Source organism: Paracoccus wurundjeri (assembly GCF_030678915.1).
GTDB lineage: Bacteria > Pseudomonadota > Alphaproteobacteria > Rhodobacterales > Rhodobacteraceae > Paracoccus > Paracoccus onubensis_A.
The window spans coordinates 1-55,734 of sequence record NZ_JAUUTZ010000005.1; the positions used below are offsets into that span (position 1 = coordinate 1).

Sequence of the window (55,734 nt, forward strand, 5' to 3'; positions counted from 1 at the left end):
GGGGGGGGGGGGGGGGGGGGGGGGGGGTGGTCTATAAAAAAACACACCCCCGGGGCGGGGGGGGGGTGCCGTGGGTCGGGGGGGGGGGCCCCCCCCCCAACCCCCCCCCCCCCCCCAACCCGACCGATAAACCAAGGGTCCATCAGGAGCCGAGCCTAGTACCTTAAAAATAGCTCCTCGACCCTCATAATTCAAGTTCCGCACGGTGCGACTTTCTGTCCGCATTGGCCGGTGTCTTGTTGCCATCCGCAATGCCGGATCGTTCGGCATCGCCTGAACCAGGCCAGACATGGGAGATCGAGTCATGTCTATCGTAATCGAACTGCCAACGACATTGCGCCCCTTTGCCTCGGGCGAAGCGCAGGTTGCATTGAACGACCACGCCTCGTTCAACGAGGCATTGGGCTCGCTTATCGCCCGCCATCCCCGGTTGAAAAGCCGCCTCGTGACGGGATCGGGAACGGTTTACGATTTCGTCAGCGTTTTCGTGAATGACCGCAGGGTTGGCCCGGACGAGTTTCCGGAAATCACCCTTGATGATGGCGATGTGGTGACTCTTGTTCCTGCCATGGCGGGGGGCTGAGCCATGAACAAGATCGCCCGCGACATCTCCCCCGCCCTCACGGCCGAGGAAACCCGGCGCTATGGACGTCAGCTTGTCCTTGATCAGATCGGCCCCGACGGGCAGGAAAAGCTCAAATCCGCGCATGTGCTGGTGATTGGAAGCGGCGGGCTTGGATCTCCGGTGTTGCTGTATCTTGCGGCGGCTGGCATCGGCCATCTTGGCATTGTCGATTTCGATATCGTGGATATCACCAATCTGCACCGGCAGGTGTTGTTCGGCGATGCCGATCTGGATTGCTCCAAGGCCCGTTCCGCCGCCGCCCGGCTGCAGGCGCAGAACCCGCATCTTGCGGTGACGACACATGAGACCCGGATAGATGCCGGAAATGCAGGGGAATTGATCGCCGGCTATGATGTCGTGGTCGATGCGACCGATAATTTCGCGGCCCGTTACGTCATCAACGACGCCTGCGTCCGCGCCGGTATCCCCAATGTTTCCGCCTCGATATTGCGTTTCGACGCCCAGATCGCGGTGTTCGACCCGGCGCGTGGCGGCCCCTGTTACCGCTGTGTCTTTCCGGCACCGCCGCCTGCCGGTCTTGCCCCCTCCTGTGCCGAGGCCGGTGTCGTGGGTGTTCTACCCGGCATCGCGGGAACGCTTCAGGCGAACGAGGTCATCAAGCTGATCTGCGAAATCGGCACGCCGCTGATCGGACGATTGCTAAGCTTCGACGCGCTGGAAACCCGCTTTCGCAATTTCGAGATCGCGCGGAACCCGGGCTGCATCGCCTGCGGAGCGAAAGCCGATCCGAACCGGCCTTTGGGTCTGGCCGAGGCCGAACCGGCCTGTGCGTTTGAAACGCCTGTTGCCGAAATCAGTGTTGAAAAGCTGGCGGCGGCGATTGCCGAAGGCACGCAGCCATTCCTGCTGGATGTCCGTGGCGCGGCGGAACGCGAGATCGCCCGGATTGCCGGATCGCAGGGGATCGCACTCGACATGCTCGAGGCCGAGGCGGACAGCTTGCCCCGAGACCAGCCAATCCTGTGCATCTGCCACAAAGGCGCGAGATCGTTGAAAGCCGCGCGGGCACTGACGGAACTTGGCTTCACTCAGGTCGCCAGCCTGACCGGCGGCGTAGATGCCTGGGCCGAGCGCATCGACCCGTCGTTGAAACGCTATTGAACCCGAGTCCGGGTGGACGGGCCCCAACACGTGAACCGGCCCCAACCGGGCCCCATCCGAGGACATGTCATGTTTGGCGCAATCAAGAACCGCATTCCGCGCGACGCCGGCGAAAGAAGCCGCGGCGCCACGCGACCGATTGGCACCGCCGATATCCGGTCGGAACCACGGGAACTCCGGGTCGAGGCTCTGGGGTTGCGCAAGACATATACCGGCGGCGCGCGAGAGGTTCATGCTCTGCAGGGGGTCGATCTGCATGTTGCCAAGGGCGAGTTCGTCGGGGTTCTGGGCCCCAACGGTGCGGGCAAGACGACGCTGATCGAATGTCTCGAAGGGATCCGCCGCCCCGATACAGGTACGGTGCGAATTCTTGACGCGGACACTTCTGACGCCGGGAAGATGAAGAAAATCCGGGGGCGCATGGGGATCGCGCTTCAGCATTCGACCCTGCCCCCACGCCTGACCGTGCGCGAGATCCTCACGCTTCAGACCAGGCTTTACGCCAGTCAGGTCAGGGTGGATCGGATGATCGATCTGGTCGGCATCGGCGACAAGGCGGACCAGCGGATCGAACATCTGTCCGGCGGCCAGCAGCAACGGGTGGCCGTCGCCATGGCATTGATGGGCGATCCGGAGCTGATGTTCCTCGACGAGCCGACCTCGCAACTCGACCCCCATGCAAGGCTGGCCCTGTGGGAGCTTCTGTATACCCAACGCGACCGCCGCGATGCATCGGTCGTCATCACCACCCACCAGATGGAGGAAGCGCAGCGCATCTGCGACCGGGTAGTCATCATCGATCACGGGCGGGTCATTGCCGAAGGACAGCCCAAGGAATTGCTGCGGCAGCATTTCACCTCGCGCCGCATGAATTTCATGCTGCCCATCGCTGCCGCTGTTGATCTGCGCGCGCTCAACGCCCGCTCGCAACCGGCAGGAAACGGCATGAAACGCGTCAGCCTGCAAACCGAGCGGCCGGGTGCGACACTGGTGGAACTCGCGCAGGCCTATGGCGACAGCATGATCGATCTGAGCGTCGAGGAACCCACGCTCGAAGAGCTTTTCGTAAAGCTCACCGGAACAGCTTTGCAGGGAGAAACGGCATGACATTCGCACGCATCAAGGCATTGTTCTCGATTCAACTTGCGGAAACCAAGCGCGATTTCGGAGCGGTCTTTCTAAGTCTTATCTTCCCCTTGTTCTTCGTGCTTCTGCTAAGCGGTTCGGTCCTGCTATCGCCTGATTTCAAAGTCGAATTCGGCATCGTCAACGCCGGAACCAACACTGAGGCACGCGAATTCGCGGATCAGCTGGCATCGCAGAACGTGGCGCTTCGCAGTCTGGACGCCGAAGCGGCAAGGGAAGGGCTCGACAACGGCGAACTATCCGCCGTCGTGATCTTTCCCGATGGCTGGGCAGCGAACGGGAACACCCCGCTTCAGCTTGAAACCGGCAAGACCTTCGCGGGCTTTGCGGAAACTGCCATCGATGCGGCGCGCGCCCGGATCGGTCTGTCCGAAGACACGGCGATCGAGGCGCGCACCATCGAGCAGGCGCGGAACGCCGAGTTCAACTTCATCTATCCGGGAATGCTTGCCCTTGCGCTTGTCCAGCTTGGGCTGTTCATGACCGCAACGCCCATTCTCAAGGCGCGCGACCGCGGCACCCTGCGCTATCTGCTGCTGACGCCACTCACCAAACCCGAGATGGTCTTCAGCCAGATCGCCTTCCGCGTCGCCGTGGCGGTGCTGCAAATCGGCATCCTGCTGGCGGTGGGCAGTTTCATTGTCGAACTCAGCCCGCTGCAATGGCTTCAGACCGCAGGCGTCGCCCTGATGGGAGTGATCATGCTGATCTCGCTGGGCTACGCACTTTCCGGCCTAGCCACGAGTACGGAAGCCGGAATGGCAATGGTGATGATCGCCAATTTCACCCTGATGTTCGGCGGCAATATCTTCTGGGATCCTGAAGGCTCCACCGTCCTTATGGTGATCGCCCATATCCTGCCCGTCAGCTATCTGGCCGATGCCTTCCGGCAGATCATTTCCGGCGCGGAAGGATTGTGGCCCCTGTGGCTCGATCTTGCGGCGATCATCGGATGGACCGCTGCGATCCTGCTGGTGGCGACCAGAACATTCTCTTTCGACATGCGTGGCGGAGAACTCAGACCCCAGCATGGCTGATCCGACGCGCAGCCCTTGCCGCGCGCGCGCCTTAACGACCGACCGGGAGATGACCGATGACCGAGACGACCCCAAAAACAGACCATGACTGGATCTTCCTGAAGATCTATCTGGGCGAGGCCGTGGATCGAATGGACTGGATGATCGGCGAGGTCGCCCGCATGGTCCAGCGCGAGGACCGTCAGGATTTGGCCAAGTGGTTCTATCTGCGTTACCTTGACAAGGACGGCATCCATATCCGCTTTCGGGTATTGCCGAAAGATCAGGCGGATGCCGGCCGGATCCGCACGGGTCTGATCGACGGCATCGCCGATCGCCTCAGCCGGATCAATGCGCAGCCGCCAAGCGACTATGCCCCGATGGTCACGATGCCCGGTTTCGAGGAACAGATCGAGCAGGTGACCATCGCCCATAACGACGTGCGCGTCGTGGAAGCGGAATATGAACCCGAACATGACAAGTTCGGCGGCCCGGAAGGCATGCCGGTGGCCGAGACGTTGTTCTGGAAAAGCTCGGTCATCGCCGCACGGATCATCGGCAGCGAGGCCGAGGGCCTGCTGTCTCGCAAAAGCCTGATCCCACGCCTGATGCACGAGGTTTTCGAAGCGTTCCGCCCTGACACCGATGCCGAAACCTTCTGGCGCGAATATTCCTATTACTGGCTTGGCGCACGAACGCCGGCGGCCGAAGACTGGCGGGATCGCTTCCATGACAAAGCGGCGGATCTTGCGGCCGAGGGCATCTCGCCGCTCACCCCACACGGCGCGTCACAACAGGATTTCGCCGCAATCGCCGCGGATTGGCGTTCCGCGCTGGATGTGGCGGCAAGTGGCTATCGCGCGCTGGCGGGCCGTGCCGAGGCTAATTCCGAAGTGCTGACTTTCACATTCGCGCATCTGATGAATAACCGCTTGGGCATCGCCAGCCTTGAAGAATCATATATGGCCGCGCTGTTAGAACAGGCGGGCGTCACCGGGAAGGTCGCGGCATGAACCCGGTTCTCGATCTTGACATCAACTATCTTCGGGCGCGCTACCCGTTCCAGCGCCTGCTGATGCCCCAGGGCGGCATCCTGTCCGGAGCCAGCAAGATGGCCCCGGACCAGGGATCACCGGATATGCATGTGGCCGTGACCGATATCGGCAACATGACCAAGGTCTTCCCGCATATCATCAAACCGGACGGCAATGACGTTCTGGATGAGCCGATGGGCGGCGCCGGCGCCGATCTCGACGAAGAGATGGCATGGCTTCGCGCGGTGATGGAAGGCGCGGAACGTTACGCCAACATGGCCTATGACGAGTCCGATTTCGTTGTCGCCAGCGGCAATGAGATCGGCGAACTGGGCATAGATCTGGATGATATCGCACGCTGTTCGGATGCCGAATATGCCGATCCGGCCTGCCCGTTCAACCCGCCGCAAAAATCCCTGCCGATCCGCTGGACGCGCGGCTGGTCACTGTCGAAGAAATGCGAACGCTGGGTGCCGACGGTGATGACGCATCTTTACACCCGTCCGTCGCGCAACGAACGCTTCTGGCAAGAGATTTCCACCGGAGTCGCCGCGCATACCGATCTTGGCGCAGCGGTGGTTTCGGCGCTTTGCGAGGTGATCGAGCGTGACGCGCTGGCGATCCTGTGGCTCGCGCAGCTTCCTTTGCCCCGGATCGACATCCCGCAGCCCTATCCGCCGGCTCTGGCGGACAATCACCGGATGCTGGATCAAAGCCTTGTGAAACAGATTTTTTTCGATGCGACCAGCGATCTGAAGGTGCCCACGGTCTATTCGCTTCAACTGGTCGAGAACCATCCGAAGCTTTCGCAATATGTCAATTGCGCAACCGGTTTCGATCCGGCCATGCTGGTCGCCAAGACCATCCGCGAAGCCGCGCCTGCGCGTCCGGTTCTGCAACAGCAGTCGAACATGCCGCAGAATGTCGATGACTACCGCGCGCTGTCAGACGGGGCGAATATGCTGGGTCTGCCGGAATGGCGCAAAGCCTTCGATTTTCTGATGAAATCACCTAACAGCATTTCGCTGGCCGATATGCTGGCCCCGGATCTGCCCCGCCCGGTCGATTGCATCGGCTACATCCTGGAACAGCTTGAAGCGCAGGGGATGGAGGCAGTGATCTGCGATCTGACCACCGATGAGCTGCGCGAAATGGGAATCTGGGTCGTCCGTGCGGTCATCCCCGGCCTGATGCCGATGAGTGTCGTTCAGAAAGCCCGTTTTCTTGGAACTCCGCGCCTTTACGACTACCCGCGCAGCGCCGGTTTCAAGGCGATTTCCGAGGCCGATATCAACCCTTTGCCACAGCCGTTTGCATGATGAAAATTCAATATCTCACCCTTGGACCCTTTGGTGCCGCCGTGGCTGAACAGGCCGCATGCGGTGATGCCAATGCGACGCAGCAGGAATTTCCGCGCGAAGCTTTGACCGCGCCCGAGATTCTGGATCCACTTTTCGAGCGGGCCGATTTCGTCGCCGTCGCCGCATGGCGCCCCTATACCGACCTGTTCGTGGCGGCGGAGGAAGCTGCGCGGCGCACAGCAACCCCATGGAGCCATGCCGTGCTGGCCGGAACCCATCTTTCGATCGGCCCGCTGACGCATCCCGGCGCCCCCGGCTGCTATGCCTGCCATATCAAGCGCGCGGGCACCCATCATCGCGCACCGGGGCGCGAGATCGTGCTTGACCGCTTTTACCGCAAGAACCCCGATGCGGGACCCGAGGGCTTTACCGGCCCCATGGTGTCGCTTGCCGCCCATGCGCTTCGCGCGGATGCCGTGGCCGGGCGTGAACACGCCGGGCGGCTTCGCATCGCGAATATCCTGACGGGGGCCGTCACCGTGACACAGGTCCTGCCTGTGCATGGCTGTCCCAGTTGCTTTGCCGACCGGGCGCAGACAGAGCCCGGCGTTCGTTTCGTGCGGGATCTCGTTCCCGCGATTCAGGAAATCCTGCCATGAACCAGATGAACAGCGTAAGTGCCGACACGATCGGCGGCAGCTTTCTCAATGATGCCGAACTGACCTTGCCTCCGCGCCCGCGTCTGCCTCCGGAAATCATGATGATCCCCTATGGCGCGCAGGGGCTGTTGTTCGAGGGTGGCGACGGTAATCAGCTTATCTCGGGCCGGGGGGCGCGCAGCTTTATCCCGCGCCTCGTCGCCGTGCTGGACGGGACGCGGACGCTGGACCAGATCCTGACCGCCTTTCCGGGCATCCCCCAAGCCAAGGTCTTCGGCGCGCTGGCACTGCTTTACAGCCGCGGCCTTCTGGAAGACGGCACCGGCGATGGACCCATTCCCGAAGGCATGACCGAAAGCGCGAAATTCTTCGGACGATATATCGACGCGACGCGCGTGAACGGCAATCGTCACGCGGCGCTGTCTCGATTGGCCGAAACCCATGTCGCATTATGCGGAAACGGTGCCTCTGCACTTGCCGAAGCATTGGAATGCGCAGGCTTTGCCTCGCTCGTGACGCCTGAACATCCTGCTGACATCCCCGACCGGACCGGGCTGCTGATCACGCTTTTCACCGGCGAAGACGATGCCGGGATTCAGGAATGGCTGGATACGGCATGGACGCGGGGCATACAGACGCTGCATGCGCATCTGGGCGCGGACAAGGTCGAGATCGGGCCGCTTTTCATGCCCGGCGCATCGGCCAGCCCCTCCTGTTTCCATCGCCTTCGCACCAGGGCACCACAGGGCAACTGTGCGGATCCGGGCTTCTGGGCCGGAATCGTGGCGCTTTCCGCCCAATCGCTGATCAGCCGCATCGGCCGGGTCGAGCTTTATAACATTTGCCATATCCATGCCGGAGACAGCTATGAAAAGCTGAACCTCGCCCGCCTGCCGGGTTCCGAGGCCGCCGGGCTGGGTCATGTCTCTGCTCCCCGAAGCGATCCGCATAATGTGGTCTGGCGCCTGCATAATGCCGCCAACGGCATGGCGCCGCGCGAACTTCAGGTCCCGCGCGATCACCAGATGCATTACTCGGCCTCGAATATCTCGACCGCGCGGGAACGCCCTGCGCCGCATCATGGCGCGACACCCTTTGCCCTGCCGGATGAGCGTCCGCTGTCGGATCGGACAGGCGATGGCCGGATCGATCTGCCGGTACTGGCGACGATGCTGCGTCATGCGGTGGGATATGATCATGCCGGCCGGCGCATCGCACCCAGTGCGGGGGGGCTTGGCTCGGCGAATCTGTACCTTGTTGCGCGTGACGTTCCCGGCCTGCCGCGTGGCGCGATATGTCATTATTACGCCCCTGACCACCGGCTGGACTATCTTGGCACCGTGACCGACGAGGAACTGTCCGGGGCACTTGGCGCATTGCCGCAGGATCTGCCCAGGGCTCTGCTGATCGGCGCGTCGGATACCGATAAGACCCAGAAGAAATACAATAATTTCGCCTTTCGCTTCGCGCAGCTCGACTGTGGCGTTGCGCGGGCCTATCTGACCGGCATCGCAGGGCATTTCGGGCTGCCCATGCGCGACTATCCCGGTCTGCGGGACCGGTCGATGGCGCTTTTGCTGCGGTTGGGCATTCGCGCGGGGCAGCAGATCGTGGCCTTCGCCGCCGGACTTGGCGATGGCGCGCATCCGGGGCGGCAACTGCTTCCCGCGCTGCGTCCGTTCCAGGCGGTTACGCAGTTGATTGAGCTTTCGGCCCATGACGGTCCGGTCGGCAGCCCGGCGATGATCGTTCCCGATCCCCCGGTCTGGAGCAGGGCGGCGGATCCCGCAACGCTGCTTGCCACGCGCCGCTCGCAACGCGTCTTTGACGGCCTGCCGCTTGCCGCCGATGAAATCGCCATGATCTTCCGCGCGGCGCAGGCAATCTGCGATACCTTGGAAAAGACCGGCGCGCGCCATCTGCGGCTGCGGTTTCGCGCCATCGCGGCAACCGGCGACGGCAGGGCGGATATCGTCCGGCCGGGGCAGGACGGGCCGGAAACCCTGCGAACCGGGATCACGGCTGATGCATTGGCGGAACTGACCATCCAGCCCGGTCTGATCGAGGCACCCTTTGTTTTGCTGGTGACCGGCGATCTGCATCACGCCGTCGATACCGCCGGTGCGCGGGGTTACCGCGACCTGATCGGGCGCGCCGGAGCCGTGGCGGGGCATACGCTGATTGCTGCCTGGGACCGGGGCATTTCCGGTTGCCCCTGGGGGGGCATGTGCGAATCCGGCTGGGGACCGCTGCTGGAGATCGACCGCTACACGGACTGCCCGCTTTTCGGCATCAGCTTCGGACGGACGGGGGCAGGCCATGGCTGACATCGCCCTGGCCCCCGCGCCGCAAACCGTCACCTCGTCCTGCATTTCGCTGACCAAGGGGGTCGCCAAGGTCAAGCGCAGGAACACGACGGTGCTGATTTCGCCCGAGGACGGCAAATCGCTGCGGATATCCAAACCCGCCGAAGCACTGATCCCGTTGTTGGCCGAGGGAACCGACCGCGCGACACTGATGCAGACACTCGCCGAGCGCTATCCCGGCACACCCCGGATCACCCGGCAACTGGACCGCTTCCTGACCCAGCTGCGCGAGGCGGGGCTGTTGGAGACCGATACCCTTGCGCGGCCCGAAAGCCCCAAAAACGGCAGGCAGGTCGCGAAGATCGCGATCTTCGACATGGACCCGCCCGCAAATATGATTGCGCGGGCGATACGGGCGCTGCCTACAGGTTTGGCCTGGGGCATATTGGCTGCCATGCTTGGCGGGGCGATACTGGCGATCATCCTTCTCGCGGTCGGTCCGCGCTTTCCGCATCCATCCGATTTCGTGACCGGATTTCACGTCGCCGGTGCCTTGATCTATGCGCTGGTGGGCGTTCCCTTGCACGAATTCTCCCATGCCGTCGCCTGCCGGCTTGCCGGAGGGAAAGTCGGTCGCGCGGGCATCGTGGCGCATGGCTTCGTTCCGGGCCCTTATGTCGAGACATCGGGTCTCTATCTTGTCCGCAGCCGCTGGCGTCGCTTTGCCGTTCCCGCCGCAGGTCCGGCGGTCGATCTGATCGCTGCGGGAATCGGGGCGGCAATGATCCTGCTGGCCACGGATCCGGCAGGTGCAATCGCCCATATCGGCCAGACACTGATGCTGGTCTCGCTGCTTTTTCTTGTCCTGAACATCAACCCTTTCATGCCCAGTGACGGCAGCCACATGGTCGAGGCGCTGCTGGATGACGAACTGGCCCGCAAATCGGCCCTTCGCTTGCGCGGCTCGCCATTATCCGACCGGCGGGACGTGGCTTTCTACCGGGCCTACGCGTCGGGTTACGTTCAGGGCCTTGTCTGCCTGATGTGGTTTTGGTGGTTCTAGACGTCCCGAGCAATCCCGGAGGAAGCCATGAACATCGATACAAGAACGCTGACATGCCATACCGCCGCCGATGACCGGGCGGGCCATATCGCGCCTTTCGCGGTCTTGCGTGCCGCGACCCTGCCTTTCGATGCGATTCAGGCATTGCGGCTGCCCGAGACAGAACAGCTTCTGGCCAGTATCGCCTTGGCAGAGCAAAAGATGGAAGCAACGCGCGAACAGGTCGAGCGCGTTTTGCACGAACTCGTCCCCGGTCTTGAAAATGACAGGAAGCTGCGCCGCCATGTCGTGAATCTGAAGCGCGACGTTCATAACGGGCGGGGCTCGCGGCTGAAACATCAGGCGTTGATTTCCATCGCGGAACTGATCCACGGCGAAAAGGACCGCAGCGCTTTCGATAGGTGGTGCAGGGCGGCAGAAGATCATGCCAAGGCGGGCATCGTGCTGGAGGAAACGATTGCCCGGGAAACGCAGGATGTGCTTCGCCCGGCCCTGCGCGATGCATTGAAGGTACCGCATTTTGCCCGCGCCGTGGCACTTGCCAGCCCCCGCACGGCGAAATCCGCGGCAAGGGAAAAGAAGCTGCCCAAGACAGCGTGGCCCGACAAGCTGGAACGTTCGCTGCTGGGTTACATTGCGCGCGCCAGCGTCAAGACCAGCCCTTTCTCCAGCTTCATGTCGGTTTCGACCCTTGGCGTCGATGCTATGGCCGCTGTCGCGCCTCCGTCGGCGGCATCGGCGGATTTCGAAAGCTTCGCCACCGTCAATCGCGGGCTGGCCGCGCAGCTTGAACGGTTGTCGCGGGAAAAAGCTGCCCGGTCGGGTTCCGCCATGCCATTGACGGTGAACTCCACCCTGCGCCCGGTTAACAATGGCCGTTTCGTAGCGCTATGCAACGAGGACATTACCATGGCCGGCCGCGGCTGGAGCGAACAGCGCCTGGCCCAGTTCCGTCTCGGCGGGCCCTTGGGACAGGTGCTTGCGCCGGGGCTGTCGGATCACTGGCAAGGCTGGGTGCGACGGCTGACCGGGGCCGGTATCCCCGAACAGGATGCCGACCGCATGATTGCCCTGTTTCTGGCGCGCGGCGTGCTGACCGCTCCGCCCGTATTCGATCTGTTCACCGGCAATCCCCTGCGGGCACTGGCCGATCACTGGCGCGACTGCGAGCTGGCCGAACTTGACGACGCGGCAGAGGAACTTGACGCCCTGATCACGTCTCTGGACGATTTCGGCGCGGCTGAAGGCCAACACCGTCTGTCCTGTATCGCACAGGCCGAGGAATCCGCCGCGAAGCTGCGCGACCGGCTTTCCACGCAGGCCCGCGCGCCAGAGACCCTGACCAACCTGATCACCGAGGATTGCTGGCTGAGCAGCACGGATGGAACGCTTGGCGCGGATCTTATGGGGCCACTAGCCGATCTTGAGGATTTTCTGGCTTCTCAGGTCGCGATCGCCCCCGCCTATAGCGCGCTGGTCAACAGCTTCACCGCAAATTTCGGTGCTGGCGGGACTTGCAACACCGTGATCGAATTTCTGACCGGCGCCGCCCCCCATCTGGTCGATATTCCCGAATTCGGCGCCAGACTGGAAGAAGCCACGCCGGATGCCGCACCCGAAGGCGCCCATATTCCGGTGACCGCGCATTTTCAGATTGCCCGGGGAGGAACCGGCGGAACCGAATTCGTGATGAACCGGGTTTTCGACGGCGCAGGCTGGCTGGCCGCGAGGTTCACGCAATCCGATCATCCGCAGGCGCAGCGGCTTGCCCGGTCGCTTGACGGCTGGCTTGCCATCGTTGCCGAAGGGGCAGAGCCCGTGGATCTGCCGGTGGCGGGGCAGGCATCCGATCTGCAGGCGCATCGCGAAATCACGCATCGCGTCCTTGGCTGGCCCGGAGAGCCATTGACCCTGACCCCGGACCGCATTCTGAACCCGGCCTCGCTGCGGCTTCGCCACGATCCCGCGACCAACTTCCTGTCGCTGACCGATGCCGATGGCCGTGCCGTAAGCCTGCAATATCTTGGCAATACCTTTCCCAACCCGTCCTGGGGCGTCCGCTATGCGCTGTCGATCCTGTCGCGCCCCTTCGTCGTGGCCCGGCCCAGCATCGACGCGCCTTCGCTTGCCTCGGGCGAGCCGGTGCATTTCCGGCCCGCCCGCAGACATGGGCAGGTCGTGCTCAGCCGCGCGGCATGGTGGGTTTCCTCGGCCTATCTGCGCGACTGCTGGCTTGACGGCACCCCGGCGGAACAATTGCTGGCGACCGCCCGCGACATCGAACGGCTGGCCCTTCCCCCGCAATTCTATGCCCAAATCCATGTCCCCATGCAGAACGCATCGCTGCTGGTCAGCCGGGACGTTCTTGATGCCAACAGGAAGCCGATCTGGGTCGATACGCGCAACCCGTTCTGGCTTGCGATGCTGGAACGGCTGACTCGCAAGAGCGATTGGGTGGTGCTGAGCCCGCCCTGCCCCGGCCCCGACACACTTTGGTTCGAGGTGGCCGGCCGGAAGCATGTCACCGAAATTCATCTAGAGATGCTGGTTCGCGCAGGCAAGCGCCGCCAGGGCTCGTTCTGAGAAAGGAACGCAACATGACCGTTCACGATACAGAAATTGCGATTCAGGCCGCGGACCGTCAGGACCGCCCCGCCTTCGTCCAGATCGACCGTGTCTCGAAAACCTATCGCAAGGGCAAACTGGCGGTACCCGTGCTTGACCGGCATTCCATGATCATCGCGCAGGGCGACATGGTTGCGCTGGTCGGCGCGTCGGGGTGCGGCAAGACGACGCTGCTGAACCTGATCGGCGGCGTCGACCGGCCCGACACCGGCGAGATCACGGTTGATAAAACCCGCATCACCTCGTTATCGGATGCCGGGCTGACAGAGTGGCGGGGGCAGAATGTCGGTTTCATCTTCCAGTTCTACAATCTGCTGCCCGCATTGTCGGCGCATGCCAATGTGGAATTGCCCCTGCTGCTCCATGACATCCCGAAAGCGGAACGCCGCGCGCGGGTCGATAACGCACTGAACCTCGTCGGGCTGCAGGATCGTGCCAGCCACCGCCCCGAAGAACTGTCGGGCGGGCAGCAGCAGCGAGTGGCCATCGCAAGGGCGCTGGTTACCGATGCCGATCTGCTGCTGTGCGACGAACCGACCGGCGATCTGGATCAGGATTCGGCGACCCGGATCATGGAACTGCTGAGCATGCTCAACCAGGAATTCGGCAAGACCATCGTGGTCGTGACCCATGATCCGCTGGTTGCCGAATACGCGCACCGCACCGAGCATATGACGCGCCCCGAAACGGCGGCATAGGAGGGCACGACATGCGTTTCCTTTCCCTTATCCTTGCCAATGCGTCGCGCGGCCGCGCAAGGCTTGCCTTCACCCTTGGGTCGGTGGTGGTCGCGTTTCTGTTGCTGGGCCTGATGCTGCCGGTATTGCGGGTTTTCGACAGCCGTGTCGATTTCGCCGATGCGAACCGGCTGATGGTGCTGAACAAGGCATCGATGATGCGCCCCTTGCCGATCAACTACAAGGATCGCATCGCCGAGCTGGACAATGTCGAAGAGGTGGGACATTTCACCTTTTTCGGCGCCGCATATCAAAGCAGCAGCAATCAGATTCCCGCAATCGTGACCGAGCCGGAAAATTTCCCGATCATGGTCGAAGAGGTGGAATTCCGCGACCCGGACGCGCTAAACAACTGGCAGGCCGACCCGTCCAGCATCGCGGTCGGCCGCGATCTGGCGAATAAGCATGGCTGGAAGATCGGCGATCTGGTACCGCTTCATTCCTCGATCTACAACCGGTCAGACGGCAATCCCGTCTGGACCTTCCGGGTCGGTGCGATCTTCGATGGCGCCGCCGAGGATTCGGTGACCGACTCGGTCGTCATCCCCTATGAATATTTCAACAATGAACGCATCAAGGGCGAAGATACGGTCGGGTGGTTCGCCGTTCGCATCGCGGATGCCAACAAGGCCGAGGCCACCGGCAAGGCGATCGACGTTCTATTCGAAAACTCGCCCAATGAAACCGCAACCACGACCGAACGCGCCTTTGCGAAAAGCTTTCTCAACCAGGTCGGTGATTTCAAGACATTGATCGGCGCGACGCTGATCCTGGTGTTCTGGACCCTGATCCTGATCACCGCGAACGCGCAGATGCAATCGATCCGCGAACGTTTCGGAGATTTCGCGGTCATGCGCATCCTTGGCTTCCGCAAGCGCCACATCACCCGGATCATCCTGTCGGAAAGCCTGCTGACGATGTTCTCGGGCGGTGTCATCGGCATGACCATTGCCGGCATCGCGGTGCTGATCGTATCGGCAAAGGCCGAGGCGCTGTTATCGCTTCTCAGCCTTGACTGGCGGGACTGGCTGATCGGTGCCGGCATGATGGCCGCGACCGGAGTCATCGTCGCGACCATTCCGGCGATCCTCGCGGCGCGGCAAAACATCATCGACGGATTGGCGGAGACCCTGTGATGAAAACCCTGACACGCATCAGAACCGCACTTGGCATCTCGCTTCGCGGCATCGGACGACGCTGGTGGGCCTCGCTCAACTCGGTTTTTGGAACGGCGGTCGTCGTGGCCGTGATGGTCGCGATCCTTGCCATCGGCGCAGGATATTCGGAGGCCATGAAAATGGCCGAGGTCGATGACGCCAACATGATCCTGAAAGGCGGGGTCAAATCCGAGATGGAAAGCACGCTGGAAGGCGCGGATGTGCGGCTGATCGAATCCGAACTCGGCAGTGCCGCCGCAAGCGAGGTCTATGTCGTCGCCTCGATCGAGAACAATCGCGGCGATCCCGTGAATCTGGCCCTGCGCGGCATCTCGGAGAATTCCACCGATCTGCGCCCCGGCTGGACCCTGAGCCAGGGCCGTATGCCCGAGGAAGGCCGCCGCGAAATCGTGGTCGGCGCCCGTGCGCAACAGCATTTCGGAGGTATGGAACTTGGTTCCGAACTTCGGCTTGGATCGGCAAGCTGGACTGTCGTCGGCGTATTCGAAACCGGTGGATCGCTGACGGAATCGGAGATCTGGGCGCTGGCGACCCCGGTTCAGGACGCGTTCAACCGGCAGGACAGCTATCAGGTGGTCATCGCTCGCCCACAAGATGGCGAAACCCCGCAGGACATGCAGAACCGCCTGAACCGCGACAGCCGTTTAAGCCTATCGGTCACCAGCCTGGCGGATTATTACGGCGAACAGGCCCGCGCCATGACCCGCTTTGTCACCATCATGGGCTACGGGATCGGTGGCTTGATGGCACTGGGGGCCATCTTCGCCGCAGTGAATACCGGATTGGGCCATATCAAGACCCGCGCCAAGGAAATCGCCACGCTGTCGATCCTTGGCTGGACGGAACGCGCCCTGACCGCCGCATTGACCATCGAAACGGTCCTGATGACCGTGCTGGGCGGGCTGATCGGAGTCGCGGCGGTGCATCTGATCTTTGACGACTGGCTGATCTCGACACTTTTCTTTGCCGAGGACTTCACCCAGATCGTGTTCGACTTCGATGTCACCGCCGGCATTCTCTGGCAGGCAGTGGCAATGGCGGTGATCATCGGCCTGCTGGGCAGTATCGGCCCGGCGATGCAACTGCGACGCCTGCCTGTCGCGCGCATCCTGCTGCAAAGGCGTTGAGGGAGGCGAACCATGACAGAGCTTTTCGGACAAAACTACGCCGCATCCAAGGGATATTTCGAGGGCACGCACCGCACCCGCACGCCCGAGGAAAGCCTTGCCGATTTCACCCGGCACATGCCGGCCATGGGGATCACCCGGATCGGCAACGTGACGGGCCTTGACCGGATCGGCTTCCCGGTCTGCGTCGCGATCCGCCCCAACGCCCGCGCCTTGTCCACCAGTCAGGGCAAAGGGCGCAGCCTCCCCGCCGCCAAGGTTTCGGCATTGATGGAAGCGGTAGAGACATGGCACGGCGAACGCCCAAAAGGCGAAATACGTATCGCCAGCCATGCCGAACTGAAACGCGAAACCGCGATGCCTCCACTTTACGATTTCCCGGTACGCGCGGATGCGGAATTGTCGGAAACCCATCCGCTGCCCTGGATAAATGGCTGGGATCTGATGACGGGGAAACCATCGTGGCTGCCATTGGAAACCGTCTCGAATAATTTCGTCGAAGGCGGGCAGCGCCCGGTTTTCCTGCGCTCGACCAATGGGCTTGCTTCGGGCAATCACATGCTCGAAGCGGTGGTTCATGCGTTGTGCGAAGTGATCGAACGCGACGCCCTTACCATGTCTTCGCTGTCGGGCGGCGGTCTTGCCATCTGCCCGCGCAGCGTCCCGGATCCCGATCTCGCGATGCTGCTGGAGGAACTGGAAGCCAAGGAGGTCGCCGTCTTCCTGACCGACCGGACCGTCGATACCCGGGTGCCGACATTTACCTGCGAATTGATCGACAACCCCGAAAGCCCGATGTGGCGGGCCCTGCCGCAAGTGGATGGGCATGGCGCGCATCTTGACTATAGCGTCGCTCTCAGCCGTGCGGTAACCGAGGCGATACAGGCACGCGCCACAGTGATCTCGGGCAGTCGCGACGATCTGTTCCCACAGGATTACAGGGATGCCACCAGCATCGAGCATCAGTTGCGCCGGATATCCGAGCGCGGAGGCGCCCCGCTCGTCACCGACTGGACCGATGCCGCCGACAGTTTCGAAGCCGATCTCGATATCCTTCTGGAACGACTGCGCGGCGTCGGCGTCCGTCACGTTCTGATCTGCGATCTGAGCCGCGGCGAGTTCGGCATTCCCGTGGTCAAAGTCGTGGTGCCGGGGCTGGAGCCCGTCCGCACCCCATTCTATCGCCCCGGCCCCCGCGCCCGGGCATTCCTGAAGGAGGCCGCATGACAGGCCCGATCGTCATATTCCTTGGACCGACACTTTCCGCCGATGCGGCACGCGCCCGGCTGGACGGGTTATACCTGCCCCCCTGCCGGATGGGGGACGTCTTTCGCGCCGTCGATGCCCATCACCCCCGTGCCATCGGCATCGTCGATGGTTATTTCGAAGCGACCCCGGCAGTCTGGCACAAAGAGATCCTCTATGCGCTCTCGCAGGGTGTTCCGGTTTTCGGGGCCTCCAGCATGGGCGCGCTCAGAGCCGCCGAACTGCATCCTTTCGGGATGGAGGGCGTCGGGTCCATCTTCACCGCATTCGCCAGCGGCGAGATGACCGACGACGACGAGGTCGCGGTGGTTCATGCAAACGATTCTTCGGGCTATGCCGCCGCGTCGGTGCCAATGGTCAATCTGCGGCACGGACTGTCGCTGGCCGCCGCCGCAGATGTCATCGACGCGAAAGAGGAAAGCCGCGTGATCGCCGCTCTGAAAGAGTTGCATTACCCAAGACGCAGTTGGCAGGCGGTGTGGAACGGCGCGGGCGATCTTGCCCCCGACAGGATCGCCGCGCTTCGCGAATTCGTCGAGGCGACGGATTGCGATCTGAAGGCCAAGGACGCCCGTGCAATGCTTGACCGGATCGCCGAATGGGACGCCAATGGCGCAGCCGCGCCGGAAACGCATGGCTTCGATTTCGAACCCACATTGTTCTGGGAAGAACTGATGCGCCTCAATCGGGGTGGCGACAACGCGGTGGATGAGCAGAACCTGCTTGACCATCTGCGCATCGCGGAACCGGCGCGGGACGATATTCTGCGCGACGCTTTGCTGCATCATCTGGTCGAGGAAGCGGCGGCGAGGCTTGAGATCAAGATCCCGGATGATCGCACCGTACTTGCCCGTTTTCGGCGAATACGCGGCCTGACGACACCGGCCTTGCTGAAAGAGTGGATGGCGGAACAGAAAACCGATCAGGCGGCATGTCTTGAATTGGCGCGGCACGAGGCACGTCTGCGCGCATTATTGCAGCGAACCATGCCAAGTCTTTCGTCCGACCTCACCGCAACGCTTCGCCTGCGCGGCGAATATCGCCGGGTGACGCAAAGAGCCGCCCATATCGCAGCCCATCTGTCCTGCAAAGGTATCGCCGATCCCGGGCCCGAGCATGTTGAATCGCTTGCTCCGGTCCTGGCACGCTATCAACGCGATATCGGCGCGATTCATACGGAACTGGAAACCCATGCCGCCGAACTGGGCTTTGGCTCCATGCGCCATTTCCTGAGGACGCTGATCGGCGTCCATCTTGCATCGACATCCGAGGAGGCCGAAGATGGCACATCTACCCGACAGCACGCCTGAACCCTCTCGGCGGGCCGATCACCGAAAGGCCTTTCGCAGCTATTCCGATGACGAGCGCGCGCGTATGCGCAACATCCTGCAGAACATGGGAACAAAAGGCGCGGCATCATCCCCCGCTGTCGGCCCGGCGACCGGCGCGACATCGAAACCGCCGCGCAAGGCGATAATCGCCGGGATTGCAATTCTGCTTGTCGGGGCAGGTGGCATCTGGCTGCTGCGCCCGGATGCGAACGTAATAGCCTCCGACACCCGCACCGCGGGATCGGCGGAACCGGATGCGGCCGCCTCGCAAGAACCTACAGCGGCGGCCTCCCCTGATGTGGCGCCTCAGTCCCCCGGCGCCACGGATTCGGCTTCGGTTGCCGCTGCCGGACCAACGCTGGAAGCCAGCGGCAAGATCGTCGCCAAACGCATGGCGACGGTATCAAGCGATCTGACAGGCCGCGTTACGGAATTGCTCGCCGGGGAAGGAGACGCCGTCGAGAAAGGCCAGCCGGTCGCCCGTCTCGACGATCATGCGGCAAAGGCGCAACTGGCCATCGCCGAAGCCAATGTCATTGCCTCTGAAGACGAATATGCCGTGGTTGCCGCCGAACTGGAGGCAATGTCGGACAATCTGCAGCGCACCACGACTTTGGCGCAGCGCGGGGTGGCGTCGAAAGAGGCGCTTAGCACGCTTGAAGGACAATATGCCGTTCTCGAAGCGCGTGTCGCTGCCAGCAATCGCCAGATCGACGTGCAGCGCCGGCAGCTTGACGCAATGCGCAACGATTTGAACCAGACGCTGATACGTTCGCCCTTCAGCGGGGTGGTGACAGAGATCACCGCCAATATCGGCGAAATCGTGTCGCCGGTTTCACCGGGCGGTTATACCCAGTCCGGCATCGCCACGATCGTCGATCCGCAATCCATCGTCGGAGAGGTGAATGTCAATGAGCAGTTCCTGTCCAAGATCGAGGATGGACAGAAGGTCGAGATGACCGTGCCCGCGTGGCCCGACCGAACCTTTTCGGGCCATGTGTCACTGATAACGCCGATCGTCGATGACAGCACAGCCGCCGTAAAGGTCACTGTCACATTCGATCCTGTGCCGGAAAACATCTATCCCGGCATGCGGCTTGATGTGGCGTTTTTTTCCGATTCCGACCAGCCGGACAGTTGAATGAAACCGTCGGGCTCCGACATCCTGAAAGGAGGAGTTGATGATCATCTCCAGACGTATTTTCTGCGCCCTGCTGACCGCAACGCTGTCACTTGGCCCGATTGGCGGCATCGCCGCCGACACCAAGGCCCAGAACGGCCTTGAGGCAGAGAACAGCTTTGAAACCGACCGCATCGTCGTCAAAAGCGGTCCCAAGGCGGGCTCCGACATCATATTGCTTCCCGGTCTCGCCACACCCGGCGCGGTCTGGGACAATCTGGTCTCGGATCTCGAGGGACGCGCAACGGTGCATGTCGTCGATGTGAAAGGATTCGGCGTCGGCGACGGGGCTGCAAATGCCGAAGGCGGCATGATGGAGGGAGTGCTTGCCGATATCGCGGATTTCATCGATGAGCGCGGACTTGAGAAACCGGCGCTTGTCGGGCACAGCCTTGGCGGAACCCTGGCATTGCAGGCCGGAATCGAGACCCCTGACCTGTACGGGAAATTGATGGTCGTTGACGCCCTGCCCTTCGTGGCCCTGCTGTTCGATCCACAGGCAACGGTGGAAAGCGTCAAGTCTCAGGCCGAGTCCATGCGCGATCAGATGGCTTCCGCGCCCGCAGGAGCCAATGCGAAACAGACCGCCGAGCGTTACGCAATCGACGATGACGCGAAACAGCAGATCGCCGACTGGATCGCCGCATCGGATCCCGCAGCCGTCGCACAGGCTTTTTACGAGGATATGCAAGCCGATTTCAGACCGGAACTGGCCGAAATCGGGCCAGCCGTCACGCTGATCGTACCCGTCCCCCCCGAGGCAGAGGGTCAAAACTTCCCACAACAATACGGAGCGCTTTATTCCGATGTGCCGGAACTGGAAGTGGTGCCTATCGAGGGCGCCCGGCATTTCGTGATGCTTGACCAACCGGAAGAGATGACCGCCGCAGTCGAAAAATTTCTGGGATTGGAAGAATGATGGTCTGAAAAGCCACGCTTTCGGAACTCACCACGGCAGCCCCGGCGTTTTGTAAACGTCAGGGCTGTCTTGTGGTACCGGCTCGGCGACATTGGCGTTTTATATAGCTGCGCCGCGAATGGCGTGAAGATCAGGCGGGCAATATATCGGCAAGGGATGGCTTGGGGCTATTTGGGCTTTCCGGAAGCCGCGCCGATCGCCACCCCAATCGCGATCCCGATTGCAATTCCTACTGCAACATTGCCCATGGCCACCCCGATGGCGACACCCACAGCTATACCGATCGTCATCCACTTAATCATCATCGGCGGCCTTCCATTGCTGCTGCCCAAGTCCTAAAGGATCCGCAGGCACGAAACAATCACGTTGGTTTTGCTGTCACATTTCAGTTTATAAAAAAATTTCACCTCTTTCATCAACTTGCTCTACGGGGCTTGACAGCGACGCTAATTTGTAACATATGTTGTTACATGAAGCGAGACAGCCGCCTTTCCTCCGTCCTTCATGCCCTGTTGCATATGGCAGAACATGACGGCCCGATGACCTCTGAAACGCTTGGGCAGTGCCTTGGCACCAATCCGGTCGTGGTGCGCCGCACCATGGGATTGCTGCGCGATGCGGGTCTGGTGACGGCCGAGCGTGGCCATGCCGGGGGCTGGCGCATCTCTGCCGATCTGGCAACGGTCAGCCTGCGCCGATTGCATGAGGCTCTGGGCGAGCCTGCGATCTTCGCCATCGGCAACCGCAACGAAAACCCGGAATGCCTTGTCGAGCAATCCGTCAATGCCGCGCTGGAAGGCACCTTTGCCGAGGCCGAGACACTGCTGCTGAAGCGCTTCGCCGATGTGACACTAGCCGATCTGGCCAAGGATTTCGCCCGTCGCCATGCGGAAAGGCGGACCGTAAAGGAGTAGAATATGCAGGATGTCATCGTGATCGGGGGCAGCTACGCCGGAATGGCCGCCGCCCTGCAACTGGCGCGTGCGCGCCGCAAGGTACTGATGATCGACGCCGGACAGCGGCGCAACCGTTTCGCAAGCCATTCACACGGTTTTCTGGGACAGGATGGGGCGGAGCCAAACCGTATCTGGGCCGAGGCCCGCCGCCAGCTGGAAGCTTATCCGACGGTCGACTGGGTCGAGGGAACCGCCATCGGCATCGCGGGCCGGCGCGACGATTTCCGGGTTACTCTGGACAACGGCAAGATTGTCCCGGGCCGCCGCATCCTGCTTGCGACCGGGGTCATCGACCAGCTTCCCGATATTCCCGGCATCACAGAGCGATGGGGGCAAACGGTGTTCCATTGCCCCTATTGCCACGGTTACGAGCTCGATCAGGGCCGGATCGGCGTCATCGCCACCGGCCCGATGTCACTGCATCAGGCGCAATTGCTGCCGGAATGGGGGGAAGTCACATTTCTGATGAATGATGCTTTAACCCTTGATCCGGATCAACGTGATGATCTGCGCCGGCGCGGCGTCACCATCGAGGAAACGCCTATCGCGAGGATCACGGGAACGGCAGAGGTGGAACTGCAAGATGGCCGCACAATATCCTTTGCCGGTCTTTTTACCGCGACCCGAACCCAACCCTCTGCTCCGCTGGCCGAGGCCACCGGCTGCACGCTGGTCGAGACGCCGATGGGCAGTCAGATACTGACAGGTGAGTCCAAGGAAACCAGCATTCCCGGCATCTTCGCCTGTGGCGATGTCGCGCAGGCGCCGCATTCCGTCTCACTGGCGGTCGGGGATGGCGCCTGGGCGGGGGCGCAACTGCATCGCTCGCTGGTCTGGCCCGAGGGCTGAATGGACAGGAAACCCGCTTTCACCACCGATCCGGGCCACGTCACCAGCTATGCCCGGCGGGTCGCCCACCATGTGCCGGGATTGCAAGATCTGCATCGCATGGCAGGGCTGCTGCTGGCCGAGCGCGTGCCCGAAAGGGGACGGGTTCTGGTCCTGGGTGCCGGCGGCGGCATGGAACTGCGCGCCTTCGCCCAGGCATATCCGGGCTGGCATTTCGATGGCGTCGATCCGTCGCCCGATATGATCGCGCAGGCACAGGCCATCATCGCAGAGGACAGCGATCGTATCACCTTTCATCAGGGATATATCGAGGACGCTCCCGACGGTCCCTTCGACGGCGCGACCTGCCTTCTGACCCTGCATTTCCTGCCGCGAGCAGAGCGTTTGCGCACATTGCGCGAACTGCATCGCCGCCTTCGCCCCAAAGCGCCCCTGATCGTTGCCCATCACAGCTTTCCGCAGGCGGCGGGGCAGCAGGATCTCTGGCTGCGGCGCAATGCGGCATGGCTGATCTCGGGCGGGATGCCCGAGGCGCGTGCATTGGCAGGTATAACCACGATGAAGGAGCGCCTGCCCGTTCTCACGCCCGGAGAAGACGCGGAACTGCTGAATGCGGCAGGTTTCCTGGATGTTCAGCTGTTCTATGCCGCTTTTACATTCAAGGGATGGGCGGCCTGGGCCTGACAGGCCACAGGCCGCTGTAAGCCAACGGGAAACCGCGTGAACTCTGCTATCCTACAGCGAGAAACCGGATTTTTCACTGGTGGCTCGTGGTTACGAAAAGACGCGGAATCCACTTGCCGCAGGGAATGCCTAGTTGCAGCCTCCTGACGCGCATGACAACCCACCGGCGACCGCGCCGATAAGAGCGCCCTTGGTCCCGGATCCGCCAACCGCATCCGCTACCAGCGCACCTGCGCCCGCGCCGCCTACCGTGCGAACCGCCGCGCTGTTCATTGGACTGTCGTAACCATAGCCTCCGCCGCAAGCGGCCAAGGCTAAAGTAAACGTCAGAATAATAGTGCTTCTTTTCTGCATCCTGATCTGCCTCGATTTTTTAGTTGTTATGAGGCGAAAACTATCCCGGTTCCCGAAAAAAGTGAAGCCCGTTACCAACCTGCCTTCTTTTCGCGCCGGACGTCCCGAGCTGTGGGTTCCGGGCAATCTTCCCCCAAAACAGCGGATATCGTCCGTGATATGGCTGCGATGGCTGCCATCGACTTGATACCTATTCCGAGTTGCGAAAGCTGCCTTCGGCCACACCGCGTTTCCAGTAATTCAGGATATAGCCTCTGGCCGGCCCAGACGAATGGTCGGGCGCCGCAAGGCAGTTGGAAGCCGGCGCGGGAAACAGGTTGCGGCCCAACCGTTCAGCGACGACCATGATCGCAACCCCCGGGAAGCACCAGGACAATCCCAAGCGCCGCGCCTGAACCGATGCCCAGCGCCTCGGGGATGGCCATGCCGGAGATGCACTGGCGCCGTTCCCGCCCCGGCATGCAAGACACCGCAGGCAAGCGTCGCAGGAATCGGACACGGCGCCGGGCGTGCTCCGGCGCGTTAAGCGCCGGAACAGTATCCTGTGCTTCAAAGCGTAGCAGCCTCTTCCAAAGCCTTGAGGCAGGCATCCTCGTCGCCCTCGGCCAGCGCCGCCTGAGCGCGTTCGATAAGCGCGTCGCGATCTGGGGCGGCAGTGTCATCCCCTTCGGCATCGGCGGTTTCGGCGGCAGTAGGCTCACTTTCCTGCTGAGCCTCGGCGTCCTCGCCCGACATCGCCTGATCGGTGGCATCCATGCCTTCCTCGGCAGTGGCAGCGCTATCCGCCGCCGCGTCGGCTTCACCGGATGCTTCCCCACTCGTATCGGAACCATCGGCGCCTTCGGCACTTTCGGCTCCGGCCGTATCCGCCCCTGCGCCATCTTCCGTTTCCAGAGGCGCTAACGAGCCGTCTTTGGCGATACCGTCATCCGGCTCTTCGGCAGACATGTCCGGCTCTTCGCCGCCGGCATCTGTCGACTCTGCCCCGGCCATGGCGGCATCCGCGTCGTCGCCAGCTTCCAGAGCTGCCTGAGAGCCGTCATCGGCGGCACCCTCCTGCTCTGTCATCCCGCTCTCTTCCTCGCCGGTCATTTTGGCAAGCTCGTCGGCGCAATCCGCCTGTGCGGCGACTGCCCCGAATGTGCAAAGAACGCAGCCCGTCATCCATGTGGTGAATTTGTCCATCTTCATCTCCTGTGAAAGACCCGTGCCCTTCTTTGGAACACCGCCGCCAAACAATGATCTGCAGGCTTTGTTCCCGCCGGGATTACCCGACACCCGCAGGCAGCCATTTTGCACGGCGTATTCATTGCCCGCATCCGGCTGCCTGCCGCGCGCCAATGCGCACGGTCCATTTCGCGCCCCGGCGAAAGCTGCTTATTCACCGATTTTCAGGAACATGACCGACGCTTCGCGGTTAGCTGGTTTCGGTATGAAGGAGGATATCATGTCGAACCTCAATCCGATTGCGAAATTCATCTTTGCCTTACCCGTTGCGGGCGGTCTTGCCGCCATCTTGTCGGCGGCGGCCCTTGGCGCGTTCTCGATATTCAGGGATCAGCCGCCATGGATGCCGCTTAACGCCACCTCACATGTTTTGCACGGCCCGGCAGCGGAAGAGGTCATCGACGTCACCTGGAGCCACACCGCGCTTGGTGCGATTATCCATATCGGATCGGCATTTTTCTGGGCCGCCATTGCGATTGCCCTGTTTCGGGCGGTGGGCACCGCAGGCAGGGGCGCCGCGTGGGTGGCAGGCCTTGGCACCGCTGCGCTGGCGGCGGCGGTCGATTACGGACTTATGCCGTCACGCCTTACGCCGGGATGGGAACTGGTTCTGCCAAGCTTCGGTGTCATTGCCGGTTTCGTGGGGCTGGGTGTTGGCATCGCCTTCTCTCTCGACCTGGCGCAGCGACGCCAAGCCGCAACGGCTGCCGGTTCCGGCCAATCCGCGAACAGCATCCCAGAGGGTGCCGCCGCGCCACGGCCCGAACTGGAACGAATGCGCCGCCCCACCCCCACCGAATTGGACCAGCGCCAGCAGCGTATCGATCCTGCCGGACTGGTGACCGCAGATCTGAACTGGCGCGACGACCGGAACCGCAAACAGCCCGGCGGCAGCGCCCGGTCGAAGGAAGAAGGCGATTAGCGCGGCCGGAACCGAAACCTGCCGCTTTGAAACATCCGGGGCTCCCTTCAAAACCCCGGTTTCCCGCTATCTTCCCGGGACAATGCCGGGAAGATACTGGTTTATTCGGGCGGGGATTCATTTTCTGCAGGCGCGTTCGCTTCGCCGGAAATTTCATCCGCCGTGCCGCTTTCCTCGCCGGGCATTATCGGGTCATCCGTCTCATCGTAAAACCACCATATGAAGCCCAATATGACTATGACCACGACGAATATGATACCAAGAACGGGCGCGAGATGACGCCTGGTCTGTTTGCGAGGGTTAGTATCCGGTCCCGACATGAAGACTCCCTTCCTGTTGTTCCGGTGAAATGAATGAATCCCGGTAACCGGCGACCCGCATGTATGTTCCCGGGCCGGCAGAAACCGGTCCGGCTGGCTGACCCGCGCCTCTCGCGTCAACTGTCGGGAACATTTTCGCCTCTGACTGATTGGCCTCTCCTGCAAGCAATGTAAAAGGAGAGCCAAAATGGACCATAGCAATCATGTCAGGCTTCAGCCGGACGAACTGACCGATGTCATGCTGAACGACGCCAAGGTCTATGGACCTGATGACGAGACAATCGGTACCATATCTCATGTCCACGGCACGGGCGAAAATGCCAGGGCAGTAATCGATGTCGGCGGCTTTCTTGGTATCGGCAGCAAACCCGTGCTGGTGGATATGCATGAACTGGATGTCATGCGCGACCAGGCCGGTGAAGTTCATGCCGTTTCGCATTGGACCAAGGACGATCTGAAAGCACTTCCTGAACATCATGACTGACCCGATGCCGGATCGCTTCGGCAGAGTCAGCAGAATCTGCCGAAGCGACTGTTCATATCAACATGACCCCGAAGGTCATTTTCCCTCCAGGGCACCCAGCACGCGCGTTATGAAAAGGCCGAATACTGTGACGGTAATCGCAAGCAACCATTGCCCCAACCCAACTGCAAGGCCAATGGATGCAGCCAGCCACAAGCTTGCCCCGGTTGTCAGTCCTTGTATTTCGCCTCTGGCGAAAACGATGATCCCTGCCGCAAGAAACGCCACGCCTCCGGTTACCGCTTCGATCAGGCGGATCGGATCCATGCGCACATTATCTTTATAATCTACTGATATTAATTCTATTGTCATGATGCAGTAACAGGCGGAAGCAAGGGCGACCAACATGTGGGTTCGCAAACCCGCCGGTCGTTTTCTAAGCTCACGCTCGAAACCGATACAGCCGACGAAGATCACTGCGCCACATATTCGTGTCAGCATAACCGGCCAGGGCAGCGAGGTTTGCAATTGGAATTCGTCTTGCAATATTTCAAAGACCTGCATCACGCTACATCTTTCATCCATCAGAAATAAATCGGCTTTTTCGCCCTAGCCGCCTTTAGGGAAACCTGCTTTTCCGATTATACGACTCGGCGGTCAAAGCTGACGGCATCTGGCCACCGACGCTCCGAAACAGGATGCCGCAAAAATTGTTCCTGCATTAACTTTACCGCCATGGCGGCTGACACTTCTACTGTCACGGCCAGATTGTTCCGGACGGTGGGTCCTGCGGTTGAATGCATCGGAAAACTGAATACGGCTGACTTGAACGACCCCGTTGTCACAATTCCCGAATTGGCGGTTAGCATATATTAAGAAAAATCACCTTTGTGGTTATTTTGCATCTGATGTTTTTGACGTCCCACAAGCACATATTTCATCTAATTGAAAATTATCGGTATTATTTATGGAATTCAAACCTTCCTCCCCATCGGGTAAAATTTTTCCCTGTACTCGCAACTTTCATTCCCGATTCCGGTTTTGGATGAACAATATCGATAACCACCTGATAAACTGGAATAGTCAGAACATATGGAGTGTGCAATGAACAGTCGCGAAAACGATTCTTCTGCGAACTCGCAACTTGATCTTGCCCTGTCCGAACTGATTTTTCAGGCAGAGCAAGCACCAATTCCTGCTCGTCTCCGCGAACTCGCGGAGCGCCTTGATATGGCATTAAGGAAAAATCACGATTCCGAACGGAAATTGAAATGACATCTGTAACGGGACAGTTCCGCACCTGGCAGAAATATACTGCTCTTTATGTAATACGAATATCATCCCGGCACCCGAATGGTGAAAACCAGGGATCAGATAATGTAGCCATCTTCGGCTAGGATCCCGGAATTTGAAGCAACGGGCGTTATAACCATGAACGGGAAATACCGTCGCGCATATCAGTACGCGACTGATCGGCACGGGTTCCCCCTTACAGGATCGTTCCATTACCCTTTGGACTCGAAAACACCGCAGGCGATCATGTCGCCGGCATCACCCGAGGGCTGGGATTCGTAATCGTCTATACCGCTATGCATAATGAAGGCAGAACCGTCACTGTCCATCATCTCATCCACCGTCAAATGAGCAAGAAAGACCTCGTTTTTCAATTGTCCATCCGCGGCGACAGACACATTAGGCATGTCACCGGGATGCGGGCCATCGGAATTCATTACGCCATGCGACTGATCGCCGGCAATATGTCCTCCGGCTGAGCTGAAATCCGCGGCGGAACAGTCACCTGTTTCGTGCAGATGGACCGCATGTTGTCCTTCGGGTATATCGCTCAGCTCCATATTGACGACAGTCATGCCCGAGGGTGTGTCACGTATGACCACCGCGCCCAATTCGTTGCCTTCGATGTCCGAGATTTGCGCAGTTGCTTCGGCGGCGATGGCCGGGGCCGCGGCAAGATTTACGGTCAGGGCGGCAATTGCGATATATTTCATGACGATTTCCTTTCAACGACACGGGCTCTAATATTGCCCGCGTGATTTCCACCGCCAGCAACAGAATCCTTGGCGGGTTGTTCCCGACCGCATGGCAGAATCTTTCCGGAAGCTCAGTCCTCTGCGGTTTGCGCGGCGGCAAATCCATCCGGGTGCTGCACGCCGGAAAGCTTCATCCGGTACGCGCATGTTATGGCATCTTGCTGGCTGCCATTTATGTCCGGCCGGATAGTGATCGGCCGGTTTCCGCCTTGTTTTACTGGTCCGCCGTACCTAGCTTTAATCATCATGGCCATGCGCCTAGACTCATAGTCAGGAGGTCGGATATGCATATTCTGGTAGTCGAAGATGAGTTTCTGCTTGCCCGCAGCTTGTCAGAGGAAATTCGTCGTTTCGGTGATAAAGTCATAGGTCCGTTTGCTGATGTTCAAGAGGCAATGCATCACATTGACTCCGCTCATGCAGCAATACTTGACGTAAAACTTGGTGATCAGACCAGCTTTCCCATCGCCGATGCGCTGACCGACAATAATACGCCATTTCTGTTTCTGGCAGGCTATGGGCGACATAATATACCGTCCCGGTTTGACCGGAATTCCGTCTATGCAAAGCCAGGCCCTGCACAGCCTCTGCTGCGCGAGTTGCATTCCCGATACCACAAACAGGTTCCCGGGCTGGACGAGGTTCAGGACATCGTCCTTGATATGCTGGCATATGCCCGCCTGAAGGCACCAGACAAGCAATCAGCAGAAAGACTGGTAGAACTTGCTATGATGACCGCCATTCAGCAAATCGAAGATGGCAAGGTTGTACCCGACACCCGCAAGTTTCTTGAATATCTGCTTGAACAGGAAGCCAGGGCTTTCGAAGCGCGCTATCTGCAATAAGACAGAATATCTGGAACGGGGTAGACGGGTTCCGCTTCGGGAACTGACCGGCTCTGATATCACTGCCATGCCTGCGTTTCAAAACGGCAGGAACAAATGCGCGGGTCCGCTGTTATCTTGGGCTTGTCGTAAATCCGGGAGGAGCCAAATGCGCCAGGGACGACGCGCAATCAAATGCCAGACAATTCAGCCTGTGGATTTGCAGCGTGGTCATTTTTCATATGAAATACTGCATTACCCTTTGGCCGGGACGATGGCAGATTACATGCGGTCTGCATATAGGCCGGATCAGGTAACGCGTTTCGAAAAGCAAATTACCATGCCGCCGTTGCCCCTCTGCCACGTCCTCGAAGGTTATTGCGAACGCTTCCATGCCTTCGTCCTCGCGGGCACCGGCAGGGGAGTTCCATCCTTATAGAAACAGGCACAGTGCCTCGGTTTTGATGAAGTCAGTTTAGCGATCTCGGTATGTGCCATGATGCACCGGACAACGAACGGGAGCCATTATGTCCATCGACGCGAAACAGAACGAGTTTTCCGAGGATGTTGTAAGCTATATTCCCGCATTGCGGGCCTATGCCTGGGTGTTGACCCGAAAGCAGCAGGATGTGGACGATCTGGTTCAGGAAACGCTGACCAAGGCCATTGCGAACGCGCATCAGTTCCGGATCGGGACCAATCTGCGGGCCTGGCTGATGACCATCATGAGAAATACCTTCTACAATGAAATCGTAAAGAGATCGCGCGAGCGGACCGGTGGCAAGGATTGCGTATCCGGCACGGCTTCTACGCCCGGCACTCAGGAATGGGCGGTACGCGGAAGCGAGACGATGAACGCGATCATGAAGCTGCCCACGCATTATCGCGATACTCTCGTTCTGGTGATCATGATGGGCGAAAGCTATGAAGATGCCGCCCGCATCTGCGGGGTCACCATAGGCACCATCAAAAGCCGCATTCACCGCGCCCGGGCCATGACATTGCAAACATTGGGCGAAACCACATTGGGCGAACCTTGAGATGCAACCCGCGTATCAAAGAACACAATCCCGCCTTTCATCAAAATGGTGCGCTCCACTATCATTTCAGACATCACTGCTTCACTTACACCAGACCGAGAAAGGATGAAGGACGCGAATATGAGCAGGAGAGAGAGAGAGGGGCCGGATAATAAGGACCCGTTGCAAAAGGAACTTTCTGAACGTCGCAAGGAAATTGAGCAGGAACCGATCCCTGAAAGAATTCAGGAGTTGGCTGAACGCTTGCAGCAAGTGCTTGCCAACGTACAGATGCGCAAGAAATGACCGGAACCTGTACGGGTACCGGTGCATGACGTCGTAAGGAACCTGGCCCGTCAATGAACAAGCCACCGCTTAGCGCTTCGCCATGGACCAATCCGGCCCGGCCTGATGTGCTGCATTGGCGGCTTCCACGCTCGCGGTTGTGATCGCTTCGATTTCCGGATCATCGTGGTTCTTGCGGATTTGCCGGAAAACGGCTTTGCGGCCGCTTCGCGGATAGCTGCGAGCGTTGCCTATGGTCTCTGTTCTACCGGCATCCCGACGCCGCGGACCATCGACGCGAACTCATAAATGCTGAATGTCAGGAACATCGCTCCGCCATGCCGGTTTCGACGTGACCGCAACCGGGCCGATACTGCCCGAAACACAGGAGAGCCGACCATGAAAATTTCGGATATCATGTCAACCCATCCGGTCACGATCTCACCCGGGCAAACTCTGGGCGAGGCGGCCACGATCATGCAGCGCATCGACACCGGATTCCTGCCGGTTGGCGAAGATGACCGCCTCGTGGGAATGCTGACCGACCGCGACATCGCGCTGCGCGGTGTCGGCGCGGGCAAGGGACCCGAGGCCACCGTGGGCGAGACGATGACGGAGGATGTCTGCTATTGCTTCGATGACGAAGAAGTCGAAGCGGTGGCGCAAAACATGGGCGAACAGCAGGTTCGCCGTCTGCCCGTGGTCAACCGCGACAAACGGCTTGTCGGCGTGGTCTCGATCGGTGACCTTGCGACCCGGCAGGCTGTACCGGCCGCCGGCGCTGCGCTGGAGGAAATCGCCCAGCCAAGCGATCTGCATCGCTGAGGGGCAAGCGGTGCAGCTCGGGGTCAGGGACAAGCGATGATCCCAAGGGCGCGCCGAAGTTCAGGATACGACCGCCCGCGGGAGATGTTTTCACTCTCGCGAGCGGTACATTGCCACGTTGAACAGGCTCAACCGACATATTCCGGCAAATCTTCCAGCCTGCTTTCCGTCATGGGAACCGCGCATCCCAAGAACCTTTTCTCATCGGCTCCCGGGATGTCGGGATTCCCTAGCGGCATCCGTATCCGCAACCCGAACCGTGATGCGCTCCCTGTGATGCTCCTGCCGTTCAGGCCACCCGTTCCCAGAACCGCAGATCTGCGCAGCGTTCAAGGAACTGCCCGGGCACGCCCGCGCCCATCCGCAGCATGCCCGCGTCCGGCTCGGACGGTAGCCCGGCGGCATCCAGAAGCGGCGCGGCAGCTTCATTGCAAAGAATGAATTTCTTATGCGCATAGGCATCCGCCAGCCAGACGCGCGCCACATGCATACCCGCCAGCGTCCGGGCCCATTGCGGCGAAAGCAGCACCGCGACGGCATCGAACAGAACCGAAGGGCCGCCATCGATACATTCGGCGGCGCCGATATGGGTCCCGTCAGATGTCATCACCCCGCCAATACGCGGAGCAACGATGGCAGGGGTGGCTTTTGCGGCCACAGTTGCCTCCAGCAATTCCTGCACCTCGCCACTATCCACGCCATCGGTCAGCAGGATACCAAGCTTGCGCCCCGCAAAAGACGCAGGACCATTCTCTAGAATGCTGAGCGCGGGCGACGGTGGCAGATCCGCGATCGGCTCCCGGGCGGGCGTCGGCGGTGTGGGCAGCGCCATCCCCAGACCTTCGGCGACCTTATCTGCCAGCGTATCGTCGATATGGCAAAGATGCCCGACCAGCCGTTCGCGAATCTCCGGTCTCTGGACCTTCGACAGCTCGAAGATCAACGCGGCGGCCATATGCTCGCGCTCGGTCGGGGTCTGGCTGACATAGAATTGCCGCGCCTGACTGTAATGATCGGCAAATGTCTCCGAGCGGGTCCGCTGTTTCGCGCCTTTGGCTTCCACGGGCACGCTTTGGAAACCCAACGGCTCTTCGCGCGGACCGCCTTCGGCTTCGGGCCAGGAATTCGGTTCGTAATTCGCGCGGCTCACCGGATTTGTCATCGCCATATGCCCGTCCTGCTGGAAATGATGAAAGGGGCATTTCGGGGCGTTTACCGGCAAATGCGTGAAATTCGGCCCGCCCAACCGTTTGAGCTGAGTATCGAGATAAGAGAAATTTCTGCCCTGCAGCAGCGGATCATCGGTAAAGTCGATCCCCGGCACGATATTTCCGGTGTGAAAGGCGACCTGCTCGGTCTCGGCGAAGAAATTATCAACCATCCGATCAAGCACGAGCCGGCCGACCTTGCGTACCGGCACCTCTTCTTCTGGAATGATCTTGGTGGCATCGAGGATATCGAAAGCAAAGCGGTCAGCGAATGCGTCATCGAAAATCTGCATTCCAAGCTCCCATTCCGGATAATCGCCGGACTGGATGGCGTCCCAAAGGTCCCGGCGGTGAAAATCGGGATCCGCGCCGTTGATCGCCACCGCTTCCGGCCAGGTGACCGATTGCAACCCCTGTCTGGGCTTCCAGTGGAACTTGACGAAACGCGACGCGCCTGCCGCATCGACCAGCCGGAAAGTGTGAACGCCAAAGCCTTCCATGAAACGGAACGATCTTGGAATCGCGCGGTCGGACATGATCCACATGACCATATGCATCGACTCTGGCATCAGCGAGATGAAATCCCAGAAATTGTCATGCGCTGTCTGCGCCTGCGGAAAGGCACGGTCGGGGGCCTCCTTTACCGCGTGAACAAGATCGGGAAACTTGATCGCGTCCTGAATGAAGAAGACGGGAATATTGTTGCCGACAATGTCCCAGTTGCCTTCCCTTGTATAAAGCTTCACCGCGAAACCCCGGACATCACGGGCAAGATCGACCGAGCCCTTGCTGCCCGCGACGGTCGAAAACCGCACGAAGGCCGGAGTCTTCTCGCCGCCACGCTGGAATATATCGGCCGAGGTGAGGTCTGAAAGCGGTTCGTAGGTTTCGAAATAACCATGTGCGCCGTAGCCGCGCGCATGCACGACCCGTTCAGGAATGCGTTCGTGGTCGAAGTGAAAGATCTTCTCGCGGAAATGGAAGTCCTCCATCAGCGTCGGGCCGCGCGCGCCCTGCTTCAAAGAGTTCTGGTCATCGGACACCGGCGCCCCCTGCGAGGTGGTCATGGGCGGCCGCCCGCCCCCGGCTATCTGGTGGATCTCGCCGCCGTCGCGGATGTCGTCACGGATATCCTTGCGCTTGTCCTGGGCCATGGTTCGCTCCTGGGTTGCGATTGCGTCGAGGCAGCCAACCGGCGCTTCTCCAAAATGTTCCCGCACCGCCGATACGCCCACGCCTCTGATACGACAGGCAATGATTGCGGTTCTGGTAATGGCGGGAACACTTTGTCACCTGGCCGGTTCTGGCGCCATGATCCAATCCCGGCCGCCCGAAACGACAGCTTTGGACATTCCCGGTCCTGTACCGACCGAACGCCCCCAGGGTCCGCGATGTATCCGGCAACGGATCCTTGCGTCCGTTCTGCTGCTTGCCGGATGCGAGGGCCCGCAATCCGCGCTGGTTCCTGCTGGGGTGGACGCGCAGGCCCTGCATCTGCTGTTCACAACCATGCTTGGGGGCGCAATCGTCCTGTGGTTGCTGATGAACGGCTTCATTTACTGGTTCAGCCACCGCCATCCGGCTGCCTTTTCCGAAATCGCCGCGCGCTGGCTGATTGTCCTTGGCGGCGTCGTAACGCCTGCGATCATGGTCGGCGCCTTGCTGGTCTGGGGCCTGACGCTCTTGCCCGATCAGCGTATCGCCGGAAACGGGCTGCGCATCCGGGTCCACGGCGAACAATGGTGGTGGCGTGTCGCTTATCAGCCGCCCGGCACTTCCGGCCCGATCATCTCGGCCAATGAGATACGCCTTCCCGCTGGGCGAAGAACCGAGTTCATCCTGACTTCCGACCGGGTGATCCATTCCTTCTGGATCCCTGCGCTGGGCGGCAAGATGGACATGTTTCCGGGCCGCGAGACGCGCATGAGCCTGCAACCCGAAACGCCAGGCCGCTATCGAGGCCAATGCGCCGAATTCTGCGGCGCAAGCCACGCATGGATGGCCTTCGAAGCGGTGGTCATGCCGCCAGAGGAATTCGACGCGTGGTTGAAGGCCGAAGCGAAGGATGCCCGTCCCCCGCAACAGGACAGCGCCCGCAAGGGGCAGCAGATCTTCCGCCGCGAGGGCTGCGGTGCCTGTCACACGCTTCGCGGGACCGAGGCGGTCGCGCAGGTCGGTCCCGATCTGACCCATATCGGAAACCGCCATTCCATCGGCGCCGGGCGGCTTGGCGCCACGCTTGACGATATCGCGCTGTGGGTCCGCCATACCGGCGACCTGAAGCCGGAGGTCCATATGCCCGCCTTCCCGCATCTTGAACCTGCCGAACTGCGTGATCTCGCAAGTTATCTCAAGGGGCTGAAATGATTTTCCGCAAACCGACCCCAATCCGGCGGCCAGCGCCCGAAGGCCCCTATCCGCCAACCAGGGCGATGCTGGACGAACCCGTCCCCGAAAGGCTGCGCGCGGTACAGGCAGCACGATTGCGGAAAGCCTGGGAATCGCCGAAAGGCTGGCGCTACTGGTCGGCGGTGAACAATACCGAAGTCGGCAAATGGTACACGGTCACCGCCTTTTTCTTCATGCTTTGCGCAGGTCTGCTTGCGCTACTCATCCGGCTTCAACTGGCGGTGCCGGAAAATGAGCTGGTCCCGGCGGATCGTTTCAATCAGCTTTTCACCATGCATGGCTCGGCGATGATGTTCCTCTTCGCCGTGCCGATCTTCGAGGCTATTTCCATTCTGCTGCTGCCCGGCTTGCTTGGGGCGCGGGACATACCATTTCCCCGGCTGTCCGCCTTCGGCTATTGGTGCTTCCTGATCGGCGGCGTCTTCGTTCTGGGATCGGTTCTCTTCGACGCCGCGCCCCGCGCGGGCTGGTTCATGTATCCGCCACTCGCCACCGAAGACGAAGGACCGGGAAGCGACATCTGGCTGCTGGGGCTCAGCTTCATCGAGGTCGCATCGATCGCGGCCGCAGTGGAACTGATCGTCGGCGTCCTGAAATGCCGCCCGCCCGGCATGCGGGTCAATCTGATGCCGCTTTACGCGTGGTACGTGCTGGTGGTCGGCGGCATGATCCTTTTCGCTTTCCCGCCGCTTATCGCGGGCGATTTCCTGTTCGAACTGGAACGCAGTTTCGACTGGCCGTTTTTCGATCCCGAACGCGGCGGCGATCCGATGCTGTGGCAGCACCTGTTCTGGATCTTTGGTCACCCAGAGGTCTACATCGTCTTCCTGCCCTCGATCGCCATCGCGGCAATGATCGTGCCAACCGTCGCGCAGCGGCCCATCCTGGGCTATTCCTGGATCGTGCTTTCGGCGGTGGGCACCGGCTTTCTCAGCTTCGGGCTATGGGTGCATCACATGTACACCACCGGGCTGCCCGCCATGTCTCTGGGCTTCTTTTCTGCCGCGTCCGAGGCCGTGGTCATCCCCACCGGTGTGCAGATCTTCGCATTTCTGGCGACGCTTATCGCCGGGCGGATCCGCATGATCCTGCCGATGCTCTGGATCGCCGGAGCGCTTGCGATCTTCACGGCGGGCGGGCTGACGGGCATCATGCTTGCCCTCGCGCCTTTCGACTTTCAGGCGCATGACACCTATTTCATCGTCGCTCATCTGCATTACACGCTTTTCGGAGGCATGGTCCTGCCGGTGATTGCGGGCATCTATTATTTCTATCCCTTCATCACCAAGAAAATGCTGTCCGAGCGGCTGGGCCGCCGGGCTTTCTGGCTCATCTTCATCGGTTTCAACATCACCTTCCTGCCGATGCATTATACCGGGCTCATGGGGATGCCGCGGCGGGTCTTCACCTATCCCGAGGGGCTGGGATGGGAGATCCCGAACCTGATTTCCTCGCTCGGCGCGGCGGTGATCGCTGCGGGCTTCGCGGTGTTCCTGTGGGATTTGATCCGCTCAAAAGGGGATCAGCCGCAGATCGAGCGCAACCCCTGGAACGCCGGAACGCTGGAATGGGCGCATGACGTGCCCGAGGAAAACTGGGGCATGCGCTCTATTCCCCATGTGACGACCCGGTATCCTCTCTGGGACACACCGGGTTTCCTTGATCGCGTGGATACGGGGCGGTTCTATTTGCCAGATGCGCCCGAGGGACGGCGCGAGACGCTGGTGACTTCGGTCATAGACGCCGAACCGGTGCTGGTCCAACGGGTCAATACGCCCACATGGATCACCCATCTTGCCGCGATCTTCGCCGGCGGCGCCTTCATCTTCCCGACCTTTCATCTTTATACTCCTGCCATCGTCTCGGGTCTGCTTGCCGTGGCGGCGATCCTCTGGTGGCTCTGGACCTCCACCGCCTGGCCGCCGGAAGCCGACAGCAAGGATGCGGGCCTTGGCCTGCGCCTGCCGATCTATGTTTCGGGGCCGGATTCGGTCGGCTGGTGGGCGGTCTGGATCACCATGCTGGGCGATGCCACCGCCTTCGCCTCACTCACCTTCGGCTTTTTCTTCTATTGGACGGCACAGCCCGATTTCCCCCCATCCGAGGCGCTGCATGCCGGGGCGGGCACGGTCGGGCTGGCTTGCGCGGGTTTCGCGGCTGGCTGGGCACTGACCGTCGCCGCGCGCCAAATGAACCGCCATGCATGCGTCGGCATGGCCCGTGCCGGGCTTGCCCTCGCGGCGCTTGCGACAGCGGGGGGCATCGCGGCGATGATCGTGGCGGTCCGGCCGCTCGATCCCACCTCTCATGTGTATCCTGCCGTCATCTGGGCGCTCGCGGTGTGGATTTGCGCCCATGCCGCAACAGGGATCATCATGCAGCTTTATTGCCTGGCAGGAAGCCTCTTCGGCAAGCTGACGCCCCGCTATGATGCCGATCTGTGGAACATTTCGCTGTTCTGGCATTTCTTCATGCTCTCGGCACTCGTTGCCTGCGCGCTCATGGGTCCCGCCGCGAGGATGCTATGACCAATCAGGAACACGAACCCCTTCCAGACGAAGAGCGCCGCGAATTTTCCGCGGAGACCGGAAGTCTCTGGCGGCTGACGCTGACGCCGTTGACCTGGGCAATGCATCTCGTGCTCTGCTACGCCACGATTTCACTTGCCTGCGCGCGTCAGCTTTTCCCGGTCGAGGTTGCCCGGCTCGGCCTGATCGGCGCCAGCGTCCTGGCATTGGGTTTCATCTGCTGGCAGGGCTGGCGGGCCGTTCGGCAATGGAATGTGCTGACCACCGGCGTACTGACCCATCCCAACGGCAAGGCCGAGGACAGGCACCGCTTTCTGGGCCACGCCGCTACGCTGATCGCGGTTATTTCCGCCATCGGCACGGTCTACACGACCTTGCCGCTCTTGCTGCTCGAGGGGTGCCGATGACACCCGTCGCATTAGTTCCCGGCCTCGCGCTGCTGGCGATCCTGTGGGGGGTGCCACTGGATCGGTGGCTGCCCGGCTTTCCGGTGCATATGCTGCGCCATATGGGATTGGTTGCCATCGTGGCGCCGCTTCTGGTTCTGGGCCTGCCCGGTCTGGCCCGACGGATCGCCCTGCAACCGCTGATCGCCGCGGCTCTGGAATTCGCCATTGTCTGGGCATGGCACCTGCCAGCCGCGCATGGCTTCGGCCGGATGATACCGGCGGGATTCGTGCTGGAACAGACAAGCTTTCTTGCCGTTGGCCTGCTTGTCTGGGCGGGCTGCCTGCATGGAGGCCCGCCACTTGCGGGCGCCGGCGGGCTGTTGTTGACCTCGATGCATATGACGCTTCTCGGGGCGCTGCTGATCCTTGCCCCGCGCGACCTGTATGCCACGGTTTGCGGCACGGTGCCGGATATCGGGGCACAGCAGATCGGCGGAATGCTGATGCTGGCCATAGGCACGCCGATATATCTGCTGGGCGGGCTGCTTCTGGCAAGCCGCGCCCTTTCAGAGGAACGTTAGATGAAGCGTGTTCTGCTGATATTGCTTGCCTTGGCGCTGCTTGGCGTCGTGACGGCGGTCTCTGTCGTGGGATTGGGGCTTTACAACGTCTCGGCCCGCTCGGGCCACCTGCCCGGCGTCAGTTGGGCGCTTCACACGACCTTCCGCAATTCGGTCAGATTGCGTGCCTCTGCGCCGGACGATATGCCCGACCTGTCGGATCCGGAGCTGATCGCCCTTGGCGCGGGACATTATGCCACCGCATGCGCCCCCTGCCACGCGGAACCGGGCAAACGGCCCACGGCGACCATGCGCGCCATGCAGCCCCAGCCACCGGCGATCCGCGAGGCCGTGACCGATTGGAACCCGGCAGAGCTGCACTGGATCATCGACAACGGCGTAAAAATGAGCGGCATGCCCGGCTGGCCCACCGGAGGGCGTGGCGATGAGGTCTGGGCCGTGGTCGCCTATCTGGAAACCGTGCGGCGGAACGCCTCTCCGCCGCTTCCTACCCCCAAGCGTGACAGGAATGCAGACGCAGCGGAGGCGGGCTATTGCCGAACCTGTCACGGCAGCATCTCTCGTCACGTACCAAGGCTTGATATCCAGCAGCCGGAATATCTGACCAAGGCGCTTCAGGATTATCTGAAGGGTGAACGTCCCAGCGGAATTATGCAGCAGGCTGTCAGCCGGGTTCCGCCCGAGGCCATTCCCGGACTTGCCCGGTATTTCGCAACCGTCCCGCTATCCGGGGCAAAGACAACCGGTGCACCGGTTGCAGGGAAAGAGCTTGCCAGCCGCGGCACTCGCAAGGTGCCGGCCTGCATCGCCTGCCACGGCCCCGGCGCACCGCTTGCACAGCCCCCTGCACCGGCACTGGCCGGGCAGGATCGCGCCTTTCTGGAAACCCAGCTTCGCCTTTGGCGTGACGGGATCCGGCAAGGCTCTGCCAGGATGAGCGCAGCCGCGCGCGCATTGACGGATCATGACATCAGGCTTCTGTCGGAATGGTATGCGTCACTCGAAGCAGGTAGCGGCAACGCGGAATGAAAACCCCACGATCAGCGGCCGCGCTTGCCGGATTTCAGGACCGGCAGCGTCAGCAGCACGAGGATCAACACGACGCTGGGTGCAACAAGCCGCGGAACCTGTGCCCACCAGTTGTCGCCTTTTTCCCAGAACGCCCAGCCCAGGGTGAAAACATAGGTGGCAAGATAGACCCAAAGCGCTAGCATCGATGGCTGACCAAGGAACCACGCGGTGACGCATAGCCCAAGGCCCGCGATCGCGTAATACCAGCTTCCGCCAAGAACGATCAGCCACAGGCCCCCACCCAGCAGGACGAGTCCGAAAACGCCCAGCACAACGGCAAGCGCGATAGTCGCGGTATAACCGCCTGCCGGGCCTCGTTTTCTGACCGGGTCCAGCTTGCCTGTTTGCATTTCAGCACGGGTATCGGTCATGGAAGCCTCCTTCAATTGGCGCAAACCACCCGAAACCGCGTGCAGCAATGGATGTTCCCGGCCGCGAACCTATGGATCGCAAAGGATCTGCGCCGGGGAACAATCATTCACGCCACCGGTTGGTTAACTTCACCGGAATTTGCGTCATGCCGATCAACCCGGCCCCATCCCGATTGGCGATGCCTGCTGGAGCGAAACGATGAAGAAGAATATCTATGTCCTCGGCCTGCTGGACTGGCAGCTTGAAGAACTGAACACGATCCGCGATGCGGAACTTTGCCGTTTCCATTCACTGCTGAGCAATCCCGAGCTGATGGATCACGAGGCTGGTTTCGACGAACTTCTGAAAAGGGCCCGTCGCCAGCTTAATGAAAGCGACAAGCCGGATGCGATCGTTTGCCATTGGGATTTTCCCTCAAGCTGTCTGGCACCGATCCTTGCCTCGGAATACGGGCTTGCCACGCCCTCGCTCGAGGCAGTCTTGCGTTGCGAGCATAAATACTGGGCACGGATCGAGCAGAAGAAAGCGGCGCCGGAAGCTGTGCCGGAATTCGAGGCGCTGGATCCGTTCGACCCCAAGGCGGCGGACAAGCTTGCGCTTGATTTTCCGATCTGGCTGAAACCGGTCAAGGGCTTTGCCTCGCAACTGGGTTTTCGGGTGAATGACCGCGAGGAACTGGACGAGGCGCTGGAAAAAATGCGCGAAGGGATCGGGGATCTGGGTCGGATCTTCGATGAATGCCTGGATCACGTCGCGATGCCCCCCGAGGTGAAAGGCATCGGCGGCAGCCACGCCATCGCCGAAGAAATAATGAACGGTGTTCAGTTCGCACTCGAAGGATATGTGCGCAACCGCAAGGTCACTATCCACGGCGTACTTGACATGATGCTGGGCGAGGAAGGCAAGACCGTGCTGGGCCTGCGCTATCCAGCCGATCTGCCCGACGGTCTCAGGAAACGCGCGGGCGATGTGGGCCGCCGGATCATGGGGCAGGCAGGTTACGACAATGGCTGCTTCAACGTGGAATTCCTTTACGACGAAGATAATGACAAGCTTTGGGTGATCGAGGTCAACACCCGGATCTCGCAAAGCCATTGCGAACTCTTCCGCAAGGTCGATGGCTGTTCGAACCACGAGATCGCCGTAAGCGTCGCACTGGGCGACGAGCCGACATTGCCCGAGCAGAAGGGCGAAGCTAAAACCGCCGCCAAATTCTATCTGACCAAACGCGACGATGCCGAAGTCACGCGCGAACCGGATCCGGGTGAAATCGCTGATCTCGCAAAGGAATTCGGCGTCTTGCTGGAATTCGAGGCGCATCGGGGCGACCGCCTGTCCGACCTGCCAAATCAACCGGTCTATTGCTATAATGTGGGCTACGCATGGCTGGGCGCGGAAAACCCCCGGAAATTGCGTGAACGCTATCAGAAGCTCGTCTCCCGCATCCCCATCGAATTCAGCGACGGACAGCGCCTCAGCGCCGAGCAATAACGGAGGGGTCATGAAGGAAGTGGCGGATTTCCCGCATGCGGTGCAATGCAAAGAACATATCTGGATAGAACTTCCCCACGGGCGGCGTCTGGCTGCCCGGATGTGGATGCCGGTAGAGGCAGAGGCAAATCCCGTCCCCGCGATCCTTGAATATCTGCCCTACCGCAAGCGCGATCTGACGCGCGCGCGCGATCAGATCAACCATCCCTATCTGGCGGGCCATGGCTATGCCTGTCTGCGGGTGGACATTATCGGCAGCGGCGAATCCGACGGTGTGCTTGTGGACGAATATACCGAAGAGGAACTGGCCGATGGCGTGGCGGTGATAGACTGGCTGGCCGCTCAGCCCTGGTGCGATGGCAATGTGGGCATGATGGGCATCTCCTGGGGCGGGTTCAACGCGTTGCAAATCGCGGCCCGGCAGCCCCGACCGCTGAAGGCCATCGTATCCTGCTGCGCCTCGGACAATCTTTATCAGGACAACATGCATTACAGCGGCGGCTGTCTGCTGGGCGATCAGCTTTCCGAAGCAACCGTCATGTTCGCCCATACCAGCCAGCCACCAGACCCCGAGATCGTCGGCGAACGCTGGCGCGGCATGTGGCTGGAACGGCTTGAGCAAAGCGGCCTCTGGATCAGGAACTGGCTCGAACATCAGCGGCGCGACGCCTATTGGTCTGCTCATTCCATCAGCGAGGATTACTCGGCGATCACCTGCCCGGTCCTTGCGGTCGGCGGCTGGTCCGACGGTTATACCAACGCCATCTTCCGCCTGATCGAGCATCTCGACGTGCCGTGCCGGGCATTGATCGGTCCCTGGAGCCACCGCTACGCCCATCTGGGCGTGCCGGGACCCGCGACCGGCTTCCTGCAGGAAGTATTGCGCTGGTTCGGCCACTGGCTGAAAGGCGAAGACACCGGCGCCGACGAATTCTCGGAACTCCGCGTCTGGATGCAGGATCCGGTGCCGCCCAGCACCTCCTACGAGGATCGTCCCGGCCGGTGGGTACGTGAGCCGCGCTGGCCTGCGGACAGTATCACGCCGCGCGAATTCCGTTTCGGCTACCGTCGCCTGTATGAAGGGAAAACCGGCACTCCGGCGCCCGATGAAACGCTGACATCGCCGCTTTCCGTCGGTCTTTTCGCAGGCAAGTGGTGTTCTTATGCCGCCCTGCCCGACCTGCCGCATGACCAGCGTGAAGAGGACGGCGGCTGTCTTGTCTATGATACTTTCGCGCTGGATGAGGATCTCGAAATTCTTGGCGCGCCCGCAGCCGAACTTGAACTCGCCGCCGACCGGCCGGTTGCACAGGTGGCACTGAGGCTTTCCGATATTCTGCCGGATGGCCGCGCCACGCGGATCAGTTACGGCGTGCTGAACCTTACCCATCGGGATGGCGATGAGGTGCCGCAACCTCTGAAGCCTGGCCGCTTCTATCGGGTTCGCGTTCCGCTCAACGGTCTTGCCGCGCGGGTCCCGGCCGGCCATCGCCTGCGCCTGTCGATCTCGTCCACATATTTTCCGCTGATCTGGGCGCCACCGGAACCGGTGGAACTGACCCTGCGGCCCGAAGGCTGCCGACTGATCCTGCCCGACCGCCAGCGGCGCGACGATCCCGAACTGCGCGAGTTGGGAGAGCCCGAGGGCGCGCCGCGGCTTAATACCGAGCGCCTGACGGAACCCGAATATTCCTGGCGGGTCGTGCGCTCGATGGTAGAGGACGAAGCCGCCCTGGAGGTGGTGAACGATGATGGCAGTTACCGGATTCCCGAAATCGACCTGGTCATCCGCCGCCGGACGGAAGAACGCTACAGCTTCCGCGACGCGGATTTCACCTCGCTATACGGCATGACCGCCACGGAACGCGGCTTTTCCCGGGCCGATTGGTCGGTCTGTACCAATACACGCACGATTTTGACCTGCGACGAGGTGAATTTCTACATCCACGCCACATTGGATGCTTATGAAGGAGAAAGACGGATATATTCGCAGAACTGGAATGAGATCATTCCGCGCGACATGATGTGACCGTGGCTTGCCGGCTGGCAGGATCGTTCCGATGGCAATCCGCCGGGAAAGCGCCTGACTGCCGGCAACTATGGAACCCGGCTTTCCGCAGGCGGTTGAGTTCCAAGGAGGTATCATGACTGGCTTTCGCAAAGACCGGATCAGCCGCCCGATCCGCAGATGGGCCAAACGCGCCCTGCCGCAACTGTCCGCGACCGAGGCGGAAGCGCTTGGCGCGGGCGAGGTGTGGTGGGATGCCGAACTGTTTTCCGGCAATCCCGGCTGGGACAAGCTGCATTCGACGGCGGCCCCCAAACTGACCGCCGAGGAACAGGCTTTCATCGACGGCCCCTGCCGCGAACTTTGCGGCATGATCGACGATTGGCGGGTGAACCAGACCGATGCCGATCTTTCTCCCGAAATCTGGCGGCATATGCGCAAGCACCGCTTTTTCGGCATGATCATCGGCAAGGAGCATGGCGGCCTTGGCTTCTCGGCTTTCGCCCATTCCGAGGTGGTGCGCTATATCTCGACCCGCTCGGTGGCGGCGGCGGTGACGGTGATGGTCCCGAATTCGCTTGGCCCGGGCGAACTCCTGCACCAGTTCGGCACCGATGCGCAGAAGGATCACTGGCTGCCCCGGCTGGCCGATGGCCGCGAATTGCCCGCCTTCGGTCTGACCAGCGCCGAGGCCGGATCGGATGCCTCGGCCATGCGCGACGCAGGCATCGTCGAAAAAGGGATGTGGGACGGGCAAGAGGTTCTGGGCATCCGCCTGAACTGGGCCAAACGCTATATCACCCTTGCGCCGGTCTGCACGGTGCTGGGTCTTGCCTTCAAGCTGCGCGATCCGGACGGCCTGCTGGGTGACACCGAAGACATCGGCATCACCTGCGCATTGGTTCCGACCGATCTGCCGGGGGTGGAAACCGGCCGGCGGCATATCCCCTCGACCACGATGTTCATGAACGGTCCGACGACCGGCAAGGATGTCTTCATCCCGCTGGACCATATCGTGGGTGGACCGGAATATGCCGGGCGCGGCTGGATGATGCTGATGAGCGCGCTTGCCGCCGGGCGCGGCATATCCCTGCCCTCGATGGGCTGCGCGGCGATTTCGGTTTCGGCCCATGTGACCGGGGCCTATGCCCGCATCCGTCAGCAGTTCAACCTGCCGATCGGAAAATTCGGGGGCATCCAGCAACCCATGGCGCGGCTTGCGGCCGACGCCTATGTGATGGAATCCGCCCGCCGTCTGACCTGCGCGGGCCTTGATCAGGGCCGCGCATTATCGGTCATTTCCGCGATCATGAAGGCCCATGCCACGGCCCGGATGCGCGAGGCGGTGAATGATGCGATGGATGTGCATTCCGGCAAGGCGGTCATCGACGGGCCGTCGAACTATCTGCTGCCTCTGTATCGCGCCGTACCCATCGGCATCACGGTCGAGGGCGCCAATATCGTCACCCGCGCACTGATCATCTTCGGCCAGGGCTCGATCCGTGCGCATCCGCATCTGCTGGACGAGATGCAGGCTCTGCAGATCGAGGACGAAGAGGAAAGCCTGGATGCTTTCGACCGGGCGTTCTGGGCGCATGTCGGCCACGCGCTGCGAACAGCGGGACGGGCATGGTGGCGGGCATGGTCCGGCGCGCGGTTTGTGTCCGTGCCCGGCGACGCGGGCGCCACGGCGCCGATCTACCGGCAATTGTCGCGCTGGTCGGCGGCGATGGCGTTAGTCGCGGAACTGGCTTTCCTGACCATGGGCGGGGCGTTGAAACGTAAGGAGATGATCTCGATCCGCATGGGTGACACCCTGTCCGAGATGTATCTGCTGTCAGCGGCACTGAAGCGGTGGCGCGACGACGGGCAGCCGGCCGAGGATCTGCCGCTGCTGGAATATGCCGCCGCGCGCGGTTTCGCCAGTATCCGCGAGGCGCTGGATCAGGTGCTGCGAAACTTTCCCGCCCGATGGGCCGCCGTCATCGGCCGGCTCCTGACGCTGCCCGGCGGCGGGTCCCGCGCCCCGGACGATCTGCTGGTCGAACGCTGCGCCGGGCTGATCTTTTCGCCGTCGCCCACCCGCGACCGGATCGTCGGGCGGCTGGACGATGGCTGCGCGCATGGCGGTGTCGGATTGCTGAACCGCGCCTTCGCCGCCGTGACAAGCCTTGAACCGGTCGCGACGAAGCTGCGCGAGGCCGGGCATGATCCCGATAGCGGACTGGCCGCCGGGCTGATCTCTCAGGCGGAAAGGACGCAACTTGCCGAAATGGAGGAACTGGTCGCGCAGGTCATCGCCGTCGACGATTTCACGCCCGGGGAACTGGCACGGTTCTATCCCGGCGGCAAAGTCAAAGAGGCCGCGCAATGACCCGGGCCGTCTATCTGGTGGATGGCGCGCGCACGCCTTTCCTGAAGGCGCGCGGCAAGCCCGGCCCCTTCACCCCGGTCGATCTGGCGGTGCAATGCGGCCGGCCCCTGCTGGCGCGGCAGGCATTCGGGACCGACCTGATCGAACTGGTGATCCTGGGCTGCGTCAATGTCATCGCCGATGAGATGAACCCCGCCCGCGTGGCCGCGCTGCGTCTGGGCCTGCCCGACAGCACTGTCGCGTTCAGCGTGCAGATCAATTGCGGATCGGGAATGCAATCCATCGACACCGCCTTGCGCTATATCCGCGGGGGCAGTCATGACATCATCCTGGCCGGCGGAACCGAGGCACTGAGCCACGCCCCCCTTGTCCTGCGGCGGGAAGCGGTCGAATGGCTTGGCAGTCTGAACAATGCCAGGGACGTCGTGGCGCGCGCCAAAGCGATGGCCGGGTTCCGGCCGCAATTCCTGAAGCCCGTCATCGGCCTTGAACGCGGCCTGACCGACCCGGTCACCGCTTTGAACATGGGCCAGACCGCCGAAATCCTTGCCCACCGTTTCGGCATCGACCGCGCAACCGCCGATGCCTATGCGCTGGACAGTCACCAACGGCTGACACAGGCGCAGGAACAGGGCTGGCTGGAGGATGAGGTGATGCCCGCCTTCGACCGCGACGGGAACGCCTATCCGCAGGATGACGGCGTGCGCCCGGACAGCGACATGCAGGGGCTGGCGAAACCGAAACCCGCCTTCGAGCCGCCTTACGGCAAAGTGACGGCCGGAAATGCAAGCCAGATCACGGACGGGGCATGCTGGACGATCCTTGCCTCTGAACAGGCGGTGGAACGTCACGGCTTGTCGCCGCTGGCGCGGATCGTGGACAGCGAATGGGCGGCGCTTGACCCCTCGGTCATGGGGCTTGGTCCCGTCTTCAGCACGACGCCGCTTCTGCGGCGGCAGGGGCTTTCCTGCGGCGATATCGATCTGTGGGAAATCAACGAAGCCTTTGCCGCGCAGGTTCTGGCCTGTCTTGCGGCATGGCAGGACGCGGATTTCTGCCACGAGGTATTGGGGCTTGAACAGCCCTTCGGGCGGATCGACCGCGACCGGCTGAATGTCGATGGCGGGGCGATCTCGCTTGGCCATCCGGTCGGCACCAGCGGCAACCGGATCGTGCTGCATCTGGCCAATGCCATGCGCCGCCTTGGCCATCGCCGCGGCATTGCCACCGAGTGCATCGGTGGCGGACAGGGCGGCGCGATGCTGCTGGAGGCGGTGTGATGGCGAACAAGGTTCTGGATTTCCTCGACAAGTCAAAGCTCGAACTTGGGCCACCCGGTACCGCCGCCACCCGTCATTGGCGACAGGCCGAGGATGACGGCATCGTCTGGCTGGTGCTGGATTGCGCGGACAGCCCGGTCAATATCGTGTCGGAAGAGGTTCTGACCGGCCTTGACGCGGCGCTGCGGAAACTGGCCGGGACGGTGCCACGGGCGCTGGTCATCCGCTCGGCCAAACCCGGCGGTTTCGCGGCGGGTGCGGATATCGACAGTTTCGACCGGATCAGCGGCGAAAGCGCTGTCCGTCTGCTGGAACAGGGTCATGCCGTGCTGGACCGTCTGGAGGCCATGCCCTGCCCGACCATCGCCGTCATTCATGGCGCAGCGCTTGGCGCGGGGTTCGAGATCGCGCTGGCCTGCGATCATCGCATCGCGACCGACGGCGCGAAATTCGCATTCCCCGAGGTAAATCTGGGCCTGCATCCGGGCCTTGGCGGCACGTTCCGGCTGACCGGGCTGATCGATCCCGTCGAGGCGATGACCCTGATGCTGACCGGTAAATCCGCGCATACGCAAAAGGCGAAAAAGCTGGGCATCGTCGATATCGTTACTCAGGAACGCCATGTCCGCGCGGCAGTCGGTGCCGTCGTTAATGGCAAGATCGAGCCTCGGGCTAAAGGGTTGAAAGCCCGCGCCTTCGCCTTGCGCAAGCTGCGCAGCCTCGCCGCCGCCCGGATGCGGGCCGAGGCGGAAAAGAAGGCGCCCCCGGCGCATTTCCCCGCACCCTATGCGCTAATCGATCTGTGGGAAGCGCATGGCAATGACCCCGATGCGATGCAGAAGGCCGAGATCGCCAGCTTTGCCGAATTGCTGGACAGCGAAACCTCACGCAATCTGCGCCGCGTCTTTTTCCTGCGCCGGAACCTGAAAAAGGATGGTCACGGCGATGACGGGATCAGCCATGTTCATGTGATCGGCGCGGGCGAAATGGGCGCCGGCATCGCCGGCTGGGCCGCGATCCGGGGCAAGCGCGTGACCTTGGGCGATATCAGCCCCAAGGCGCTGGCACGGGCGATCAGGCAGGTGGCACAGATTTGCCGCGACAGCCATCTGAACAGCATCGAGACACGCGACGCGCTGGACCGGCTGATGCCGGATCCGAAAGGTTACGGTTACGCGGGCGCCGATCTGGTGATCGAGGCCGTCCCCGAGGACGCGGAACTGAAGGCAAAAATCCATCGTGAGGCGGGCGCGCGCATGAAGCAGGGGGCGATCCTTGCGACGAATACTTCCAGTCTGCCACTGGCGGAACTGGCGAAATCGGTGCCCGATCCCGCGCGTTTCGCCGGGCTGCATTTCTTCAATCCGGTCGCGAAGATGCAGCTGATCGAGATTGTCAGCCACGACCGCACAGCCCCCGATATCACCGATCGCCTTGCCGCTTTTTGCGCCTCCATCGACCGGCTGCCCGCGGCCTTGCGCGATTATCCGGGCTTTCTGGTCAATCGCGCGTTGACGCCCTATCTGATGGAAGCGATGGTGCTGATGGACGAAGGCGTCCCGAAAGTGGTCATCGACCGCGCGGCGCTTGATTTCGGCATGCCGATGGGTCCGGTGACGCTGGCCGATCAGGTGGGCCTGGATATCTGTCTGGACGTGGCCGAAAGCCTGAAATCGGCGCTGGACAAACCGATGCCCGACATCAGCCCGCGCCTGCGCGAAAAGGTCGGGGCAGGCGAGACCGGCAAGAAGGCGGGGCGCGGCTTTTACGACTGGTCGAACGGCGCGCCGCATCCCCAGGCGACCGAGGCAAGCCCCGAGGATCTTCAGGACAGGCTGATCCTGCCGATGCTGGATGCCTGCATGGAATGCCTGCGCATGAATGTCGTGCGCAATGCCGATCAGGTGGATGGCGCGATGATTTTCGCCACCGGCTTCGCACCGTTCCGGGGCGGGCCGATGCATTACGCAAGGACGCGCGGCTTTGACCGGATCCGGGACAGGCTGGCGGAACTGGCGGATCGTCACGGCGAAAGGTTCCGCCCCGATCCGGGCTGGAATAACGGATGACGCGGTATCACGACGACGATGCCATCGCGCGGGAAATCGTCAGGCGAACCGGCGGCACGATCCGGCTTGCGCTGCCGCTTGGTCTGGGCAAGCCGGTCCGGGTCGCAAATGCGCTGGTGCAGCTTGCCTGCGACGATCCCCGGATCGATCTGCTGATCTTCACCGCATTGACGCTGGAACGGCCCCGGCCCGGCAGCGGGATCGAGCGGCGCTTTCTGGAACCCGCGATGGACCGGTTGTTCGGCGCCTATCCCGGCCTGCTTTATGCCGATCTGCTGAGGCGCGGGGAATTGCCCGGCAATATCACCGTGAACGAATTCTTCTTCATGGCCGGTCGCTGGGGCGATGTCGCGCAGGCACAGCAGGATTTTATCTCGGTCAATTATACCCATGCGCTTGGGCTTCTGGCCCGGATGCGCCCGAATGTCGTGGCGCAACTGGTGGCCGAAGAGGACGGGCGGTTCAGCCTGTCGGGCAATACCGACATCTCGGCCGATCTGTTCCGGATGCGGCGCGACAGTATGCTGGATTTTCTGGCCGTGGCCGAAACCCATGCGGACCTGCCGTTTTTCGCCGGGCGCGATGCGGTCCTGGATCCCGGCGAATTCGCGCTGGTGCTGGATCGCCCCGATGATTACGAACTGTTTTCCGCCCCGAAACGCCCCGTCGATGATGCAAGCCATGCGATCGGGCTGCATGTCAGTCGCCTGATCGAGGATGGCGGCACATTGCAGATCGGCATCGGCTCGGTCGGCGATGCGGTGGCGAACGCCCTGCTTCTGCGCCATCGCGACAAGGTCAAGGCCCTGCAGGCGGATTGTCCCTTCACCCTTCCGCAAGGCGGGGATGAGCCGTTCAAAGCCGGGCTTTACGCCGTCACCGAAATGCTGGTCGGCGGATTGCTGGAACTGTTTGAGGCGGGCGTGATCGACCGCGAAGTCGATGGCTGTGCGATCCATGCCGGTTTCTTCGTCGAGACACGGGATTTCTATCGCCGCCTGCGCCAAATGGATCCCGGCCGTCTTGCCCGGATCGGTATGGTGCCGGTCAGCTTCACAAATCAGCTTTACGGCGACGAATCCGGCAAACGCGCAGCGCGTAAAAAGGCGCGTTTCGTGAACGCGGCCATGCAGGTTTCCGTATTGGGCGATATCATGTCCGATGCCGTCGCCGATGGAAAGGTCATCAGCGGCATCGGCGGGCAGTTCAATTTCGTCGAGCAGGCTTTCGCACTGGATCACGGGCGGGCGATCATCACCCTTCCGGCCACCCGGATGACGGATGGCAGGCTTGGCAGCAATATCTCGTGGTCGCTGCCCTCGGTCAGCGTTCCGCGTCATATGCGCGATATCGTCGTGACCGAATACGGCATCGCCGATCTGCGCGGCAAGACCGATGCGCAGGTCATCGCCGCCCTGATCGCCATCGCCGACAGCCGTTTCCAGCCGGACCTTCTTCGGCGCGCGAAATCGGCAGGCAAGCTGCCCAAGGACTTTCGGTTGCCCGCCACGGCCACGCGGAATTCACCGGAACGGCTGACCGAATGGCTGGATCCATATCGGGCATCGCTTCCGCGCTTTCCCTTCGGCACCGATTTCGACGAGATCGAGCAGCAATTGCTGCCCGCGCTGTCTGTGCTAAAGGAACTCTCGCCGACCCTTCGGGGAAAGGCCCGGCTATTGGCGGCAGCTCTTGGCAGGCAAACATCGCCGGATGAGGAACGGGCAATGCGCCGCATGGGATTTGACGGCAGGGAGAACAGCATGGAGGCTCTGGCCCTGCGCGGCGCGTTGCGCCTGAGCCGACGCTCTGGCGGCGAAACCATCTGACGGATATCGCTAAAGGTTAACGGGTCGAGGAACGACCCGCAGTTGCTGTTCCGCATAGTTATCCCCGGTTTCAGGGAATGCCCGCCGGATGATACAGCGGAACCGGGATGACGCTGGCTTTCCCTATTCCCAAGGGATCAGAAGGTCATGCGGGTCGTCAGGAAAAATGTGCGGCCCGGCTCGGGATAGCCTTCGACCAGCTGGTAATCCCGGTCGAAAAGATTGTGGATGCCGAACACGACGCTGGCCTGATCGGTCGCCTGCCATTCGGCGTCCAGATTGGCCAGCCCGAAGCCGCCCATACGGGTATAGGCGATCTTGCCCGGATCCTCGGGCTGGATCGCGCTTTCCGACAAGCGCGAGCTGGACAGCTCGATCGAGGGCGAGATGGTCAGATTGTCCATCGCCTGCCAGTCCAGCCGCAGATATGCATTGTGACGAGGCCATCGGTCCCTATGCGCTGGCGCCCGCGCAGATCGTCTCGGTGCTGGCGGATCGGGCTTCTGACAATGGGCGATGACGAGGCCCGCGCGATGGGTATCGACGCCACCCGGCTGCGGCTGCTGGTCATCGCCTGCGCCACACTCATGACCGCAGCGGCGGTGTCCATGGCCGGGGTGATCGGCTGGATCGGCCTGATGGTGCCGCATATGGCGCGGCTGCTGACCGGCCCGCGCTTCGACCGGCTGCTGCCAGCCGCGATCCTGATCGGCGCAGGCTTCATGGTGCTGGTCGACACGGCCGCCCGCAGCATCGCCGCGATCGAGGTGCCTTTGGGGATCCTGACCGCAGTGCTTGGCGCGCCGATCTTCGTCTGGCTGCTGGCGCGAGGAACGCGATCATGGAGCGAATGACCCCGCTGCTGACTGCCTCGGGTCTCGCCATCGGTCATGGCGGCAAAAAGCTTATCTCTGGCATTGACCTTTGTCTTGAACCGGGCAGCGTCCTTTGCCTGCTGGGTCCGAACGGCGCGGGAAAGACAACGCTGTTCCGCACCCTGCTGGGCCTGATCCCCGCGATTCGCGGCGAGATCAGGCTTGCCGGCGAGCCGTTATCCCGGCTGTCGCGGGTCCAGATCGCCAGCCTGGACTTTGCCAACCGGGTGCGGGTCGGAATCGCCATCCGCCAGCTTGCCAGGGCGGGAACGGGGATCATCCTGTCAAGTCACGACCCCGATCAGACCGCTACCCTGGCAGACCATGCCCTGTTGCTGAACGGTTCCGGCACAATCGCCTCGGGCACCGTTTCAGACGCGCTTACTGCCGAGAACCTGTCCCGGCTTTACGGCATTCCCGTTCATCGTGAACGAAGCAAGGATGGCTGTTTGCATTTTTACTGATTGCATGCGCGGCTATTTCCGAACCCTGCCTGACCGAAACCCGCCAACCCATCCCGGATTCCCGCGTCGCGGCGCGCAGGAATGCGGCGGTTGCAATGCGGTTCCCATTCGCTGAATTGTCCGGCGGATATGTTATCGCAAACCGGCGGTTCCTAGATCACCTTCCACCCCGGATAGCGGGTTTTCAGCTCTTCTTCCGTTCCCAGTTCCTTGAGAAAATCGGTGAAACTCGGCGCGACATATCCGACATCGTCCCAGCCATAACCTGCGCTGCCGAAGACCTTCTTCCTGACGGCGGCTATGAAATGGACATACCGAAGCTGTCGGCGCGAAGATCGATCAGCAAGGTGGCGTTATTGTCGCGTGTGAGCGGAAGCAATTCACGGGATATACGCGGCCTGACGCCTTCGAAAGCCGGATGGGGATTGCAATACGCTCTGATAGCGTTGATCGTCAGCTTTGCCCAGGGCACCAGCGAAAAACTCCCCACAATGACCGACTTCCGCCTGAAGCGGCAGGGAAAGAAATAGGCTCCTATGGTGTAAGCTCCGATGACGGTCGAATATTCCAGCAGGAATTCCCGGTAGTCGTCCGGAATTCTTGCTTCCACCAGGCGTTCGATCTCTGCGATATCCTCCTCCGTGCTTGGTTGGAAATATGGCGGGCCTGCATCTTTCTGCATGTCCCACATCTGGAAAACTTTCGGATTGAGGTTTTGCAGGTCCATGATCCGCTCCCTGTCACGCGGGTATCGCCTCAGATCGATCCCAACCGCTTTTCCCTGTCAATACGATCCCGAACCCATCAATTCACGACATTATTCATGGCTTCAACAGGCAAGCCATAAAGAAGAGCGGCGCAGACACAGTTCCCCCTGTTTTCCGCACCCCGCCCCGGCCGATCTTGCGCCATTCCACGATCCGGCAAACCGGCGACAATCGCATAATGGCGGATTGTGCATCTGGCTCATATATCGGAGGAAGTGCCCGACGCCGTCATTTCCTCGCGTAGCGCAGCCCAGGACAATAGCGCATCAAGCGCCGGACACAGCGCCTGACCCCATTCCGTCAGGCGGTATTCGACCTTGGGCGGCACCTGATGGTGTACGATGCGGCGCACGATGCCGTCATTCTCCATCTGCCGAAGCTGCTGGATCAGCATTTTTTGCGACACTGCCGGAATGGCCCGCTCAAGATCGGAAAAGCGCATGACATTGCCGCCGAAAAGGTGGAACAGGATGATCAGCTTCCACCTTCCTTCAAGCATCTTCAACACATTCTCGACGCCTTCGGCTGCCGTTTCGCGCGTGTGCTTTACGGGCTTACTTTTAGGTGAGTTCCTTACTTTTTTGTCTGTTCTTGTCATTTTTACAGGCTAAGGCGATTTATGTCCCGAGACAACAAAAATCGGAGAACTGTCATGCCGGTCATCCTGCCGGGACCCATCGCGGCCTATTTCGCCGCCGATCAAAGTGACGGCAACGCCGTCGCCCGATGCTTCACCCCTAACGCTGTCGTCATAGATGAGCGTCGGACCCATGCGGGCCGGGACGCGATCCGCCGATGGAAAACAGAAGCCTCTACGAAGTTCAGCTATGTCATCGATCCCTTTGCAATCAGCAAGGAAGACGGCCAGACCGTGGTGACAGCGCATGTCTCGGGGGATTTTCCCGGCAGCCCGGTCGATCTGCGCTATGCGTTCGTTCTGGAAAACGATCGGATCGCGCGGCTGGAGATCACGCCATGAGCTTTGATCTTGGCTTGCAGGGCGCCCGTGCCCTGGTGACGGGCGGAACGAAAGGCATCGGCGCTGCCATCGTCGGGGCGCTGCGCGAGGCCGGCGCGCGCGTGGTGACGACCGCGCGCAACGTGCCAGCCAATTCGATCGGGGGCGAGGTTCACTTCATCGGCGCCGATGTCACGACCGCCGAAGGCTGCACCTGCGTTGCCGCCGGTGTGCTCGACTGTCTCGGCGGTGTGGATATCATCGTGCATGTGGTCGGCGGCTCATCCGCGCCCGGCGGTGGATTCGCCGCGCTGGACGATGCCGAATGGTCAAGGGAACTGAACTGGAACCTCATGCCGGCTGTGCGACTCGACCGAGCGCTGCTGCCCGGGATGATCGCGCAAGGTTCGGGCGTGATCGTGCATATCACCTCGATCCAGAACCGCTTGCCGCTTCCCGAGTCCACGACCGCTTATGCCGCCGCCAAGGCCGCCCTTTCGACCTATAGCAAAAGCTTGTCGAAAGAGGTCACGCCAAAGGGCGTTCGTGTGCTGCGTGTTTCGCCGGGCTGGGTCGAAACCGAAGCGGCAGTTGCCATGGCCGAGCGTCTGGCAGAACAGGCAGGCACCGATTACGAGGGCGGCAAGAAGATCATCATGGATTCCCTGGGGGGAATTCCGCTGGGCCGACCTGCCAAGCCGGCCGAGATCGCCGATCTGGTCGCTTTCCTTGTCTCGCCCCGTGCCGGTGCCGTAACGGGTACGGAGTTCGTGATAGACGGCGGCACGGTCCCCACCGCCTGACGGGATATGGCCTTTCCCATGATGCCGATAGCCTGCGGCACGGCAGCTTTCAGCTCTTCCTCAGGAAGAGGCTTGGAAAGGCGAAGACGACGGAACTTCACCCGCGGGTGGCGGAAAGATTCGGTCCCGTGGAAATCGGACATCATCAACGCATTGATTTCGGTGCAGGGTCCCTTAAAGATCCGGCGGGATCATAGAGCGGAGATGATATGGAACTGTGGCTGATCGGCATCGGAACCGGCAATCCCGATCACCTGACGCTTCAGGCCGTCAAGGCAATCAACGGCGCCGATCTGATCCTGATCCCCCGCAAGGGCGAGAAGAAGGCCGATCTTGCCGATCTGCGGCGCGCGATCTGTGGAGAAATGCTGACCAATCCCCGGACGGTCGTGTCCGAATTCGATCTGCCTGTCAGAGACGCCAAGGGGGATTATCTGCACGGCGTCACCGATTGGCATGACGCCATTGCCGAAAGCTGGCGTGCGGCCATCGACAGGCATCCGCAGGCCATGAAGGTCGCGCTGCTGATCTGGGGCGATCCGGCGCTTTACGACAGTTCGCTGCGCATCGCCGAACGGTTGTCGCGGCATGGCGATCTGTCCGTTCATGTCGTGCCCGGGATCATGTCACCACAGGCGCTTACGGCGGCGCATGGTGTTCCCATGAACCAGCTTGGGGCGCCGTTTCTGGTCACGACCGGACGCCGGTTGCGGGATCATGGCTGGCCGGATGATGTGGACACGCTGCTGGTCATGCTGGACGGGGAATGCAGTTTTCAGACGCTGAAGCCGGACGGGATCTCGATCTGGTGGGGGGCTTATCTGGGCATGCCGCAGCAGATCGTGGA

At 61.5% G+C, this 55,734-nt stretch carries 53 protein-coding genes (1 of these 53 only partly in view); 43 read left to right on the forward strand and 10 right to left on the reverse strand.

Annotated features, from left to right (window positions below; all coding sequences use genetic code 11):
• Positions 1–304: 304 nt before the first annotated feature.
• From Q0601_RS06455 to Q0601_RS06535, 17 genes are all read left to right on the forward strand, one after another.
• Positions 305–583: a MoaD/ThiS family protein gene (locus Q0601_RS06455; RefSeq protein ID WP_305288360.1), complete on the forward strand. Its 279-nt coding sequence runs from the start codon at positions 305–307 to the stop codon at positions 581–583.
• Positions 584–586: 3 nt separating this feature from the next.
• A complete protein-coding gene (gene moeB / locus Q0601_RS06460; RefSeq protein WP_305288362.1) occupies positions 587–1,747 on the forward strand; it encodes a molybdopterin-synthase adenylyltransferase MoeB in 1,161 nt (386 codons plus the stop codon).
• 69 nt (positions 1,748–1,816) lie between these two features.
• The gene (locus Q0601_RS06465; RefSeq protein ID WP_305288364.1) at positions 1,817–2,854 is read left to right on the forward strand and encodes an ABC transporter ATP-binding protein; all 1,038 of its coding nucleotides are present in this window, start codon (positions 1,817–1,819) and stop codon (positions 2,852–2,854) included.
• Positions 2,851–3,930, forward strand: coding sequence for an ABC transporter permease (locus Q0601_RS06470; protein ID WP_305288367.1), 1,080 nt, complete (start codon positions 2,851–2,853; stop codon positions 3,928–3,930). The genes Q0601_RS06465 and Q0601_RS06470 overlap by 4 nt, the downstream gene beginning before the upstream one ends.
• 56 nt (positions 3,931–3,986) lie before the next feature.
• Entirely contained in the window at positions 3,987–4,922 is a 936-nt protein-coding gene (locus tag Q0601_RS06475) for a thiopeptide-type bacteriocin biosynthesis protein (protein ID WP_305288369.1), read from the forward strand.
• The gene (locus Q0601_RS06480) at positions 4,919–6,262 is read left to right on the forward strand and encodes a YcaO-like family protein (protein WP_305288371.1); all 1,344 of its coding nucleotides are present in this window, start codon (positions 4,919–4,921) and stop codon (positions 6,260–6,262) included. Before Q0601_RS06475 ends, Q0601_RS06480 begins: the two co-directional genes overlap by 4 nt.
• Complete coding sequence (locus tag Q0601_RS06485) at positions 6,259–6,903, forward strand: TOMM precursor leader peptide-binding protein (protein ID WP_305288373.1); 645 nt, start codon at positions 6,259–6,261, stop codon at positions 6,901–6,903. The genes Q0601_RS06480 and Q0601_RS06485 overlap by 4 nt, the downstream gene beginning before the upstream one ends.
• Positions 6,900–9,230 carry a nitroreductase family protein gene (locus Q0601_RS06490; RefSeq protein WP_305288376.1) on the forward strand — a complete coding sequence of 777 codons (2,331 nt, stop codon included), beginning with the start codon at positions 6,900–6,902 and terminating at the stop codon, positions 9,228–9,230. Before Q0601_RS06485 ends, Q0601_RS06490 begins: the two co-directional genes overlap by 4 nt.
• Positions 9,223–10,272, forward strand: a complete 1,050-nt coding sequence (locus Q0601_RS06495; RefSeq protein WP_305288378.1) for a M50 family metallopeptidase — start codon at positions 9,223–9,225, stop codon at positions 10,270–10,272. The genes Q0601_RS06490 and Q0601_RS06495 overlap by 8 nt, the downstream gene beginning before the upstream one ends.
• Before the next feature lie 27 nt (positions 10,273–10,299).
• Positions 10,300–12,855 carry a lantibiotic dehydratase gene (locus Q0601_RS06500; RefSeq protein ID WP_305288380.1) on the forward strand — a complete coding sequence of 852 codons (2,556 nt, stop codon included), beginning with the start codon at positions 10,300–10,302 and terminating at the stop codon, positions 12,853–12,855.
• 14 nt (positions 12,856–12,869) lie between these two features.
• Positions 12,870–13,595 carry an ABC transporter ATP-binding protein gene (locus Q0601_RS06505; RefSeq protein WP_305288383.1) on the forward strand — a complete coding sequence of 242 codons (726 nt, stop codon included), beginning with the start codon at positions 12,870–12,872 and terminating at the stop codon, positions 13,593–13,595.
• Between the two features lie 11 nt (positions 13,596–13,606).
• Positions 13,607–14,770 (forward strand): ABC transporter permease, encoded by a 1,164-nt coding sequence (locus Q0601_RS06510; RefSeq protein WP_305288385.1) that lies wholly within the window; start codon positions 13,607–13,609, stop codon positions 14,768–14,770.
• Positions 14,770–15,939, forward strand: a complete 1,170-nt coding sequence (locus tag Q0601_RS06515; RefSeq protein WP_305288387.1) for an ABC transporter permease — start codon at positions 14,770–14,772, stop codon at positions 15,937–15,939. The genes Q0601_RS06510 and Q0601_RS06515 overlap by 1 nt, the downstream gene beginning before the upstream one ends.
• 12 nt (positions 15,940–15,951) lie before the next feature.
• The gene (locus tag Q0601_RS06520) at positions 15,952–17,166 is read left to right on the forward strand and encodes a YcaO-like family protein (protein ID WP_305288389.1); all 1,215 of its coding nucleotides are present in this window, start codon (positions 15,952–15,954) and stop codon (positions 17,164–17,166) included.
• Positions 17,163–18,515: a TfuA-like protein gene (locus Q0601_RS06525; protein WP_305288391.1), complete on the forward strand. Its 1,353-nt coding sequence runs from the start codon at positions 17,163–17,165 to the stop codon at positions 18,513–18,515. The genes Q0601_RS06520 and Q0601_RS06525 overlap by 4 nt, the downstream gene beginning before the upstream one ends.
• Positions 18,487–19,677: an efflux RND transporter periplasmic adaptor subunit gene (locus tag Q0601_RS06530; protein WP_305288393.1), complete on the forward strand. Its 1,191-nt coding sequence runs from the start codon at positions 18,487–18,489 to the stop codon at positions 19,675–19,677. The genes Q0601_RS06525 and Q0601_RS06530 overlap by 29 nt, the downstream gene beginning before the upstream one ends.
• 40 nt (positions 19,678–19,717) lie before the next feature.
• Positions 19,718–20,635, forward strand: a complete 918-nt coding sequence (locus tag Q0601_RS06535) for an alpha/beta fold hydrolase (protein ID WP_305288395.1) — start codon at positions 19,718–19,720, stop codon at positions 20,633–20,635.
• A gap of 167 nt (positions 20,636–20,802) precedes the next feature.
• Here the strand turns inward: Q0601_RS06535 and Q0601_RS06540 are convergent, their stop codons facing one another.
• A complete protein-coding gene (locus tag Q0601_RS06540; protein ID WP_305288397.1) occupies positions 20,803–20,940 on the reverse strand; it encodes a hypothetical protein in 138 nt (45 codons plus the stop codon).
• Between the two features lie 165 nt (positions 20,941–21,105).
• On the opposite strand from Q0601_RS06540, the gene Q0601_RS06545 reads away from it, so the two are divergent.
• From Q0601_RS06545 to Q0601_RS06555, 3 genes are read left to right on the forward strand one after another with little or no spacing between them, the layout of a single operon-like run.
• Entirely contained in the window at positions 21,106–21,549 is a 444-nt protein-coding gene (locus Q0601_RS06545) for an RrF2 family transcriptional regulator (RefSeq protein ID WP_305288399.1), read from the forward strand.
• Positions 21,550–21,552: 3 nt separating this feature from the next.
• Positions 21,553–22,440 (forward strand): NAD(P)/FAD-dependent oxidoreductase, encoded by an 888-nt coding sequence (locus tag Q0601_RS06550; protein WP_305288401.1) that lies wholly within the window; start codon positions 21,553–21,555, stop codon positions 22,438–22,440.
• A complete protein-coding gene (locus Q0601_RS06555; protein WP_305288403.1) occupies positions 22,441–23,124 on the forward strand; it encodes a class I SAM-dependent methyltransferase in 684 nt (227 codons plus the stop codon). It begins immediately after the preceding gene.
• A gap of 903 nt (positions 23,125–24,027) precedes the next feature.
• On the opposite strand, the gene Q0601_RS06560 is transcribed toward Q0601_RS06555, so the two are convergent.
• Positions 24,028–24,663: a hypothetical protein gene (locus Q0601_RS06560; RefSeq protein WP_305288405.1), complete on the reverse strand. Its 636-nt coding sequence runs from the start codon at positions 24,661–24,663 to the stop codon at positions 24,028–24,030.
• 262 nt (positions 24,664–24,925) lie between these two features.
• Here Q0601_RS06560 and Q0601_RS06565 point away from each other — a divergent pair, with 262 nt between their 5' ends.
• Entirely contained in the window at positions 24,926–25,627 is a 702-nt protein-coding gene (locus Q0601_RS06565; protein ID WP_305288408.1) for a hypothetical protein, read from the forward strand.
• A gap of 507 nt (positions 25,628–26,134) precedes the next feature.
• A complete protein-coding gene (locus Q0601_RS06570; RefSeq protein ID WP_305288410.1) occupies positions 26,135–26,431 on the forward strand; it encodes a PRC-barrel domain-containing protein in 297 nt (98 codons plus the stop codon).
• 75 nt (positions 26,432–26,506) lie between these two features.
• On the opposite strand, the gene Q0601_RS06575 is transcribed toward Q0601_RS06570, so the two are convergent.
• Positions 26,507–26,974, reverse strand: a complete 468-nt coding sequence (locus tag Q0601_RS06575) for an MgtC/SapB family protein (protein ID WP_305288411.1) — start codon at positions 26,972–26,974, stop codon at positions 26,507–26,509.
• Between the two features lie 540 nt (positions 26,975–27,514).
• On the opposite strand from Q0601_RS06575, the gene Q0601_RS06580 reads away from it, so the two are divergent.
• Positions 27,515–27,685 (forward strand): hypothetical protein, encoded by a 171-nt coding sequence (locus tag Q0601_RS06580; RefSeq protein ID WP_305288413.1) that lies wholly within the window; start codon positions 27,515–27,517, stop codon positions 27,683–27,685.
• Positions 27,686–27,915: 230 nt separating this feature from the next.
• On the opposite strand, the gene Q0601_RS06585 is transcribed toward Q0601_RS06580, so the two are convergent.
• Both Q0601_RS06585 and Q0601_RS06590 read right to left on the reverse strand, forming a co-directional pair.
• Positions 27,916–28,416: a superoxide dismutase family protein gene (locus tag Q0601_RS06585; protein ID WP_305288417.1), complete on the reverse strand. Its 501-nt coding sequence runs from the start codon at positions 28,414–28,416 to the stop codon at positions 27,916–27,918.
• 113 nt (positions 28,417–28,529) lie between these two features.
• A complete protein-coding gene (locus Q0601_RS06590) occupies positions 28,530–28,712 on the reverse strand; it encodes a hypothetical protein (protein WP_305288419.1) in 183 nt (60 codons plus the stop codon).
• Between the two features lie 30 nt (positions 28,713–28,742).
• On the opposite strand from Q0601_RS06590, the gene Q0601_RS06595 reads away from it, so the two are divergent.
• The 4 genes from Q0601_RS06595 (at position 28,743) to Q0601_RS06610 (ending at position 31,411) form a co-directional block, all read left to right on the forward strand.
• On the forward strand, positions 28,743–29,303 hold the full coding sequence (locus tag Q0601_RS06595; RefSeq protein WP_305288421.1) for a response regulator: 561 nt from the start codon (positions 28,743–28,745) through the stop codon (positions 29,301–29,303).
• A 506-nt stretch (positions 29,304–29,809) separates the two neighbouring features.
• Complete coding sequence (locus Q0601_RS06600) at positions 29,810–30,322, forward strand: sigma-70 family RNA polymerase sigma factor (protein WP_305288423.1); 513 nt, start codon at positions 29,810–29,812, stop codon at positions 30,320–30,322.
• A 120-nt stretch (positions 30,323–30,442) separates the two neighbouring features.
• Complete coding sequence (locus Q0601_RS06605) at positions 30,443–30,607, forward strand: hypothetical protein (protein WP_305288425.1); 165 nt, start codon at positions 30,443–30,445, stop codon at positions 30,605–30,607.
• A gap of 378 nt (positions 30,608–30,985) precedes the next feature.
• A complete protein-coding gene (locus Q0601_RS06610; RefSeq protein WP_305288427.1) occupies positions 30,986–31,411 on the forward strand; it encodes a CBS domain-containing protein in 426 nt (141 codons plus the stop codon).
• A 289-nt stretch (positions 31,412–31,700) separates the two neighbouring features.
• Here Q0601_RS06610 and Q0601_RS06615 read toward each other — a convergent pair whose 3' ends face one another.
• Complete coding sequence (locus Q0601_RS06615) at positions 31,701–33,773, reverse strand: catalase (RefSeq protein ID WP_305288428.1); 2,073 nt, start codon at positions 33,771–33,773, stop codon at positions 31,701–31,703.
• 157 nt (positions 33,774–33,930) lie between these two features.
• Here Q0601_RS06615 and Q0601_RS06620 point away from each other — a divergent pair, with 157 nt between their 5' ends.
• Genes Q0601_RS06620 through Q0601_RS06640 form a run of 5 tightly spaced genes read left to right on the forward strand, consistent with a single transcriptional unit; the run spans position 33,931 to position 39,555 of the window.
• Positions 33,931–34,986: a cytochrome c oxidase subunit II gene (locus Q0601_RS06620; protein WP_305288430.1), complete on the forward strand. Its 1,056-nt coding sequence runs from the start codon at positions 33,931–33,933 to the stop codon at positions 34,984–34,986.
• Positions 34,983–37,556 carry a cytochrome c oxidase subunit I gene (gene ctaD / locus Q0601_RS06625; protein WP_305288432.1) on the forward strand — a complete coding sequence of 858 codons (2,574 nt, stop codon included), beginning with the start codon at positions 34,983–34,985 and terminating at the stop codon, positions 37,554–37,556. Before Q0601_RS06620 ends, ctaD begins: the two co-directional genes overlap by 4 nt.
• Entirely contained in the window at positions 37,553–37,963 is a 411-nt protein-coding gene (locus Q0601_RS06630; protein WP_305288434.1) for a hypothetical protein, read from the forward strand. The genes ctaD and Q0601_RS06630 overlap by 4 nt, the downstream gene beginning before the upstream one ends.
• Entirely contained in the window at positions 37,960–38,526 is a 567-nt protein-coding gene (locus tag Q0601_RS06635) for a cytochrome c oxidase assembly protein (RefSeq protein ID WP_305288437.1), read from the forward strand. Before Q0601_RS06630 ends, Q0601_RS06635 begins: the two co-directional genes overlap by 4 nt.
• Entirely contained in the window at positions 38,527–39,555 is a 1,029-nt protein-coding gene (locus Q0601_RS06640; RefSeq protein ID WP_305288439.1) for a c-type cytochrome, read from the forward strand.
• 11 nt (positions 39,556–39,566) lie between these two features.
• Here Q0601_RS06640 and Q0601_RS06645 read toward each other — a convergent pair whose 3' ends face one another.
• Positions 39,567–39,968, reverse strand: coding sequence for a glucose dehydrogenase (locus tag Q0601_RS06645; protein ID WP_305288441.1), 402 nt, complete (start codon positions 39,966–39,968; stop codon positions 39,567–39,569).
• A gap of 199 nt (positions 39,969–40,167) precedes the next feature.
• On the opposite strand from Q0601_RS06645, the gene Q0601_RS06650 reads away from it, so the two are divergent.
• The 6 genes from Q0601_RS06650 (at position 40,168) to Q0601_RS06675 (ending at position 51,020) form a co-directional block, all read left to right on the forward strand.
• Positions 40,168–41,460 (forward strand): ATP-grasp domain-containing protein, encoded by a 1,293-nt coding sequence (locus Q0601_RS06650; protein ID WP_305288443.1) that lies wholly within the window; start codon positions 40,168–40,170, stop codon positions 41,458–41,460.
• Between the two features lie 10 nt (positions 41,461–41,470).
• Complete coding sequence (locus Q0601_RS06655) at positions 41,471–43,489, forward strand: CocE/NonD family hydrolase (RefSeq protein WP_305288445.1); 2,019 nt, start codon at positions 41,471–41,473, stop codon at positions 43,487–43,489.
• A 115-nt stretch (positions 43,490–43,604) separates the two neighbouring features.
• Positions 43,605–45,842, forward strand: coding sequence for an acyl-CoA dehydrogenase (locus tag Q0601_RS06660; RefSeq protein WP_305288447.1), 2,238 nt, complete (start codon positions 43,605–43,607; stop codon positions 45,840–45,842).
• Positions 45,839–47,122 carry an acetyl-CoA C-acetyltransferase gene (locus Q0601_RS06665; protein WP_305288449.1) on the forward strand — a complete coding sequence of 428 codons (1,284 nt, stop codon included), beginning with the start codon at positions 45,839–45,841 and terminating at the stop codon, positions 47,120–47,122. The genes Q0601_RS06660 and Q0601_RS06665 overlap by 4 nt, the downstream gene beginning before the upstream one ends.
• A complete protein-coding gene (locus tag Q0601_RS06670) occupies positions 47,122–49,191 on the forward strand; it encodes a 3-hydroxyacyl-CoA dehydrogenase NAD-binding domain-containing protein (RefSeq protein WP_305288451.1) in 2,070 nt (689 codons plus the stop codon). Before Q0601_RS06665 ends, Q0601_RS06670 begins: the two co-directional genes overlap by 1 nt.
• A complete protein-coding gene (locus Q0601_RS06675; RefSeq protein WP_305288453.1) occupies positions 49,188–51,020 on the forward strand; it encodes an acetyl-CoA hydrolase/transferase C-terminal domain-containing protein in 1,833 nt (610 codons plus the stop codon). Before Q0601_RS06670 ends, Q0601_RS06675 begins: the two co-directional genes overlap by 4 nt.
• Before the next feature lie 137 nt (positions 51,021–51,157).
• On the opposite strand, the gene Q0601_RS06680 is transcribed toward Q0601_RS06675, so the two are convergent.
• Positions 51,158–51,424, reverse strand: a complete 267-nt coding sequence (locus Q0601_RS06680; protein WP_370656097.1) for a hypothetical protein — start codon at positions 51,422–51,424, stop codon at positions 51,158–51,160.
• Positions 51,425–51,475: 51 nt separating this feature from the next.
• On the opposite strand from Q0601_RS06680, the gene Q0601_RS06685 reads away from it, so the two are divergent.
• Together Q0601_RS06685 and Q0601_RS06690 are read left to right on the forward strand one after the other, a co-directional pair.
• The gene (locus Q0601_RS06685; RefSeq protein ID WP_370656098.1) at positions 51,476–51,874 is read left to right on the forward strand and encodes a FecCD family ABC transporter permease; all 399 of its coding nucleotides are present in this window, start codon (positions 51,476–51,478) and stop codon (positions 51,872–51,874) included.
• Positions 51,862–52,359 (forward strand): ATP-binding cassette domain-containing protein, encoded by a 498-nt coding sequence (locus Q0601_RS06690; protein WP_305288454.1) that lies wholly within the window; start codon positions 51,862–51,864, stop codon positions 52,357–52,359. The genes Q0601_RS06685 and Q0601_RS06690 overlap by 13 nt, the downstream gene beginning before the upstream one ends.
• A gap of 298 nt (positions 52,360–52,657) precedes the next feature.
• On the opposite strand, the gene Q0601_RS06695 is transcribed toward Q0601_RS06690, so the two are convergent.
• Complete coding sequence (locus Q0601_RS06695; RefSeq protein WP_305288456.1) at positions 52,658–53,086, reverse strand: SMI1/KNR4 family protein; 429 nt, start codon at positions 53,084–53,086, stop codon at positions 52,658–52,660.
• 239 nt (positions 53,087–53,325) lie between these two features.
• The gene (locus tag Q0601_RS06700) at positions 53,326–53,625 is read right to left on the reverse strand and encodes a winged helix-turn-helix transcriptional regulator (protein WP_305288458.1); all 300 of its coding nucleotides are present in this window, start codon (positions 53,623–53,625) and stop codon (positions 53,326–53,328) included.
• A 153-nt stretch (positions 53,626–53,778) separates the two neighbouring features.
• Between Q0601_RS06700 and Q0601_RS06705 the strand changes: the two genes are divergently transcribed.
• The 3 genes from Q0601_RS06705 to cobF form a co-directional block, all read left to right on the forward strand.
• Complete coding sequence (locus Q0601_RS06705; RefSeq protein WP_305288460.1) at positions 53,779–54,105, forward strand: nuclear transport factor 2 family protein; 327 nt, start codon at positions 53,779–53,781, stop codon at positions 54,103–54,105.
• Positions 54,102–54,887 (forward strand): SDR family oxidoreductase, encoded by a 786-nt coding sequence (locus Q0601_RS06710; protein WP_305288463.1) that lies wholly within the window; start codon positions 54,102–54,104, stop codon positions 54,885–54,887. Before Q0601_RS06705 ends, Q0601_RS06710 begins: the two co-directional genes overlap by 4 nt.
• Before the next feature lie 209 nt (positions 54,888–55,096).
• Positions 55,097–55,734: the 5' portion of a precorrin-6A synthase (deacetylating) gene (cobF, locus tag Q0601_RS06715; protein WP_305288465.1), read on the forward strand. Its footprint extends 148 nt past the window's final position; the window shows 638 of its 786 coding nt (coding positions 1–638); its start codon is at positions 55,097–55,099; its stop codon lies off the right edge, out of view.

Excerpts from the sequence above, each read along its gene's own strand:
- Q0601_RS06485 (WP_305288373.1), top strand. The coding sequence starts at position 6,259 with ATGATGAAAATTCAATATCTCACCCTTGGACCCTTTGGTGCCGCCGTG.
- Q0601_RS06600 (WP_305288423.1), top strand. The coding sequence starts at position 29,810 with ATGTCCATCGACGCGAAACAGAACGAGTTTTCCGAGGATGTTGTAAGC.
- Q0601_RS06590 (WP_305288419.1), bottom strand. The coding sequence starts at position 28,712 with ATGGCCATGATGATTAAAGCTAGGTACGGCGGACCAGTAAAACAAGGC.
- Q0601_RS06535 (WP_305288395.1), top strand. The coding sequence starts at position 19,718 with ATGATCATCTCCAGACGTATTTTCTGCGCCCTGCTGACCGCAACGCTG.
- Q0601_RS06585 (WP_305288417.1), bottom strand. The coding sequence starts at position 28,416 with ATGAAATATATCGCAATTGCCGCCCTGACCGTAAATCTTGCCGCGGCC.
- Q0601_RS06520 (WP_305288389.1), top strand. The coding sequence starts at position 15,952 with ATGACAGAGCTTTTCGGACAAAACTACGCCGCATCCAAGGGATATTTC.
- Q0601_RS06680 (WP_370656097.1), bottom strand. The coding sequence starts at position 51,424 with ATGGACAATCTGACCATCTCGCCCTCGATCGAGCTGTCCAGCTCGCGC.
- Q0601_RS06480 (WP_305288371.1), top strand. The coding sequence starts at position 4,919 with ATGAACCCGGTTCTCGATCTTGACATCAACTATCTTCGGGCGCGCTAC.
- Q0601_RS06630 (WP_305288434.1), top strand. The coding sequence starts at position 37,553 with ATGACCAATCAGGAACACGAACCCCTTCCAGACGAAGAGCGCCGCGAA.
- Q0601_RS06645 (WP_305288441.1), bottom strand. The coding sequence starts at position 39,968 with ATGACCGATACCCGTGCTGAAATGCAAACAGGCAAGCTGGACCCGGTC.
- Q0601_RS06560 (WP_305288405.1), bottom strand. The coding sequence starts at position 24,663 with ATGGACAAATTCACCACATGGATGACGGGCTGCGTTCTTTGCACATTC.
- Q0601_RS06555 (WP_305288403.1), top strand. The coding sequence starts at position 22,441 with ATGGACAGGAAACCCGCTTTCACCACCGATCCGGGCCACGTCACCAGC.
- Q0601_RS06510 (WP_305288385.1), top strand. The coding sequence starts at position 13,607 with ATGCGTTTCCTTTCCCTTATCCTTGCCAATGCGTCGCGCGGCCGCGCA.
- Q0601_RS06565 (WP_305288408.1), top strand. The coding sequence starts at position 24,926 with ATGTCGAACCTCAATCCGATTGCGAAATTCATCTTTGCCTTACCCGTT.
- Q0601_RS06650 (WP_305288443.1), top strand. The coding sequence starts at position 40,168 with ATGAAGAAGAATATCTATGTCCTCGGCCTGCTGGACTGGCAGCTTGAA.
- Q0601_RS06540 (WP_305288397.1), bottom strand. The coding sequence starts at position 20,940 with ATGATGATTAAGTGGATGACGATCGGTATAGCTGTGGGTGTCGCCATC.
- Q0601_RS06620 (WP_305288430.1), top strand. The coding sequence starts at position 33,931 with ATGATCCAATCCCGGCCGCCCGAAACGACAGCTTTGGACATTCCCGGT.
- Q0601_RS06575 (WP_305288411.1), bottom strand. The coding sequence starts at position 26,974 with ATGCAGGTCTTTGAAATATTGCAAGACGAATTCCAATTGCAAACCTCG.
- Q0601_RS06670 (WP_305288451.1), top strand. The coding sequence starts at position 47,122 with ATGGCGAACAAGGTTCTGGATTTCCTCGACAAGTCAAAGCTCGAACTT.
- Q0601_RS06545 (WP_305288399.1), top strand. The coding sequence starts at position 21,106 with ATGAAGCGAGACAGCCGCCTTTCCTCCGTCCTTCATGCCCTGTTGCAT.
- Q0601_RS06695 (WP_305288456.1), bottom strand. The coding sequence starts at position 53,086 with ATGGACCTGCAAAACCTCAATCCGAAAGTTTTCCAGATGTGGGACATG.
- Q0601_RS06605 (WP_305288425.1), top strand. The coding sequence starts at position 30,443 with ATGAGCAGGAGAGAGAGAGAGGGGCCGGATAATAAGGACCCGTTGCAA.
- Q0601_RS06550 (WP_305288401.1), top strand. The coding sequence starts at position 21,553 with ATGCAGGATGTCATCGTGATCGGGGGCAGCTACGCCGGAATGGCCGCC.
- Q0601_RS06690 (WP_305288454.1), top strand. The coding sequence starts at position 51,862 with ATGGAGCGAATGACCCCGCTGCTGACTGCCTCGGGTCTCGCCATCGGT.
- Q0601_RS06470 (WP_305288367.1), top strand. The coding sequence starts at position 2,851 with ATGACATTCGCACGCATCAAGGCATTGTTCTCGATTCAACTTGCGGAA.
- Q0601_RS06530 (WP_305288393.1), top strand. The coding sequence starts at position 18,487 with ATGGCACATCTACCCGACAGCACGCCTGAACCCTCTCGGCGGGCCGAT.
- Q0601_RS06685 (WP_370656098.1), top strand. The coding sequence starts at position 51,476 with ATGCGCTGGCGCCCGCGCAGATCGTCTCGGTGCTGGCGGATCGGGCTT.
- Q0601_RS06610 (WP_305288427.1), top strand. The coding sequence starts at position 30,986 with ATGAAAATTTCGGATATCATGTCAACCCATCCGGTCACGATCTCACCC.
- Q0601_RS06505 (WP_305288383.1), top strand. The coding sequence starts at position 12,870 with ATGACCGTTCACGATACAGAAATTGCGATTCAGGCCGCGGACCGTCAG.
- Q0601_RS06570 (WP_305288410.1), top strand. The coding sequence starts at position 26,135 with ATGGACCATAGCAATCATGTCAGGCTTCAGCCGGACGAACTGACCGAT.
- Q0601_RS06455 (WP_305288360.1), top strand. The coding sequence starts at position 305 with ATGTCTATCGTAATCGAACTGCCAACGACATTGCGCCCCTTTGCCTCG.
- Q0601_RS06635 (WP_305288437.1), top strand. The coding sequence starts at position 37,960 with ATGACACCCGTCGCATTAGTTCCCGGCCTCGCGCTGCTGGCGATCCTG.
- Q0601_RS06495 (WP_305288378.1), top strand. The coding sequence starts at position 9,223 with ATGGCTGACATCGCCCTGGCCCCCGCGCCGCAAACCGTCACCTCGTCC.
- Q0601_RS06615 (WP_305288428.1), bottom strand. The coding sequence starts at position 33,773 with ATGGCCCAGGACAAGCGCAAGGATATCCGTGACGACATCCGCGACGGC.
- Q0601_RS06500 (WP_305288380.1), top strand. The coding sequence starts at position 10,300 with ATGAACATCGATACAAGAACGCTGACATGCCATACCGCCGCCGATGAC.
- Q0601_RS06710 (WP_305288463.1), top strand. The coding sequence starts at position 54,102 with ATGAGCTTTGATCTTGGCTTGCAGGGCGCCCGTGCCCTGGTGACGGGC.
- Q0601_RS06700 (WP_305288458.1), bottom strand. The coding sequence starts at position 53,625 with ATGCTTGAAGGAAGGTGGAAGCTGATCATCCTGTTCCACCTTTTCGGC.
- Q0601_RS06595 (WP_305288421.1), top strand. The coding sequence starts at position 28,743 with ATGCATATTCTGGTAGTCGAAGATGAGTTTCTGCTTGCCCGCAGCTTG.
- Q0601_RS06490 (WP_305288376.1), top strand. The coding sequence starts at position 6,900 with ATGAACCAGATGAACAGCGTAAGTGCCGACACGATCGGCGGCAGCTTT.
- Q0601_RS06655 (WP_305288445.1), top strand. The coding sequence starts at position 41,471 with ATGAAGGAAGTGGCGGATTTCCCGCATGCGGTGCAATGCAAAGAACAT.
- Q0601_RS06580 (WP_305288413.1), top strand. The coding sequence starts at position 27,515 with ATGAACAGTCGCGAAAACGATTCTTCTGCGAACTCGCAACTTGATCTT.
- Q0601_RS06665 (WP_305288449.1), top strand. The coding sequence starts at position 45,839 with ATGACCCGGGCCGTCTATCTGGTGGATGGCGCGCGCACGCCTTTCCTG.
- Q0601_RS06475 (WP_305288369.1), top strand. The coding sequence starts at position 3,987 with ATGACCGAGACGACCCCAAAAACAGACCATGACTGGATCTTCCTGAAG.
- Q0601_RS06660 (WP_305288447.1), top strand. The coding sequence starts at position 43,605 with ATGACTGGCTTTCGCAAAGACCGGATCAGCCGCCCGATCCGCAGATGG.
- Q0601_RS06515 (WP_305288387.1), top strand. The coding sequence starts at position 14,770 with ATGAAAACCCTGACACGCATCAGAACCGCACTTGGCATCTCGCTTCGC.
- Q0601_RS06525 (WP_305288391.1), top strand. The coding sequence starts at position 17,163 with ATGACAGGCCCGATCGTCATATTCCTTGGACCGACACTTTCCGCCGAT.
- Q0601_RS06675 (WP_305288453.1), top strand. The coding sequence starts at position 49,188 with ATGACGCGGTATCACGACGACGATGCCATCGCGCGGGAAATCGTCAGG.
- Q0601_RS06640 (WP_305288439.1), top strand. The coding sequence starts at position 38,527 with ATGAAGCGTGTTCTGCTGATATTGCTTGCCTTGGCGCTGCTTGGCGTC.
- ctaD (WP_305288432.1), top strand. The coding sequence starts at position 34,983 with ATGATTTTCCGCAAACCGACCCCAATCCGGCGGCCAGCGCCCGAAGGC.
- Q0601_RS06465 (WP_305288364.1), top strand. The coding sequence starts at position 1,817 with ATGTTTGGCGCAATCAAGAACCGCATTCCGCGCGACGCCGGCGAAAGA.
- moeB (WP_305288362.1), top strand. The coding sequence starts at position 587 with ATGAACAAGATCGCCCGCGACATCTCCCCCGCCCTCACGGCCGAGGAA.
- Q0601_RS06705 (WP_305288460.1), top strand. The coding sequence starts at position 53,779 with ATGCCGGTCATCCTGCCGGGACCCATCGCGGCCTATTTCGCCGCCGAT.